Genomic DNA, 40,662 nt, shown 5'->3' with positions numbered 1-40,662 from the left:
ACGACTACGAGGCGCTACTGCCCTGGAACATCGCGCTGCCAACCTCGTAGCTCAACCCCTGCACTTGATCTGCGTCGATGAACAGGACGCGGTTTATTGACCGCATACGGACGAATTCACTAAACCCACGAAAGAACCTCATGAACGATTTGCTCCAACAACTGATGATCAAGGCGACTGAACTGACCCGAAATGGGCAACTCCAGGAGGCGACGCAAGCGATCCAGCGCGCCCTGCGGGGAGGCGCTTCCGAAGTGTTCGGCGTCAGCGACCCTGCGACACCTCCGCCCGCTGCGCGCGCCTCGATGCCGTCGGGCGAAGCCTTGGTACTCGACGGTCTGACTCGAGTGATCGACCCGCCTCCCGAGATCGTGGAGCAGACCCAGCCCGACAGCCAGTCCGGCGGCGTGGTGGAAGAAAAGGTCGACCCGCATTCGGTCGAAGTTGATAGCCCTCATGAAGAACGGTGGATCGACGGCAGCTTCACGCACCAAGGGCGCACGCTGGCGTACAAGCTCTATCTGCCGCCCGGCGCAACCGGCACAGTCGCGCCACGCCCCATGGTGCTGATGCTGCACGGCTGCACACAGGGCGCTGCCGACTTCGCGGCGGGCACACAGATGAATGCCCTAGCTCGCGACCTTGGGGTCGTCGTGCTCTATCCCGAGCAAACCCAGCATGCCAACGCACAGAAATGCTGGAACTGGTTCAAGCCACAACATCAGCAGCGCGGACGCGGCGAGCCCGCAGTGCTGGCGGCCCTGGCGCAATCGATCACGGCTGAGCATCACGTTGACGCGGCGCGCGTCTTCGTGGCGGGACTGTCTGCCGGAGGGGCCATGGCGGACATCGTCGGGCGGTGCTACCCGGACGTCTTCGCTGCAGTCGGCGTCCACTCGGGCTTGCCCAGCGGTTCAGCTACAGATGTCATGACCGCACTTTCCGCAATGCGCAGCGGCGGCGCCTCGACTCCCACCGGAGTGGCCAGCAGTGCAGTGCCCCCCACCATCGTTTTCCACGGCGATGCGGATGCCACGGTGCACGTCAGCAATGGCGCCGCGATCATCGAATCGGCCCGCCTGACGACCGGGCAGGCAACTGGAAGGATGCCGTCCGCGCGTACCGCGGAGGGGCATTCCGGCAAGGGGCAACGCTACACCCGCACGGTCTACGCCGACGAGGCCGGGCGAAGCACAGCCGAATATTGGCAGTTGCACAACGCGGGGCACGCCTGGTCGGGCGGTAGCTCGCGAGGAAGCTACACCAACCCCGCCGGTGCTGATGCGAGCGCCGAGATGCTGCGATTCTTTTTGGCGCATCCTCTGCGGGCCTGAATAAATCAGCCGACCACTGCAACCGCCGGGGTTCGGTCGGCGCGCAGTCCCACACCGGATGGGTTTGAGCGGAAGCATCTTCCCTTTGAGCGAGCGATCAACCGCATGGTGCCTGCGATCACCTTTGCAACCCGCCCGGATCCCGTCGACGAATACCACCATGCGCAGCGCGGCATTCGCCCGCTGACCAGGCATCTCGAAAGTTCTGAATGAAGCTATCCCAATGGGCCGGTATCTGCAAGAAGGCGGTGGTGGCGTGGTCCGACGACTTCGCACCGAGCATGGGCGCAGCCATCTCCTACTACACGATGTTCTCGCTCGCGCCATTGCTGGTACTTGTGATTGCGGTGGCTGGTCTGGCCTTCGGTGCCGAAGCCGTCCAGGGGCAGATCGCGAGCCAGCTGTCCGGCATGGTCGGCGAGGAATCCGCCAGGGCGGTGCAGGGGATGGTCAAGAGCGCCGCCATCAGTGGCGATGGAATTCTCGCCGCCGCGATAAGCATTGCGGTATTGGTGATCGGTGCGACGAGCGTATTCGGTGAACTTCAAAGTGCCCTGGACCGCATCTGGCATGTGCCTGAATCGCAGAAGCCCAGTGGCATCTGGGGCATCCTGAGGGCGCGCGTCTTCTCGTTCGGACTGATCCTCGGCCTCGCCTTCCTCCTGATGGTGTCGCTGTTGGTCAGCACCGGCCTCGCGGCGTTCGGCAACTTCATCGGAGGACTGGTGCCGGGGCAGGAGATCCACCTGCAGGCCCTGAACATGGTGGTGTCGATTGGTGTGACCACGGTCCTCTTTGCGATGATCTTCAAGTTCATGCCAACGACAAAAGTCGAATGGCGCGACGTCTGGATGGGCGCGATCGTCACCGCTGTGCTGTTCGAAATCGGCAAGGCTCTGATCGGCCTGTACTTGGGCAAGAGCGGCATGGCGAACTCATTTGCGGGCGCCGGGTCGTTGGTGTTGCTGCTCGCCTGGGTCTACTATGCAGCGCAGATATTTCTCCTGGGCGCAGAGTTCACCAAGGTCTATGCGATGGAGCATGGATCGGCAGCCCCCGGAACGACTGCACCGGAGTCACGGGTTGAAGCAGAAGCGAAGCGACTTCCATCGGCACCGCTGCCCGATTACGCGGGCTTGGCACGTTCCGCCGAGATGCAGCAAGAAGTTGACCTCCGCGTGTCGAGAGCCTTCTCCGCTCTTCTCCCCAAGCTCGCCGCATTGGGTGTCATGACCGCCCTCGGTGTCTTCGCGGACAAGCGCATGAAGGCCATGCAAAAACAACGTCGGGCGACCGCCAGCGGGTTGAAGTCCTGAGCTCGCGCCGGGCCGATCGACCTCGCGCGGGTCGCGCGTGCATCGGGCCCGATAGGAGTGCGGTATGGTGCTAACGCGAGAAATGCATCGAACACCTACATGCGCTGCATGAGTCATATGAGTAGTGCGGGCACTCGTCCACGAACAAGGTTCTTGGCGCGGTCGAGCGGCCCTCTCTCCGGAACGGCGTCGATTCGTCTGCATGAAGCACTCGACGGCGCTGGTCTCCCTCGATGCGCATGGACCGAACGGCATTGAGGGACAGCAATCAGTCTGTTTGTGGCCTACGAACCCGTCGACTTTCCCATGGGGCGCCTCGGCCTACGAATGCCGACGGCCCACGCAGCTACCCACGAATCCAAACCTTGGACTCGGCTGCGTGGACGACGGGGGATCGAGGCGCGCTCAGAAGCTGGCGGCACCGCGTATCAAGTAACCGCTCCCGAGCCATCTCCCACCATCCAAACGCGAACAGCTGACTCAGCCGCTCCAGATCGACCGCGACTCGGCGCGCAAGGCGGCGATCAGGCAGGCCGCAACGGGGTGAACGCCAGGGCCGCGCAGCGGCTCGACCGACGCATGCACGATGCCGAAGCAACTTGTGATGCTCAGTGTCAGACGGTGTCGCGGCACCGGACCCGGGTGGTAGACATTGATTTGCGCCTTATCAAGGCCAGGGCCGGCCAGCGCGGCGGCCGCGGCCACGTTGACGCTGTCGGGGAAGCGCTTGGCAGCCTCGCGCACGCTACCCGAGAACACCAGTGCACGTGGACCCGGCCCCGGCAGCAGGTCGATGTCGAGCCGAAGCTCGGCCGCCGGGTCCACCGAGGCCATGGCGACGCCGTCGAGGCCCGCGATGGCGCCCGGCATCACCCGCAGGCGATGGCCGGTCCGGGCCCCGGCAACGTGCAACGCATCGAACAGCGTGACATCGGCGAGCGCCGCGGCACTGACGGTCCATACATCGGCCAACCGCAGCGCCCGTTCGCCGTGAGCAGCCAGCGCAGACGGGCCGGCCGCTTCGATGATCAGGTCGAAGGGCTTGCTGAAGAAAGCATCCGCGTCGTCAGTGCTCCATACGGAGCCGCGCTGCCGCGATCGGCGCGCGAGCACACCGGCGACAGTCCAGCCCGGCAGGCCGCCGTCGTTCCAACAGTCGATGACGGGCGATGCTATGCGGCCGAACCCGATCAGACCGAGACGCCGTTCGGGGTGCGGTTTGTATTCAGGCATCGATGACCACGTCACTGAGGGGGGTGGCGACGCAGCTCAGGCAGGTGCCCTCCTCCGCGAGCTCGACGTCGACGGGATGCTGAATGAGTCCAGAGACCACGCGCAGCATGCAGCTCTCGCATTGGCCGACACGGCAGCCACTGGGCAACGACAGGCCGTGCCGCGCTGCCAGGTCGAGCAGACTGCCGTCGACCGCCGTCCACTGCACGGTCAGACCGGTGCGCATGAAGGAAACGTCGAAGGGTCCGGCCAGCGCATCGAGCAGGATGGACGGCTGAAAGCTTTCTTGGAAGATCGCGAAGCGCTGCACACCGCGAGCCAGCAGGTCGGCTTTCATGCTGCGCATCATCGCTTCGGGACCGCACATGTAGAAGCGGGCTTGCTGCTCGATCAATGACGGCGGCACCAGGTACGCGCCAATGCGGCCCACTTGTTCGAAATCGCGCCCTGCCAGATCCACCTCGCGCGGCCGGCTGTAGACATTGACGATGCGCAGGTTCGGCAGTAGTTCTGCCAACGCGGCCAAGCGGGACGCAAAGGCGTGGTTTGCGCCGTCGCGGCTGCCGTAGAGGAGCACGATCGGTGACTGCGGCGGCACCCCGCTTGCAGCCAGCGTCTCCAGCATCGAAAGAAACGGCGTGATGCCAATGCCTGCCGCCACCAGCACCACCGGCACCGAATGCGCCAGAGGGAGCAGGAAGCGCCCGCGCGGTGTCTGGAGCGCCACGGTCACCGACGCGGCGGCACCGTCGGCGAACGCGTCGTGCAGGCGCACCGACAACCCGTCATCCAGCGAATTGCGTTTGACCCCGATGCGATAGCTGCGCACCCCGTCCACGTTTGCTGCACCGATGAGGGAATAGCTGCGCTCGAGCCGCAGAGGGCCGGCCTCGAAGACCAATGGCACATGCTGCCCTGGGAGGTACCCAGGCAACGGGCTGTCGTCCCGCGGTGTGAGCTCGAGCTCAAGCACATCGCCCCCCGTGCGCCCGATCGCCCGCGCTTCGAAGACCTTCCAGCCCGTCCAGGCGCGGCCCCGAACGGAGCGGTCCGCCTCGATTTGACACGGGAATGCGCGCAGCGCAATGGAGCCCGATAGCGCATCCATGTGCTCCGTGCTGACGAGCGCGTTGAAATGGCTGTGACCATGAGCCAGCGGATCGCCGCCTGCAAGGCCCAGGTCGTCGCAGGCCTGCCACCAGCCGAAGCTGGCCATGACCACGCGGGGCTCCAGCGCTTCATCGAATCGGACGCGAAAGCGCGCCTGGCCGTTGCGCGTGCGCACCAAGAACCAGTCGCCCTCGGCCAAGCCGCGTACAGCCGCCAGCGCCGGATGCAGGCGCGCATGTGGCTCGGGCTCTCGCCGGCGAAGCGACGCAAGGCCGCGATGCTGGCTCTGGCAGTAGTAGCCGCTCTTGGCACAACTCAGCGTGAGCGGAAAGTCCTGCAACTCTCGGGCGTCAAGCGCCACGGTACGAAGCGGCTCCCGCACGTGCGGCACCGCGGGGTACCCATTGGCCCGCAGTTGCGGCGAATAGAACTCGATGCGACGACTCGGCGTCGCGAAGCCGCGCACCGACCCGTCGGCCAGCGCCTCGGCGTATTTGCGCGGCGGCTGCGCCACCGGCACCCGGATGCCTGCGGGCCGGCTCCGCAGCTGCGCGGTCGTGAGGCCGATCGGCGAGAGCATGTGGTCCCAGGCGCGCTCGATGTCGCCGTCGAAGAACTGCGCACCGAGACCCAGGCGCGTGGCCAGGGCGAACACGATCTCGAGGTCCGAGCGCGCCTCGTTGCCGCTGTCCTGCGCAACGATCGGCTGGCGCAACTGGATCAACTCCTCGGCCGCACCATCGATCTCGAACCCGACGCGCATCCCTTCGCGTTCCCACGGCGTGTTGACCGGCAGCAGGTAGTCCGCATGGCGACCGGTCGGCGTCTCGAACATGTCGCAATGGACCTGGAACTCCAGCGCCTGCAAGGCGGCGCGGGAACGAGGCGTATCGGCTTGCGACATCAGCAGGTTGGCGCCGAAGCCGACCAGCGCCCGCACCCGGTACGGCTGACCGGTCAGCACGGCATCGTGGAAGTCGCGTCCCAATGTCCAGCCGTAGGCCGGCGGCCCGAGCGGACGCTCAGCGAGTCCCAGCGCAAGGCGCGCCTGTGCGTCCGGCAGCAACGAGCGGTCGTTGGCACGGTTGACGGGCTGTCGCTCCAGCAGCAGGTTGCCACCCGGCGCATCGATGCTGCCGGTGAGTGCGTACAGCAGCGCGATGGCGCGGTCCGTCTGCGTGGCGTTGATGTGCTGGCTGATGCCGGTCCAGCAGAAATAACTGATCCGACGCGCCTTGCCGATGGCCGCGATGGCTGCATCGACCTGCGTGGCAGGAATGCCGGTCACCTGCTCGACGTGCTCGGGCGTGTAGCCGCTGCAGGCGGCCGCATAGTGCTCGAAGGCGGGGCTGCAGCCGAGCGGACCGATGGGCGACGGCACCTCGAAGCGGCCGCGCAAGGCAAGCTGCTGCGCCAGATCGGCCGGCAGTGCTGCAGCGGTGTCGATCGGGACCGTGCATCGGTTGGCGAAGCTCCATCCGAGCGGCAGGTCGGTCGGCGCCGAGGGGTCAAGGTCGCGCTCGGTCAGGATGGCGCCGTTGTCCTCGCGCACGAGAAGTGGCGCATTGCTCCACTTCCGCACGAAATCATCGTCGTAAAGGCCGCCTTCGATCAGGCCGCGCGCAAGCCCGAGCGCCAGCGCGGCGTCGGTGCCCGGCTGCAGGCGCAGCCAGAGGTCGGCGTCGCGCGCGTGACGCGTGCGCGCCGGGTCGATCACCAGCAGTTGTGCGCCGCGCGCGCGCGCCGCAGCAACCGCATTCGCCTGCGCCAGCCAGACGTTGCCCGGGTTGAAGCCCCAGAGCAGGATCAGGTCCGAGCGCGCGTAATCGGGCATGCCGATGCCGGCGCCGAAGGTGAAGGCGTGCGTGTAGTCGCGGTGCCAGTTGCAGATCTCAACGCCTGTGAGGAAATTCGGACTACCGAAGGCGAAGATCAGGCGCTCGATCCAGTCGAGGCTGTCGGACAGCGCAGTGGCACCGGGCGATGCGCTCGAGAAGGCAACAGCGTGGGCGCCGCTCTCGCGCTTGATGGCGTCGAGCCGCGCGGCGATGTCGGCCAGCGCATCGTCCCATGAGACCTCGACCCAGCCCGGCTCGTCATCGCCTCGTGGCCGCGTGCGCTTGAGGGGCTTGCGCAGGCGCTGCGGGTGGTACACCAACTCCGGAGCCGCGCGACCCTTGGCGCACAGCGCGCCGCCGGTTGGATGCTCTGCCCACGGCTCCACGCCCACCAGCTGTCCATCCTGCACCAGGTACTGCGCGCCGCAACGCGACCGACACAGCGCACAGAAGCCGACCTTGCGTTGGAGCGTGGCCTCAGTCACACGAAGCCCAAGGTGTCAGGCATTCGTTTCGCCCAGCGGCACCACGCTGAAATCGCCGTGGTGCAGCGAGCGCTTTCCGAGTCGCGTGATCTTGAAGCGGGCACCGCAGGCCGGGTCCGTGCTGGCGATCAGACAGTCGGAGGTCATCCAGTCGTTGGGGTGCGTGGGTCGCTGCTTGGCGGGTATGAAGGGCAACACCGCCAGCAGACCGTAGAGCGAGAAGCTCGGGTTGTCCGGCGGCAGCACCACGCGCCCGCCGATGACATCGAAATAGTCGCCCTTCTTCACATGCATGATGAAAGGCTTGTCCGATTCCACCACCTCCACACGCAGATCGAAGAGTTCGAATTCATCCTGCTGCGTCGGGTCATGCTTCAGTGAGCTCATGGCGATTCCTTCGGGTTGCGGATCAAGAACGCGCGCCGATGGCGGCGATCGGAGGCGACATGTCGATGTGGGCGGGCGCACCGTGCGTGTTCTGGTTCATCTGCATGATCTTGGCGTGGGTGCCGTCCTTGTCGCGCTCGATGTCGTAGCAGTCGCCGGCGGGTCCGGGTGCAGCGTCCGAGAGCGCGTTCAGGCTTGCCAGGTCTTCGGCATCGAAGCGAAGGCTGAAGATCGCCAGCGTGTCGTCGAGATGGCGCGAGTCCTTCGCGCCCACCAGCGCCGCCGCCACCTGCGGCCTGTCCAACACGTAGCGCGCCGCCACCGCGGCGATGTTGCTGCCGTGCTTCTTCGCGATCGTGTCGAGCGTGCGCAGCAAGGCCTGGTAGGCCTCCCAGCCGCCGAACTCCTCGATGATGAGCCGGTACTTGATGAGCGAACGGTTCGCGAACGGCGGTGGCGGGCTCGGCTGGCCGAGCCACTTGTCGGAAAGGAAGCCCCCGGCCACCGTGCCATAGCACAGCAGCTGGATGCCGTGCTCGCGGCATAGCTCGACCATCCCGTTCTCAGGCCGGCGGTCGAGCAGCGAATACTGCAGCTGGTTGGTGAGCAGCGTGACGCCGCCGTCGACGATCTCGCGCAGCCGCGCGACGTTGAAGTTGGTCGTGCCCAGATGCGCGATCTTGCCGGCCTTCTGGAACTCCTGCAGCCACTGCATCGCTTGCAGGCACCCCGGCACCTCGTAGTCCCACCAGTGGAACTGCACCAGATCGAGCTGCTCGACGCCCAGGCGCTGCAGCGAGGTGTCGACCGCCGTCTCGACGTCCTTGCGCGTGAGATGCGGGATCAGCTCGATGTCGGGGGTGTACTTGGTCGACACGCGCAACGCCTTTCCGAGTTCCTGATAGCGCCGACGAAACAGGCCGATGGTGTCCTCGACGCCGACGTAGTGGTCGGCACAGTCGAACGCATTGATGCCCGCTTCCACATAGCGGCGCATGTCCTCGACGGCGTCGTCCTGCGCGTAGGGTGCGCCGTGCTTGGCGGCAAGTTGCCAATTGCCTTTGGCGACGCGCGAGATCGTGTAGCCCGGGGCCAGGGTGATGGTTTCGATGGTCATGGAAGGCCTTTGCTGTGCCGGGCTCAGAGCCCGACCTTTTGTTCGAGCGCGTTCATCTCTTCGAGCGTGAGGGTCTTCTCGGTCACGATCTCGCCGTTGCTGATCTTCCAGATCAGCATCGGGCCGGTCACGTCGCCGTTCTTGTCGAAGCGGAAGCCCCCGGTCGCGCCGACGTAGCGGATCTTCTTGCCGGCCTTGAGCGCATCCAGACCCTTCTTCAGGCCTTCGACGCCAGGGCCGACCTCGAGGCCCGCCGGGTCCTGCACGGCCCGCAGGGCGTCGCGAATCGAAGGGCCGTCGAGCTTCGGCGCGGCCTGCATCGCCAGCAGGGTCACTGCCACCGCGTCGTACATGGTGTGCAGGCCGGGGCCGACCGCGGGGCGGTTGTAGGCGGCCGTGAAATCCTTGTTGAAGGCATCGGCCGTCGGGCCCGAGGCCTGACCGTTGTCCACACCCACGGCCTTGGTCAGAAAGCGTTCGCCGATCCCCTTGACGACGTCCATCGATCGCAGCGTGTTGTGCAGGATCACGTTGGGCGTGCCACCCAGCGAGAACCATTCGCGCAGGATGATGGTGCCGTCCTGCGACAGGCCGACCAGCACCAGCGAATCGGGCTCCAGCGCCAGCGCCTTGTTCACTTCGGAGCGGTAGGACGGCTGGTTCTCGTTGTAAGCCACCATGCCGACCACGTTGCCGCCGAGCTTCTCGATGGCCTTCTTGGCGTCCGGCGCCACGCCGGTGCCGAAGTCGTTGTTGATGTACATGATGACCGTCTTCTTGTAGCCCTTGTCCATCACCGCTTGCGCATGCGCCAGCGCCATGGTGCGCGCGGTCGGGATGGTGCGGAAGAAGTAGCCGTCGGTTTTGCCTTCCTGCGCCATCTTGGTGAGCGACGGCGTGACGGCGCAGCAGGCGACGGTCGGCACTTTGTTGGGCACCGACACCGAGTTGACGACCGCCAGCGCCGTGCCGCTGCCGACCAGGCCGACGACGGCCGAGACCTTCTGCACGTCGACCAGGTAACGCGCCGCATCGACGCCGACCGAGGGCTGGCTCGTGTCGTCACGCAAGGCAAAGTCGACTTGGCAGCCCTTGACGCCGCCGGCCTTGTTGACCTGGTCGACGGCCAGCTTCCCGGCGTCCGCGATCACCTTGCCGATCGCGCCTTGAGCGCCAGTGAGGGCCAGGACACCGCCCAGCTTGGGGCAGTCTTGCGCCGAGGCGTTTGCAGCGCCGAGCATCGCGCACAGGGCGACGCCGGTCGCGAACCATCGTTTGAGAGCGTTCATGTCGAACTCCTGGGTTGCTGTGAGAGAAAAAGAAACCTGCTTGCGCGCCGTCACGTGGCGTGCCTTGCACCGAGCAGGCCGCGTGGCCGCAGCAGCAGCGTCGCGACCAGGATCAACCCGATCAAGATTGCCTGCACCGCGCCGCCTTGTGCCTGCAGATTCGGCGGCAGCAAGGAGACGATGGCAATGCCCGAGAAGGTCCATAGACCCCAGATGACGAAAGTGCCCGCGATGGCCCCGCGGTTGTTGCCACTGCCGCCGACGATGAGCATGGCCCAGATCTGGAAGGTCATGATCGGCATGAATTCCGAGGGGCTGGTGGTACCGACGAATCCCGCGTACAACGCTCCCGACAGCCCCATCAGCATGGCGCCGAGCACGAAGGCCGTGAGGCGGAAGCGCACCACGTTCTTGCCCAGCGCGGCGCACACGGTCTCGTCCTCGCGCAGCGCGCGCTGCACCCGGCCCCAGGGCGAATTCAGGAGCGCCTGCAAGCCCGCGTACACCGCTGCAAGCAGCACCAGCACCATCGCCAGGTAGCCGAGCGCGAAGCCGCGAGGCCCGAGGCTCTCGAACGGACGCGGGATGCCGACCAGTCCCCGTGAGCCGCCGGTGAGCGGCTCGAGGTTGTTGGCCAGCAGCTGAATGGAAGTGGCGATGCCGAAGGTCGCGATGGCCAGATAGTCGCTGCGCAGGCGCAAGGTCGCCAACCCCACCAGGAGCGCCACCAGGGCGCACACCACCAGGCTCGCGGCCAGGCCGACGCCGAAGGGCAGGTGAAGACGGACCAGCAGTTGCTCGCTCACTGGCATGGTCAGGATGGCCATCCCGTAGCCCCCCACTGCGACGAATCCCACCACGCCCGCGTTGAACTGGCCGGAGACACCCCACTGGAGGTTGAGCCCCAGCGTGGCGATCGAGAGAATCGAGGCCACGGTGACGAAGAAGATCAGGTACGACAGCATGGCGGTACGCTACCTCTGCCCTTTGGGCGCAATGAGGCCCTGCGGCCGGAAGTAGAGCACCAGCAGCAGCAGCACGAAGGCGATCATCGGCTTGTAGGTGCTGGGTATCACGAGCGTGAACAGGTTTTCGCAGAGGCTGATGAGCAGCGCGCCCAGCACCGCTCCGGTGACGCTGCCAACGCCGCCGATGATGGCGGCGGTGAAGAGTGGCAGCAGCAGGTTGAGCCCCATCTCGGGGCGCACCTGCACCGTCACGCCATAGAAGATGCCGGCCAGCGCGGCCAGCGCGGCCGAGACGATCCACGTGAGCCGCACGGTGCTGGCAATGTCGATGCCGGCAATGCTCGACAGCGTCGGGTTCTCGGCCACCGAGCGCATGGCGATACCGTAGCGCGTGTGCTGCAGGAAGAGCCACAGCACCGCCAGCACGGCGAGCGTGACACCGAACACCAGCACCTGGTCGGGCATCACCAGCACGCGACCCGGCAGGCGCAGTGCCATCTGGATTTCGCTGCTGTAGTTGTGGGGGTCGGGTCCGAAGAGCAGCAGCAGGATGTTGCGCAGAACAAGCGCGAGGCCGAACGAGGCGAACACCAGCGTCAACGGATCGGCACTGCGTTTGCGCAGTCGCCGGTAGACCAGCCGGTCGAGCAGCAGCGAGATGGACACCGCCACGGCGATGCCGAACACGACCGCCAACGGCAAGCCCCATCCGAAGGAGAACGGACCGATGGGCGTGCTCAGGGCGCCGGTGGCGCCGGGCAACGTGCTGCCCGTGATCAGCAGCACGAACAGCGCTGCATACCCGCCCACCGAGAGCAGATCGCCATGCGAGAAGTTCGCGAAGCGCAGGATGGCGAGGCTGAAGGTGACACCGATGGCGCCCAGCGCCACCACCGCGCCGCTCAGGAAGCCGTCGACGATGGCCTGCGCGATCATGACGCCACTCCCGCCGCTGCATGAGCCGCCAGCGGCGCCGCATGCTTGCCGAGGTAGAGCTGGGCGATCAGCGGGTCGTTGCTCAACTGCGCCGCCGCCCCGGTATGGGCCGCTCGGCCGTTCACCAGGATCAGGCCGCGATCGGCGATGCGCAAGCCGGCCTTGACGTTCTGCTCCACCATCAGGACCGCGATCCCGCTGTCGGCGATCTTGCGCACCTGTGCGAACACCTCGCTGACCATCAGCGGCGACAGGCCGGCACTGGGCTCGTCGAGCAGCAGCAGCCGCGGTGCCGTCATGAGCGCGCGGGCGATCGCGAGCATCTGCCGCTGTCCGCCCGACAGGGCATGGCCCGCGTGCCGACGACGCTGGGCCAGGTCGGGAAAGCGCGCGTAGGCAGCGTCGAGTTGCTCGCGCAGACCGCTTTTGAGCAGGTAGCCGCCGATGCGCAGGTTCTCGTCGACAGTGAGCGAGGTGAAGACGTTGCCGGTCTGTGGCACGAAGCCGACGCCGCGCGCGGACAGGCGGTGCGCCGGCGTGCCGGTGATCTCTTCGCCTGCCAGGCGGACCTGGCCGCCGAACATCGGGACCACGCCCGCCAAGGATTTGACCAGCGTCGACTTGCCCGCGCCGTTGGGGCCGAGGATGACGAGGATCTCTCCCGTCGCCACGCCCAGGCTCACGCCGTGCACGATCGGCAGGTCGGGCACGTAGCCCGCCACGACCGATTCGGTTTCCAGAAGATGGGCACCGGCCACGCTCATGGCTGGTCTCCCAGGTAGGCGTCGATCACGCGCGGATCGGTGCGCACCGCCTCGGGCGTGCCCTCCATGACCACCCTGCCCTGCGCCATCACGATCACCGGATTGCACAGCTGCATCACCATGTCCATGTTGTGCTCGATCAGCAGAAAGGTGACGCCGCGCTGGTGCAATGCCTGGATGCGTTCGACCAGGCTTTCGAGCAGCACTGGATTGACCCCGGCGGCGGGTTCGTCGAGCAGGATGATCGAGGGGTCGACCATCAGGATGCGCGCCAGCTCGAGCAGCTTCTGCTGGCCGCCCGAAAGCACGCGCGCCGGTTCATTGGCCAGGTGCGACAGGCCGACGAAGTCGATCACCTCGCGCGCCTTCTCGAGGTTGGCGGCGTCTTGCACGCGGATGCAGCCGCGACGCAGCCAGGTGTTCCAGAACTTCTCTCCGCTCTGGTTGACCGGCACGAGCAGCATGTTCTCGAGCACTGTCAGCGTGCCGAGCGGCCGCGGAATCTGGAAGGTGCGGCCCAGGCCACGATGGAACACCTGGTCGGGTCGCAATCCGTCGATGCGCGCATCGTTCAAGCGGATCACGCCCGCATCAGGTCCGTGACTGCCCGCGATGGTATTGAACAGCGTGGTCTTGCCCGCACCGTTGGGGCCGATGAGCCCGGTGATGCTCGCCTTGCGGACGCGCAGGCTGACACCGTCGACGGCGCGCAGCGCACCGAAGGTTCGAACCACATTTTCAAGCTCCAGCACGGTATCGGACTCCTGTTCGGCCTCGAGGACCCAAAACCAAATATCCAAATTCCAACTGAATTCAGTATATTTTGATACCGATCAACTTGCAACATGCATGCCCGCCTTTTTTCAGGCGCCGTGCACCATCACGGGCTGCGACTGCGCTTCCTTGGCGGGCTGCTCGGCGTTGGGGGAGGTGCGGTGCCTTCGTCGGCCACCAGTCGCAACAGAGGCCGGCGCCGCAGCCGGCGGCCGGTGGCACGTTCCCAGGCCACCTCGAGCAAGCCGATGCGTTCGAGCGTCGCCTTGTCGATCAGGTCCGGCTCGCCGCTCTCGATGGCGGCCAGCGAATTGGCCAAGGTGCGGGTCGACAGCGTGATGTCGGGCAGCTCGCTCAGGGCCAGCATCCGCACCGGCTCCATGCGCCGCAGCAGGATCTCCATCATCTGCACGATCACGCTGTTCTGCGTGGCGCGCGCGACGGCGATGTTGAAGCGCGTGCTGGCGATGGTCATGAGTTCGACACCCTCCTGGCTGATGCGACGGCGCCGATAGGGGGCGCCGGTCTCCTCGCTCAGCGCCACGGCGTCGCGCATGGCCCGAAAGTCGGCCTCGGTGCCATAGGTCGCCGCCATGCGCGCGACATGCGGTTCGAACAGGCGGCGCGCCTCCAGCACGCCGGCGATGTCGCTCATCGGAAGTTCGGGCAGAGGCAGGCCGCACAGTTCCTGTGGCACCGCCTGGCTGATGACGAAGATACCGCCCGACGACCCAGGCCTGACATTCAGCACGCCGGCCTGAACCATCAGCTTGATGGCCTCGCGCAGCGTCGGCCGGCTGACGCCCAGTTGGTCCGACAGGTTCTGTTCGGAAGGCAGCCGCTCACCGACCTTGACATCGCCGGCGCGAATGGCCTCCGCGATCCGGAACGCCACGATCTCGCAGGGGCGCACCAGTTGAACCGGCTGGAAGACGAAGGTCGTTGATTTGATGCGCGCCAAGGTGATTCACTCCAGACCGCAATGGTACGGCCTGGCCTCGCCGTGCACGCGACGCAAGGCTCTAGCCTCCGGTACTGCCCGCGGGCCGCTCCCCGATCTTAGCCCGCGCAGATAGTGTCGAAACGGATGCCAGGAGCTGCTACGGCAGCGGCGAGACGTTGCGCCGAAGCTCCGCCAACACCGCCTTACCCATGGTGTCGAGATCGAATGGCTTCGCGAGCACCGAGTGCGGGCCAATGAGACGCTCGACGGCGTTCATGTCCGCATACCCCGTCGCCATCAGAATCGGGAGATCGCTGTACATCGCGCGTGCATGAGCGATCAGCTCCGCGCCATTCATGCGTGGCATCAGGTAGTCGACCAGCAGCAGATCCGGCTTCGCCTTCTTCAACTCACTCAAGCCCGCAGCGCCATCCGCTGCCTGGCGGACGTGGAATCCAAGCACCTGAAGGCACTCAACCATGCTACGGCGAACGGCTGGGTCGTCTTCCACAACAAGGATTTCCGCCTGCCAAGCTATCGCGGCGTTCTGCCCGCCCAGCGAGACCTCAGCAGCATCATTCGGCGCCGGCGACAGCGGAAAGCGCAGCTTGACCGTCGTTCCTGCGCCGACCTCACTCTGCACCTCCACACTGCCTCCCGACTGCCGCGTGAATCCGTAGACCTGGCTCAGACCGAGCCCGGTGCCGGCGTGCTGCTTGGTCGTGAAGAACGGATCAAAAACCTTGCCCAGCAGGTTGTCTGCGATCCCTTCACCGGTGTCGCGCACGGCGACACTGATCGAGCCCAGTGAATAGCCGGGGTCATCGGCACCGGCCTTGGCCTTGGCCTTGGCGTCGGCGTCGGCGTCGGCCGACACAATCTCGGTGTGGATCTCCAACATGCCGCCCTGCGGCATGGCGTCGCGCGAATTCACCGAGAGATTGAGGATGGCCATTTCCATCTGGGCTGCGTCGACGATGACGTAGGCAGGCTCGGTACACAACGCCAGCGAGAGCTTGACGTGAGCGCCCACCGAAATCGAAATCAACTCCGCCATGTTGCGGATGAGATCATTCACGTCGTGCAGCTTGGGTACCAAGCTTTGCGTGCGCGCAAAAGACAGCAACTGACCGGTCAGGCGCGAACCTCGGTCCACCGCTTCCTTGGCCCGGCGCGCGTAGTGGCGAATGCGGTCTTCGTTGACCGTGGACCGCTCGATCAACTGCAAGTTCAGGTTGACGGCATGCAGGAGGTTGTTGAAGTCGTGAGCGATCCCGCCGGTCAGACGCCCCAGCGCTTCCATTTTCTGGTTCTGAACGCGCGCACTCTCGACGCGTTCGCGCTCCAGGATCTCGCGCATCAACCGATCGTTGGCGCTGGCGAGGTCCGCGGTTCGCTCGGCGATCCGAGTCTCCAGCTTGTCGTTGAGCTGCTCGACGCTGAGCTTGGATGCTTCCAACTCGGCAAGATGCTTGCGCGTGAGGTATTGACGTTGCCGTGCGCGCAATGCGGACTCGGCCGCGCTCGCCAATGTGTCGGGATTGACCGGGCGCTCGAGCAGCACCAGATTATTGAGCTCCTGCAACGCTGACCGAGCGCGATCGGTACGGTGGACGGTCTGGCGCGCTGCCAGGACGACAAACGGGTAGTCGGACCACGGCGGCTGGGCTGCGAGCATCTCGCGCAGGGCGTCCACGATGCCATCGCCGAGCGCTTCTTCGGTGAGAATCGTCGCTGCGGAGTCCTTGTAGATTTCGCCGATCAGCGCATCGCCGTCTTCGCAAATGTGTGCAATGACCTGACGTGCGCCAAGAACTTCGCTGATGACTCGAGCGTCGCGACCGAATGGCGCCAGGACGAGTATTCGATTTTCCACGCCGTCACGCCTGTTCCGCGTCGCCGAGCAGCGATGTCCGGCCGCGATAGCGCGGCAGGCCTGCCATGACGCCCTCAAAATCGGTAAGCGCTTCACCGATCTCAAGGCCGCTCGGTCCAAGCCGGAACTGATGAATCGTGGAGGCGTGCGCGCTCGCGCGACTCTTGATCACCGTCATCGCCTTAAGGAGTCGTCCACGGGCCTCGAAGTACCGGAACTGAAGCATTGAATCGCTCAAGTAACTCAGGTCAACATCGTTTGGCACGTCGCCAGAAAGGCCATGTTGAGAGAGCACCAGGATGGTCGTCACGCCCTGGAGATTGAGGTACGTGAGCAACTCGTGCATCTGCAGCATCAGGAAGTTGCTGCCGGGCATGGCGACCAGGTAGGCGTTCAGCGTATCGATTACCACCGTGCTCACACCCTGGCGCTCAACTGCATCGCGCACGCGATGAGAAAACTGGCCCGCGGAAATCTCTGCCGGGTCGATGGTGTGCAGAATCAGCTGCCCGGCGGAGATGTCCTGTTCAACGTCGAGTCCCAGTGCCCGCGACCGCATCAACAGGGTCTTGATGCCTTCGTCAAAAAGAAAAAATGCCGCCTTGCCACCGCGCTGAATGTCGGCGCGCGCGCAGCACACGGCGGTCGTGGTCTTGCCAACGCCGGCGGGGCCGGCGAAGAGGAGGTTGCTGCCGGGCGTCAGGCCGCCGCCCAGAAGCCGGTCTAGTTCTGCGTTGCCGGAGCTCACGGTCGCGCTCGCATGTTCGCGACCGTGCTCGTTGGCCACCAACCGCGAAAAGACTTTGAGTCCGCCCCGGTCTAGATTGAAGTCGTGCTCGCCTTCTCGAAATTTCACGCCGCGCAACTTCACCACCCGTAGCCGACGCTTGTCGGGGCCATAGGTATGGGTGTTCTGCTCGAGGTGGATCACGCCGTGCGCAATGCTGTGCAGATGCATATCCCCCTCGCTCGCCGACTTGTCGTCTAGCATGAGCACAGTGCAGCGTTGTGTAAGGAAGAAGCGCTTGAGCGCCAAGATTTGCCGCCGATAGCGCAGAGGGTTCTGGGACAGCAAGCGCAGCTCTGAGAGGCTGTCGAAAACGACCCGCTCTGGCTGCACGCGTTCCACCAACGCCATGACGCTGCGGATCGTTTCGCCCAGTTCGAAGTCGGAGGGGTTAAGGATGCTCTGCTCAGCGTCTGCGCTCAGGCCCTCGTCGCTCACGAGATCAAAGATTTCTATGTCCTCCAGGTCCCAGCCGTGCGACAACGCCCCTTGCGCCAACTCATCGGAAGTTTCGGACAGCGTGACGTACAGGCCCTTCTGGCCGAGCGCCCTCCCCTGGAGAAGGAACTGCAGGCCCAGAGTCGTCTTGCCGGCGCCAGGGGTTCCTTCAACAAGATACAGGTGGCCGGCGGGCAATCCGCCTGCCAGCACCTCGTCGAGGCCTGGTACTCCCGTGCACTCCGGAATCGGCGGTTGCGGGGGGGTGCGTTGACTCATCATGGCGACGGCACTCTGGTTGCATCTCAGTATCGAATGGGTGAAGCTCGAATCTATGTCACTAGGCTTACCGCTTTGAGTATTGACGTGCGCGCCCGCATGTAGGCGTATTTCCTGCGCGGGTGTGAGTCCGCTTGGCTGAGGTGGGGGGACGCCCTATGGCAGAGTTCGCTGCGATGCAGGTCGGTCTCTCTGTCAAGTCCCTGCAGGCTCCCATCAGGCGCTGTGGTCGGCGCTTCGCAGCGCGCAGCCGATGCCACCGATCCGACCGACGGCATCTGGCGTACAGTCGGAATCCGATCGCGGATCGTCGCGGCCGCATAGCCGTACCACGGAGGGAAGATGGGTGATACCAAAGCAGCAACGATCGTTGAAGTTCTGGATAAGAACAAAGAGGCCGCCGAGGAGGTGAAGAAAGTAGCTGACGACCTCCTGGTGGTCCATACGGTCCTCAAGGAAGAGTCCCCCCTGGACTGTGCCGCGGAGCTGGTCGACCGGGCGGTTGAGCAGGCAGGCGAACTCGAGAAGCGGCTTACCAAGTCAGCAGCACTGCTGGATGAAGTGAATGAATCCCTGGAGCAGGCTGCGAAAGGCGACAAGGCGTCTGAAGAAGGACGGGATGGCAGGTCGGCGCCGCACCATACAGATATGAGTGGTTGACCTACAGGCGGGCCGCGGACCGGCTGCGCTAATCGCTGGCGTCCGCAGGTTTGGCGGGCGACTGCTTAAGACCGAGCGCCTCTGGCGTACCACGACGATGCCGCTCAAAACCATCCTCATCGAGGACAGCCAAACGATTCGCGAGAATCTGATCCCGACGTTGTCAGAATTGGCCAACGCGCGCGTGATCGCGATCGCGGAAGGGGCCGGGGAGGCCATTGAGGCACTCGTTGTGCACGAGCAAGAATGGGATCTGGCGATCGTCGATCTTTTCCTCAAGGAGGGCTCCGGGCTAAGCGTTCTTCGTGCCGCGAGGAACCGATCTCCGCATCAACACATACTCGTCCTGACCAACTATCCCACAGCCGAAATTCGCCGAAGGTGTCTAGCCCTCGGGGCGGATGGCGTTTTTGACAAGTCGACTGAACTGGAAGCCTTTTTCGACCTGTGCCGCTCGTATGGCGGATAGCATGGCGCGGGGCTTGAAAATGAATGGGCGGTTCCTACTTGGTTGATCGCAAGCGCTGGAGACGCCTCCGGCGCTGTGTTCAACCTGAATGGGGACCCGTCATGGATCGTCACTTTTCCCGCGTGACTTTTTCACCGAGATGGCATCGCCGCTGGCCAGTCGCATAAGAGTCAGAAGGTCGGAGCATCCGGCTCTGTGTCTTTCACGGACAGGGCCTTTTGCTCGGGAGCGAACACTTCACCGATGTACACGTCCAGGCGCTCGCCCGCTGTCCTGGCGTCTCTCGAATGAACGAATCCCGCGTCGACCTTTTGGCCGCCACTGGCGATTGCAGCCTGTAAACGCGCCGACGGCTGGTTGCTCTGTTGGCCGCACCCGGCGGCAATCGCACCGAGTGCCATGAGCACTGAAACATAGAAGATGCGGAGGTAGTTCATGTCTGCTCCTGGGTGACGACACGCGGCAATGCGCGTCTATGGCCGGTAAAAGCGACCTGAGGGCACGCACCGGCAATTGCAGAATCCTGCAGTAGTCGATCGCCCGAAGGCGCAATGCACGCCAGCGAGCAATCGTCCTGGTAAGGGTGAGTGCTTGGCAGCCGAAGCTGAGTGGGCCGCACGCGAAGACCCACTGTGTGCCGTGGTATCCAGCACTGAAATGCCAGCATCTCGGCTACTTTCGAGTTCTCAATGCGACCTAGCCCGGCTCTGCGGCTTCTCCGACAATGCTCTTGCCGAAAAGGAAGACCTGGATATCGGGCTTGCTCAGGTATCCGCGGTCAGCCGCGAATGCGGGGTTTGGTTGAAGCAGCGCGACGGCCATCGCCGTCAGTGACAGTGCGCTCGTCAACCAGAACAGGCAACGCGAAGAGAGTTTCATGGCAAGTGCTCCCCGAGGACTGGATCGCGCCGGGTGCGCAATTTCAGTAAGAATGAATTTAGGCGTCCCCCTCTGTTTGGTCGAGTACGTGACGCACAGGACGGTTGTGACCTTTGTCACTTTGCCTCCGCCGCATACAGCCCTTGCGGTGCGGTCTTCCTCGGAATGGCCATGCTGTCGTCGGTGATCAAACGCGACTTATCGGCGTGGGCGCGTGGCTCTTCGCGCGGATCCGCCAGATCTGCTGCGCGGGCCCGCCAAGTCGCTCCGTCATGCCCCTGGTGGTCAAGGAACTGCGCGAGTCGATTCCGTCGGTGTACGGCCACTTCACTTGGCCGGAAGAACGAGGGCGCGTGACCAACGCGTGGTCCGACCGCTTCCTGCCGCGCCGTGCAGCGTGGATCATCCTGCACTTCGAGCGCTATGCGATCGACGCCGGCATCAGCATTCCGCACCTGCTGCGGATTGCTTGCTGTCCATGCGTTTCATTAAAGGCCGTCGCGGGTCCAATGGCCCCGGCTCAGTGAGCAGCAACCGAAAACAACTTTCACGGGCAATAAGTGCCAGGTTCTCTTCGTCGGGCGCGTTGGCGCTGGTTTTCTTCTACGGTTAACGTGGGTAACACTAATGTCCAAAGAATGAACGAGGTTCAGCGCAGATATGTCTCCTTGGCGCAGACGCCACACTCCCCGGCGGCGAGCGTTCAATCGCGCGTTTCGGGTGGGTTTCAGGCCGCGTCGTGCTCCGTGCAGAAGCGTCGAACGTGAAGATTGAACGCCTCCGGCCGCTCCATATTGCTCACGTGGCCGGCGCTCGGAATGATCGCCAGCTCGGCGCCCGGTATGGCGGCGTGGAGTTGCTCTGCAACGTGGATGGGGCTGCGAGGATCTTCTTCGCCCCAGAGCAGTAACGTCGGCACTTCGATACGGGGTAATACGTCCCTCGTGTCCATTTCCGCAGACGACGAGGCCATCAGTCGGAAGCCAGCCGGATGGAACTCGGAAATGATGGACGAGAGCGCTGCCCGGAGGTCTTCTGGGGCGCGATCGGAGAACATGCTGGGCATGACTTTGGCCACTAGTGCGTCGGGCGGCCCGGCGGCGCCCGCGAGGCAGGCCGCCAGCCGTTCCTTCCACACCGGTTCGGGCAGCGACCCCTTCCAGCCGGCGTATGTATCGGCCAGAACGAGACAGCGCAGACGTTCGGGATACAGGCGATAGAACTCCTGCGCCAGTATTCCGCCCCACGACAAGCCCACCACATGCGCACGATCGATCCCGATTGTGTCAAGGAAGCCTGCGAGGCAACGGGCGTAGTCGGATGTCGTGAACGTGTCCGGCGGATCCGAAGACGCCCCCGCCCCCGGCGCGTCCCATGCCACGACGGTGAAAGAATCTGACATCCCCGAGAGTTGGGGCATCCAACAACGGGAATCACACAGGAATCCATGGAGTAACACCAACTCGGCACCCTGCCCGGTTTTCCTGTAGCTGACGGAAAGCCCATTGACCTCCGCGGACCTCAACGCAACGCTTGTCATCACAAATGACCCATCGAGATCGTTGAGAAAGCTCAGTGGTGGCTTCGCTACCAATCGCCGGCCCTGCTTCTCGCGAGTCGCATGGTGGGCGTGCCGGCCACTGGATTGCCTTGATTAACGCGGCTGGCCCGCCGCTGCCGCCTTGTCGCGCTCGACCCGTTCGGTCGCATCCCGTGCCACAGCGACCGATCCCAGTGCCGAACCGGCGGAGTCTGTGACCAGCGCGAAGCTCATCTCTACGTAGAGTTTCTGGCCGGTCTTGTGCAACCCGCGCGTCATCGTCGGACGCCCGCCCAGCCGGGTCGTGCCCTTCTCCATCGCGGCGTCGAAGCCTCGCCAATGCGCGTTGCGCAGATGCTCGGGAATCACCAGGTCCAGGTGCTGCCCCAGCGCCTCGGATGCGGTGTAGCCAAACATGGCAACTGCCGCGGCGTTCCACCGCTCGATCACGCCCGCCTTATTGGCATAGATGATGGCTTCCGCCGCCTGCTCGAGGATCAGGGCCTCTATTGAGTCGTGGGACATTTCTACCTTCCTACCTTCTGGTTTGCTATTGGTCCATGGTAGCCCCGGTGTGCCCAGCCTGACCAGCGTGGGGCAGTTGACTGGCCAGCGACTCAAAGAGGCCTCGACAACTCCAATGCGACCTTGACCAAGTTGGCGGGCAGTGCAGCGGGTTCAGTCTTACATCGTCAGACCTTCTGCGTCTACCTTGCCGATCATGAGTCGCCACATTGGTACCGCCCTGCTGCGCCAGCTTGAAGCCTACGGAGAGAAAGACGAAAAGCCACCGGCCAAGCGCTCGACGAGGCGGCCGAAGAAGATTGACCGATGAACGCGACCTTCCCGCCAGCAGCGACTGCGCCCGCCGGGACCGCCCGTGAGTCTCTGAGCACTTGCGCATCGGTCGAGGGCGAGGGAGGCGCAGCCGCCGTCGATGCACGACACCGATATCGGACTTCGCTTTAAAAGCCTTAGCGTGCTCGTCAAACACGCGGCTTGACGCGGCATGCGCCTACTTGAAGACGGGCGGACGCGCCGCTGGTCGCGCGGCTTGGACAAGAGCAACTTGGCCAGTATGAAAGCACTCATTCCCTTGCTCTTGGCCGGTGCCGCCCTCGCGGGCTGCGTAGCCGTTCCTTATGACGCCGGGCCGCCGCCGGGCGCGTACTACAGCCGCCCTGCTCCGCCACCGCCGCCGCGTGGCGAACGGCGTGACTACGACCGCGATGGTGTGCCGGACCGCTACGACCGCCGTCCGGATAACCCGTACCGCTACTGAGGCAATCAAGGGCTGCGTCACCGCCTGAGGTTGCCGACCGCGCCGTCCCCGGCCAGCGGACTGAACGGTTCTGCGCTTCGGCAAGGCTTCACGAGGCCGAAGCTTTTCACTGGCGGGACAGGACGTACTCACGGCCATCGCGGAAGTTGCCCTTCAGGATCTTTTCGTCGACCTTTTGAACCCGCAACGTGTAGTCAGCGCCGCAGCCGGCCATCGCCTTGGAGGGCGACATCGCAAGCGCGTAAGCTTCCTCCGACTTCGAAACGGTGAAGGGGATCGCCAAGCCAATGCATGGATCCTCGCGGTTTGTCCTGGCCGCAGCAAGCTTCCAGGTGCCCTCCTCGCCTTTGATGGCAACGCGGGCCTCTCGCTGTGTTCCATTGGTCGCAGCGAACTTGACCGTCCAGACGCCCTCCAATTCGGATTGAGCGAAGCACGGGCTCGCCAAAGCGAGCGCAAATACTGCTATTGAAAATCTGAGCATTTGGTACCTCCGTCGACTGCAAGTCAGCCATCGGAAGAATCGCACTGGGGCGTGGTGCCAGCATCATTAGGATGCGTCTTGCGCGGCGCGTGAGGAAGGAGTATGTCTACTGCCCGCGGAGGGCAGCGCGAAGGCATTGGTCGGTCGCGTTTCATTCCGTGGTCTCCAGTTCGGCACCGGGACGTCGAGGCGATTCGCCAACGGTTCCGATCAGACCGGAGGGTCGCAGGCGTGCTGCGGTGCTGTTCCCTGCGTACCTGCGGCCGGCCGATGGACCGCTTTCCGTGCTGCCGCGCAATCTGCTGCGGTATCTCTCCGAAGCGCGCGAGGCATCGCCGCTGACCATCGCGAACCTGCGCAGCCTCCACGCCTGCGCTGCGGGTGACCACAGGCGCCCGCGTACCTGGATCGACGCCCTGCGGCTGGACCGGAAAGCCCACGAGACAAGCCGAATGGGGGGGTGGCCTTAGAACCGCGTCGGCGACGGCCTGATGCTGTCAGTAGCTACTTGCTGACAGTGGAAACACTCGCACTCCAATTGGTCGTCGCGCCTACGATGGAAGGCGACCTATTGTTCGCTGGTTGCCGCCGTGGGCACGATGCGCAACGAAAGGCGCGATGTCGAGCGGAAAGGAGTTTCCATGCCCAGACCGAACCACGACTGGAAAGTCCTGCCGCACGGAACCTTGGGCGACATCGACAGCGGCATCCTCGCAGTCGAGGGCGAACTTCCGATGCCCTTGACGCGCACGTCAAGGACAAGGACGCGTTTGGAAACCAACCTCGGCATTGGTCAGAGAATCGGACCTCAAGCGCCACGTTTCGGCGAGAACATCGAGAACGACTCGCGCGAAGCGCACCGCAGTCTGGCGAAAGCGCCGTTATGAGTACCGAGCGCGCATCGGACAAACTCTGTGGCACTGAACGGGCAGCAGCTGTCTGCTCGAGAAGAGTGCCGGACATCATGATCCGCTCTACCCCAGCGCCTCGGTCTGCTCAAGGTCCCTGGCGGCTCGCATGGGTGTTGCTGATTCCGTTGGCCTTGTGGCTGGGACTCGCCAAGACCGCCCTTGTGATGAACGCGCTCTTCGCCGCTCCGGAAGACGCGTTCCGGTGGGTCGCATTGTTGCAATGGCTCTGGTGGTTCACTTCCTTGCACTTCCTCCTGGCGATGCTTGCGGGCCTTGCGATCCAAAGACTTGTTCTGCCACGACGCCGATGGACGTTTGTGCCGATCTCTGTCGCAGTGCTGATCTTGCTCGCGTTGATGTTTCCGATGACGGGCGACGATCACACCGTGGCTCGGACGCTGCAGGTCTGGACCATCACCGCTGCGGGCCAGGTGTCAGGGCTGGTCGCTTGCTTGTGGCGCGACATTGTCTCTATCGCCGTCGTCGTATTCGCGCTGGGGCTGGTCCTCAAGTTCACGCCCGCCCGGGCCAGGGCCGGCATGGTGCTCCTTTTGCAAATGGTGGTGATCGCGTTGTGCGCCCTCGTCGGCATCGATCTGGCCTATCAGCTCGCCACCGGCCAGCCCACGAGTTCAAGGGTGCTGTTGTTTGCGGCGCTGAACGTGAAGGAAGTGGCTCCCCTTATTGCGCCGGAGGCGACCTCCTTCCGCGCGTTGGCAATCGGGGGCGGCATCTTCGTCGCAGCAGGGTGGGCTTGGCACCATCGCAGGCTTGCTGCCCTGCCGATGCTCGCCGGTCGGCAGGGGTGGGGAGAGGGCGTGCTGGCGCTGGCGCTTGCGCTGGGGATTCTCCTGCCGGCACCGGCCCATGGCTTTCTGCCGCTGTTGCGGCACACCGAGGGGACGCTGATCACGCTGGCCAAGACCGCGGCCCCGACGCTTGCGCATGACATCCAGCTGAGTGTGGCCGCGGAGTTTGTGCGGACCGGCAGGCCACGTTGGCATAGCGCGCAAATGCTGGCCAGACAGACGGAGGCTACGGATCGCAAGAACGTAGTGATCGTGATGTTGGAGTCGATGCGCGCGGTGTCGACCACGATGTACACGCCGACGCTTCAGACGACCCCATTCATGGCATCCCTGGCCAGCGACAGCCTCGTGGTCGAGGACATGACAGCGGTCATTCCGCGCACCGCTGCCGCGTGGGTCGCTATTCTTGGAGGACAGTACCCACTGGCCAACGAGGGAACCCAAAACTGGGCGCGCGAGAATCGCAAAAAGCCTCGCATCCGTTCGCTGCCGTCGGTACTGCGCCAAGCGGGGTATGCAACCAGCTTCTTCACGCCCACGGATCTGCATTTCCAGAACGACCTCGACGTCGTCGACATCTTCAACTTCGAATTCATCCAGACCGAGAAGGAACTCGCACGCTTGGGGGCCGAACGAGTGACCTATTTCGGCATCGCGGACGAGTGGATGGTCCAGCCCATCCTCGACTGGACGGCGATCCAGGTCCGGGCCAAGCGTCCCTTCTTCACTGCGGTGATGACCAACGTTGGCCACCACAACTTCGAGACGCCCTCGACATGGCGAAAGGTCGTCTTCGAAGGTGTTTCCAATCCAAAGCTGGACGCCTATTACAACTGCCTGCGTTACATCGATGGCGTGCTCTCGACTCTGATGGAAGGTTATCGGCGGCTCGGGGTGTTGAAAGACACCATATTCGTGTTCGTGGGCGATCACGGACAGATGTTCGACGAACATGGGGCCAAGCAGATCCACAACGCGATCTATCAAGAGGGCCTGCATGTGCCGACACTGATCTACGCGCCTGGCATGGCGTTGGCGCCCGGCAGAGTGCGCGGCCCACGACAGCAGATCGACGTCTTTCCGACGATTGCCGAATTGCTTGGCCTGCAGATCCAAGGCGCGGAACTGCCTGGCCAATCGCTGCTTCACGCTGTCGATCCGGAGCGGGAGCTCTTCTACACGAGCAGCATCGACTGGTCGTTCTTGAGTGCTCGACACGGCCATCGAAAATACGTCTACAGTTTCGACCGTGAGCCGATGGAGGTTTTCGACCTCGACAAGGACCCCAAAGAGCTGGCATCGCTGCGCGATGTCGACGTTGAAGAACTCGCGAGAATGAAACAGCGCATGCTCGAGTGGCGCATCAACGCCGAAGCCTCGATGTTTGCATACCCCAGCGATGGTCTCGATCCCTCGGCTGCCTGGCTGCCCAGATGAGTCACGTTGCAGACACCGCGATGACCTCCGAATTCACTGCCCGCCGATTTCGGCCGTCGTCCACCGGAGAGACCAAACATTTCGATGCGTCGCATTGGCGGTTGGCGGCAAGCTCGCGTCTGGGCGGATCTCACTTCACCTGTTGTTGAAGCGCTCCAAGCCGATCTGGTTGGCGCTGCGAACTGAGAAACAGCCCAGGATGAGGCGCCTTCTTCTCGACCGCCCTTCGTGGAGATGCCATTGATTGGGAACAACTTTTTGCATGCGGCGGCGCTGGCGGCGCTCGGCCTGTGCATTGGCGGCTGCTCGGCGGTCGGCACGCTCAACGCCTTGTCTGCGGAAGGTTCCGCCATCGTTCAGGCGGATGTGGCCTACGGCGCCCTGCCCGCGCAGCGCCTGGACATCTATCGCCCCACGACGCCCGCACTGCACGCCGGATGGCCAGTCGTGGTCTTCTTCTACGGCGGCTCGTGGAATTCGGGGGCGCGCGCGGATTACCGCTTCGTTGGCAAGGCTCTGGCCGCGCGTGGCGTGCTGACCTTGATCGCCGAATATCGGCTGTACCCCGCGGTGCGCTACCCGGATTTCCTGCGCGACAGCGCAGAGGCGCTTGCCTACGGCCTGGAAAAGGCTGCCAGCCTGGGGGGCGACCCGAATCGCGTATTCGTCATGGGCCACAGCGCCGGCGGCTACAACGCTGCCATGCTGGCGCTGGATCCGCGGTGGCTGAGGGCGACCGGCCATTCGCCAGCCGAGCTCGCCGGCTGGATCGGGCTGGCGGGGCCGTACGACTTCTTTCCGACCGACAACCCCGAGGTACAGCCGGTCTTCTTTCATCCCAACTATCCGAGGCAGGCCCAGCCCATCGAGTTCGCGTCGTCCAATGCACCTCGAAGCTTCCTCGGGACCGCCACTGACGACCGTCTGGTCAGCCCGCGGCGCAGCACGCTTCAGCTGACCGGCAAGCTGGAGGCGGCGGGCGTGCCGACAACGCTGAAGCTGTACGAACTCGCGAGCCACACGAGTCTGATAGGCGCTTTTGCCTGGCCGCTGCATTGGGTGGCGCCCGTCGTCGACGACGTGGTGGACTTTATCGACGCTGGCCCTGCAGCTTCGCGATGATTGAAGTCACTTGACCACTCCCGAATTCAAGTCCTCATGAATGTTGATGCGCGTGCGGTCCTGTCCGCCGGGCTTGGCCTGTCGTCTGCGATCGGTTGCTGACGGGTGGATGAGATCAACGCCTTCGACAAGCAGGCCGTGGTGGAGATGGCGAAGTCACTTCGGGAAAAAAAAGCCCCGCGTCGAGCGCCGGGGCTTCATTTCAAGGTGCGTCGACCTATTGGAAAACGAAGTTGCGCACGTTCGTGCCGTTGAAGCGAACCTTCTTCACCTTCCATTCGCTCACCGTCAGGATGGTGCTGCCGCCCAGGACGACCAGTGCGCCACTGTGGGTCTTCCCGCAACTGGCTGGCATGTTGCCGGTCAAGCCACCCGAGGTCACGCACTGCGGGTCGGTGGTGTCGCGGTACAGCCCACCATCGGCCGAGATGCCGTCCACGATGCACGCGTTGGGGTAAGTCTGGAAGTCGAAGGTCTGCAGTGTCTCGCTTCCGTTGTAGCCCTGGGGCTGAAGGTTGGGCACGAACACGCCGCTGCCCAGCGACGTTCCGGCCGAAGCGCGCCACCCGCCAGTCCCGAAATCGAACTTGGCACTGAAGAAGTCGGTGGCCGAGATCGAGTTGTCCCGCTGGATGAACTTGTAGAACGGATCAAAGATCACGATCCGTCGCTGGGCGCGCACCTGATCGATCGTCGTGCCCGCTGCAAGAGGCTGTCCTGTGCATTGGAGATCGACCACGAAGTTCACGTAGGTGTAGAGGTTGGGAAGTCCCGAGCCGTTGTAGTAGTTGCTCTCGCCCTTCACGTCCAGGGTCATGTCCTTGAAGGTGCTCAGCTTCACTCCGTTCAGGCCTGGCAGTTGAAGGATGGCCTTGTTCCCTGTCCCCGGCCCGACGTAGGCCCCGACATTGGATGCGGCCCCTGAGCCGCCGAGCACCATCGACAGCTCGCCATTGCTTACTGCAAGGCTCGCGTTGTTCAGTTGCGGCATGGCCGCCTGGGTCAGCTCTGCCGCCTTGTAGACGTGGGTCAGTGGAATGGGCACGCTGCCATTGCCCGCGGTCGCGATTGACGTGAGCAGTGCGTCATAGCCGATGTTTTCATCTGCGAGCGAGCGCATCAGGGTGGAGATCAAGTCGTCATGCTCGTCGCCGGCGCTCGCCTGGAACGGGGCCGTGAGTGGATTGCCATTCGTCGGCCTGTAGCCCGATGCCGTCAAGATGGCGTTGACCTTGGCCAGACCTTGCGCGAGTGCCGTCGATACCGACGAGCTCAGACTGCTTGCGTTGATCGCTGACGGCGCGGCATCGAGTGCACTCGCCAGCACAAGGCCCGTCAGTGGGGTCACATTGAGGTGGGTGGCGTCCAGCGCCAGCGAGTAAAGCGCCTGTCCCGCGGGAACGCTGCCGCCGCTGACCGTGACCAGGCACGGGAACGTCTGGTCGGTGATGGTCGCCGACCACGCACCGCTCGCATCGCTCGTGGTGGTCACCGCGGCGCCCGTTGCGCAGCGCACCGATACGTCCCCATTGGCCACCGGCGCACCGGTGGCAGCCAGGCCGCTGAGCTTGCTGGAGGTCGGGAGCGTCGGGGTTTCAGATCCGGACGGTCCCGAGGGGGGAGAAGGGGCCTGGGCGTTGGCCGGTGCGGAGCCGGTAGGGAAGCCGGCGAATCCACCGCCTCCGCCACCTCCGCATGCTGAGAGGGCCAGAACGGCGGCAGTAGCAACGAGCGTTCTGATCAATTGTTGTTGCCTCATGAATACTTTGGTTGTCTGATGTTGGGAGCGGCGCGATTCTATTGACAACTTTTGGACTAGCAATGAGACGCGCGTGCGTATTTCACGACCCTTTTGACTTTCGCTATAAAAGTCTTCTTTCGCATGCCGATAGATGCGCGCGAGGCTTGGATTGCGGGATCCGGGCCCTTCGGTCCGAACACCTGCATGCAGGGCTTCGTCTGGCGGTAGGCCCTCCAAGGCGACGTGGTCTGCGTCATACCCGAGTCGAGTATCCAAGCTGCCGTCGACCCAGGCGACCCGGCGTCGGGCCGTCTCGTAGGCGCCTTGGGCGGGGCGGCCGGCAGGAGCCGGCCGGTACTATTACCATCTTCCGGAGCTTTTGTTGCTGGTGCGCTGTTGCTGCCCTACCATCCCGGCCCATGAAGCCCCGTCTCCGCACCTCGTCGTCCCTCGCACTGCCTCGCTGCAGGTGGGGCGTGCTCGGCGCAGGCTTGCTGGGCGCTGCCGTTGCTTTCGCCTCCTCCCTAGCGGACACCTCTGCTCCCGCCGAGCCGTACTCGCTGAAAGGGTTCACGCCCGGCCAGGCTATGGTCGGCTGCCCTGTTCAATGGCAGAAGTACCGCAACGATGCCGGCTTCTCATGCATACAGCATGGAGGCAAGCTGGCCTCTCGGCCGATTCAGGCGACCTTTCTTCGAATCGAGAACGGCAAGCTCGTGAGCGTCTGGATCGACATGAAGGACCCAGGCGATTGGGTGCATGTCCAGAGTGCCCTCACGCAGAAGTACGGGGCTCCAGCGTTCGAACGAGGGGCCAGCCGGGCATGGGTGTCTCCGGATGCGCAGCTGTCGGTTGGAAATTCCGGGGGTGTGCTGCTGCTCGGCGCCTGGAAGGCGCAGCAAGGGGCCACCGCTGCAGTGGATCTCTGACACTCCGCTTTCGCGGTTCACTGTAGGTTCTCACAAGCGTGTTGTCAGGCAGGAACCGCGAGGCGGGTGGAATCGTAGGCCACGCCGAATCCGCCAGGATCTTGCGCTACCGATACCCTGTGTGAGAGCCGGCTGTCCGACCCTCTTCATTGCGGTCAATGAATCTTTCTCCCTTGCGGCATCCCAAGGATGCAGCCATCTAGTCTGCGACAACCTCGCTCTGACCTGTCAACAGCAGATCGATCAACGTCAACAAGGCGCTGACCCAGCCCGGCTATTTCGACCCCTGGAGCCGGCGCAACATGCGATTGGCCGCGGCCGATGCGCCGGCGCCGCGCACGGCGGGCGACCTGCTCGCGATGCGGGCGGCCTACACCTCGGGGCATGTGTTCACCGGGCGTCTGGACGTACCGGCCATCGATCATCGCCAGTACATGGAACGCGAACTGGACATGCACAACAGCCACCAGTCCTTCGCCGTGCGCCAGCGCGTGCTGCAGAAGATGGGTCACAGCGACGACCTGGTCGTGTGGTTCACCGACACCACGCCCGGCACGCCCAAGGCAAGCCAGTCGATGCAGGCGCTCGACGTCATGGACCAGTGGCTCGCGAACATGCGCACGAATCCTGCGGGTGGCATCGTGGGCAACAAGCCGACCGATGCCGTGGACGCCTGTTTCAACCTGCAAGGCCAGCGCATGAGCGCGGGCAACGACGTGTGGGCCGGCATCTTGGACAGTCAGGCCGCGGGTGCATGTGCGCAAAGCTTCCCGCTTTACGGCACGTCGCGCACGGTAGCCGGTGCGCCGATCGAGGGCGGCATCTACCGCTGCGCGCTCACGCCGGTGGACCAGGCGCTGACCGATGGCCCCTATGGCAAGTCGGCGCGCCCAGTGCTCGACAAATCGAGCAGCTCGAGCGCATTTTCCCCGAGGGGGTGTGCGACTACACGCAACCGGACCTGGCACGGCCGGCTGCCGGGTGAGTGACGCGGAATCGCCGGGCGCAGGCTACGCGCCTGCAGCCATGGGTCTCAAGCGGAGCGCCGGCCCGCCTGATCAGGCCGCGGCGCCGCCGATGATGAACTGCACGAGCGGGCGGCGTGGCGTTGCCTGGACCGACGCGACCGGATAGCCGATTCGGCACATCATCTGAAGTGTCGGGTCCTCAGCGCCGCGCGGTGCCGCTACATCCAGCAGCGAGCGATGAGCCGCCGCGTAGGGCACCGCCATTTCCGGAAATTCCTGCAGCGCCTGGCTCATCGGATGCACGCCGAGCCCGAGCGCGGTGGCCTGCAGCTGCTGGCGCACATAGGCGCGCCCCGCCTGGACTTGGTCAGTGCGCCCGTTGCGCGCAGTCGCCAGCCAGACGAAGCCCATGGCCGTACTGCTGTAGTCGTCGAACATCTGCAACGCCTGCTTGAAGGCTGGGCTGTCAGCGGCTGGCGGCCGGCTGCGGTCGAACTGCCCCAATGCAGAGAAGACGCGCGCCGCGCGACTGTTGATTGAGATGCCGTCCCGGTCCTGCAGGATCTCGTCAGGCCCCACGCGCATGAGGCGAAGGCTTTCCATGACTGTCGCGGGCGTCAGCAGTTCGACGCGAGCCGCGTCCAGGCACAGCTCACGAAGGGGCTGCACGAGCGCCATGTCGACTGTTCCGCGGCTGGTCACGTCGACTGCGGCGCCTGCGGCGACCACCTGCTGAAGCGTCTGCTCCGTGACGGGACGCGTGATGTCAAAGCGCATCTTGGGTGTATGTCGCGACAGCACCTGCGCGAACAGCGGGTCCGGTTGCGCACCGGGCATGAGCCTGAGTCGCGCGATCGGCCGGCGCGACCATTGCGCGAGCGTGCGCGGCAGCTCGCCCTCGGGCCAGAGCGTGACCTCCGCCCGGACGTTCTGCTCGGCCAGCGCCATTACCATCAGCTCGAGAAAGGCGCCGTGACCGATCAGGATCTGGCGGCCGAAAGGATCGGTTTGCGGAAGCAGACGCTCGACGTCGCAGTAGAGCGTGATCGTGTCGGGCGTGCGGAGATCGACCATCCAGGGTTGGCGATTGTGCGGGTTGGGCGCAGTCGCCGCATACGCGATCGCGCGCCTTCGCACGTCGGGTTCGCTGCCGGGGCCGCGCCAGATCTCGACCGCCTCGGCGGGGAACTCCGGGGACAGCGACCACAGGGCCAGTGAGCCGGCACCGGCGGCGGTGACCATACCACTGCCGAGTAGACGAACGAACGTGCGGCGCTGGATCATGGAAGGCTCCTCGGGGCTAGAAGGTTGCGGGTGATGCCCATTGTCAGAAGCGCGGCCGCTCATCACAATTGCCTGAGTCCTCATAACAGCTATGCATTTTTGAATAGCACCGTTTCGTCAATGCACCCGGATTTCGACTGGCGCCTGGTGCGCTCGTTCCTCGCAGCGCTCGAATGCGGTAGCTTGCTCGGCGCGGCCCGTGCGCTTGGCTCGAGCCAGCCAACGGTAGGCCGCCATATCGCCGAACTCGAATCGCAGCTCGGCACGGTGCTCTTCGAACGCACCGGCCGCGGGCTATTGCCCATGCCGATGGCGCTGCAGTTGGCCGGCAACGCGCGTGCCATGGAAGCCGCGGCCAACGCGCTGACCCGCCAAGTCTCAGGCGCAGACGCGCTCGTCTCGGGCACCGTTCGAATCAGCGCGAGCGAGCCTGTTGCGGTGAACCTGATGCCGCCGCTGATCGCGCGAATGCGCCAGGCGCTGCCGACCGTGCAGATCGAGCTGGTGTCCAGCAACAGCGTGACGAACCTGCTGCGCCGCGAAGCCGACATCGCCGTGCGCATGGTGCAGCCGGATCAGGCTTCGCTGGTGATCAAGCGGGTGGGCAAGGTGAGCTTCAGCGCCTGCGCGCACCGCGACTATGTGCGGCGGCGCGGCATTCCGCGCCAGCCCGGCGACCTGGCGGGGCACGAGCTCGTGGGATTGGATCGTGACAAGAGCATCCTGCGCGGCTTCGAGGCGATGGGCCTTCACTTCGCGCGCGAGCAGTTCGCCTTTCGCAGCGACGATCTCAACGCCTACTGGCAGGCCGTGCGTGCCGGGCTCGGGATCGGCTTCGTCGCCAACTACATGCTGCGCACGGACCCGGAGGTCGAGCCGCTGCTGCCGATGCTCGACATCCCGGCGCTGCCGGTATGGCTGGTGGTGCATCGCGAGATCCGCAGCAACCGCCGCATTCGCGCGGTCTACGATTTTCTCGCGCGTGCCATCGCGGCGGCGCTCTGAGCGCGCTCGGCTCAGCACTGCGCCGTCGTCGGCACGCGTGCCGTGAGGTTGCTGCGCCGGCGGACGATGCTGTGGCTGGACCGCTCGTACGGGGCTGGCTGCAGGCGCTTGCCGGATCGCTGGCTTTCTACTGTCGGAGCGCGAACGGGGCGGAAAGCGTCTCGGCCGACAGACCCTGCGCGGTCTTGCGGCCACATTGGCGGTGTCTGATCGAACAAGGAAGAACCAATGAACAACAGAATCGCCGCCGCCAACCTCTGTCTGATCTCCATGCTCCTGGCCGGCCCGGCCTTGGCTCAGTCGGCGACATCCGGCGCCGACGCCCGCGCACAGCGCGAACGCGCAACGTGCGACGGCGTGCAGCAGGACAAGGCGGCATGCCTGCGCGAGGCCGGCGCCGCGCGTCAAGAGGCGGCCCGCGGCGGCCTCACCAGCGCGCCGGCAGCGGACTACGACGCCAACGCGATGGCACGCTGCAAGGAGCAACCTGCCGCGGACCAGGCTGATTGCGAAGCGCGCGTGCGGGGCGGTGCGGGCAGCACTACCGGCGGGAGCGTGATGGGCGGAGGGTTGATCCGCGAAAAGGTCACCCCCGTACCGGCCTCGGCCACGAAGTAGGTCCCGCGCCGATCGCCACCGCATCGCCATGGCCTCGCCAGCGATGGCGGTTGCCTCGGCCCATGTCGCCGCTGAGCGTCTGATCCCGTAAACAGCACTGCGCGCGGAACATCATGCAGACCCCGTTGCGCTTTTGGCTCGTTGCGGGCGTTTGGAAACGTCCAGCCCTTGCTCGGGGAACCCTGGGCATCTGTAGGCCCGACGCTTCACGCGAAGTCGGCTGTCGCTGGCACGGCAGCAAGGGTGGTTGCGGGCATCCTCGCGCGATTCAACCCTTTTTGCTGGAGACCCGTAGCCCATGAACCGAACCGTCGACTTCCTTGCCTCCACTCTTGCCGTTGCAGGCGTATTGATGCTCTCGGCTTGCGGCGGCGGAAGCGGCGGCGGCAACGCGTTGGCCACGGCCATTGCGGGCTCGGTCACGACGCCGCCTCGTGGCACCGCGCTCACGGCCGACCCGGAGCGCGTCGTCCGCTGGTCGGTGGATGAATTCAAGACCGTGCTCGACGTCGATTCGACCGGCAAGACCCTCCTGAACGCCGCGGGCGTGCCCAAGTGCGGCATCGACGTGCGCTACCTGCAGTACCAGACCGTCGGCGCGCAAGGCGAGTCGGTCCCTGCCAGCGCCGCGATCATGCTTCCCGCCGGCACCGACCCCGCATGCAACGGACCGCGCCCCATGGTGCTGTACGGTCACGGCACGGCCACCGAGCGCAACTACGACATCTCCAACCTGACCAACACCAACCAGCCGGCCGCTGCGGAAGGCGTGGTGGTGGCGGCCATGTTCGCGGCGCAGGGCTACATCGTGGTGGCACCCAACTACGCGGGCTACGACAAGTCGCCGCTGCCGTATCACCCCTTCCTGAATGCCGACCAGCAGGGCAAGGAGATGATCGACGCGTTGAGGGCTGCGCGCTCGACCTTGGCCGCGATCTCGGCAACGGATGGTGGCACGTTGCTGGTCACCGGATATTCGGAAGGCGGCTACGCGGCGCTGGCGGCGCATCGCGAGATGCAGGCGACAGGGATGCCGGTGACGGCCTCGGCCCCGCTGTCCGCGCCGTCGGCAATCAGCCTGCTGATCGACTACTCCGCGGCCGGCTTGCCGGAGCTCGGCAGCACCGTGTTCTTCCCGATGATCACGACCAGTTGGCAGAAGCAGTTCGGCAGCGTCTACGCGGCCCCGAGCGACATCTACGAAGACAAGTACGCCTCGGGCATCGACACGCTGCTGCCGAGCTACCTGTCGAGCGACGAGTTGATCTCCTCAGGCAAGCTGCCCAAGTACGCGTTCTTTCCGGCGAATGCCACACCCGGTCCCGTGAACGCGAGCGTGGCCATCAATTACGGCGCAGACCATCTGGTGCGCCAGAGCTACCTGACGACCTGGTCTGACGACGTCAAGGCTCGCCCCTGCCCTGGCAATGCGCTGCCCGCGACGGCGGCCTCGCTCAACACCCCTTCGCCGCTCGACTGCACACCTACCACCGGCCTGCGCAAGGCGGCCGTGGCCAACGACCTGCGCAACTGGCTGCCGACGCGGCCCGTGCTGATGTGCGGCGGTGCCAATGACCCGACGGTCAACTTCAACAGCAGCCTGGCGACGGCCGGCTACTTCCGCGCGCGCGGCATGGCCGCGTCGTCGCTCACCGTGGTGGACCTGGAATCGACGGGTGTCAACGATGCGTACGCCACAGCGCGCGCGGGTTTTGCGCAGGCCAAAGCGCAAGAGCGGGCAGCGTCGCCCGGAACCGACGCCGACAAGGACCAGTCCGTGGCCCTCGCGTACCACGGGCAACTCGTGCCGGCCTATTGCATGCAGTCGGCACGGGTGTTCTTCGAAGGCGTGCTCAACGCCGGTGGCTGAGCAGTCCACCGCGACCTTGATGCAACGGGGTCTCCTAATGTCAGCGTAGCCGTCATCGCAACTCGTTCCCACGACGGAGGGTCGCCTTCATCGGTCTGCCGATTTGAGGACCATGCAAGGATCCGGTGCAGGCACGCGTGTGCCGATCCCTATCAAGACACGCTGGGATGCCGAACCGAAAAGCGGCCGGGCTCCTGCTACCACTAACGTAGCACCAGAACAGGCGTGTGCGAATGGGTCAGGACGTGCAGGGTCTCACTGCCCATCAGCAGTCGCGTGAGTCCTCGGCGCCCGTGAGACGCCATGACGATCAGGTCACAGTCGTGAGTCTTCGCGAATTCGACGATCGATTCAGCCACGTGGTTCGACTTCGCGACAACGGCCTCCGCACGCCGAACGCCCTTTGCGAGCGCGATACCCTTGACTGCATCGACCAAAGCCTGCGCCGCCGCGACTGACCGCTGATGCGACTCCTCGACTTGCCGCTGGCTCAGCACGGACGAACCTTCGAAATAGCTGTGTGGTTCTAGATGTGCCACAGTGATCGCATGCAGTTCCGCATCGGTCAGCAAACTCAGGTCGATAGCCTTGGCAACGGCCTGTTCGGAAAGCGTGGAACCATCGGTAGCCACAAGAATGCGTTTGAACATGTCGAATCTCCTGGGGTTTGCGGAAACCATACTTTGACGATGTTCGGGGGCTCGCGAAAGCATGATCTTGGACCTCCTGATCCGGGCGAGTCCCGGACCGTGCTCATCGTTCGGTTCCTCCTGGCTTCGCTTAATTTCCCTCAGGGGCCCGCCCTTCCCTTGGCCTACGGAGCGGAGGACCCGGCAAGAGGATCGGATTCGACGCCCGCGAGCCGCCCACGTGGGCTGGATTCCGTAAACAACCTCTGACAAATGGCACCGCCCGCTCCCGAGACCTGCTGGGAGAGCGCCGAGGTATTTGAGGCCATCACGACAAGAGACCAAAATGCGCTTTGCCCTGTGCGCCAACCCGCCTGGTGCAGCAAGGGCTGGAGCTCAAGGGCAAGTTGTTTGAAACCTGGCCCAGGAAGTGTGGATGAGTGAGGCCCCATGTGGGGCGGCCTGCCCGTCTGGTACAGCGAGGGGTTTCGCTCCAACTGAGAGCGCTCGAAGTCCACCGCGGCCGATTGGGCGCGCTGGGATTCGACCGCTCAGACCTACTTTGCCTCGCTGGAGCACCGGTTCGACAACAACTGGAAACGAGCATGCTCGGCAACACCGCGAAGCGCAGACTTGCCAGGGAATCTCCGGAGTTCACATACTGGGCATTGCCGATCTTGGCGGCCGCACGCGGCCCGGATCCGGAATTGTCCACGGCAAGAGCAAACGCGGAGATGCCATGACCCCAACCCCCTTCCACCTGCACGTACCCGAACCCGCCATCGCCGATCTCCGCGAGCGGCTGGCGCGCACGCGTCTGCCCGACCAGGCGCCGGGCGAACCCTGGGCCTACGGGACAGACCTTGCGTGGATGCGCGGGCTCACCGCCTACTGGCTTCACGAATTCGACTGGCGTGCACAGGAGGCGCGGCTGAACGCCTGGCCACTGTTCAGCGTGCCGCTGGCGGGCATCGACCTGCGTTATCTGCATGTGCAAGGCGTCGGCCCGCGTCCGATGCCCCTGTTGCTGTCGCATGGATGGCCGGGCTCGGTGTTCGAGTTCATGGAAATGATCCCGCACCTGACGGACCCGGCGCGCTTCGGCGGCGACCCGGCCGATGCCTTCACGGTCGTGGCCCCCAGCCTGCCCGGCTACGGCCTGTCGTTCGCACCCGGACAGCCGCGCTTCTCGGTCGAGCAGATCGCCGACGTTTTCGCGACGCTGATGAGCGAGACCCTCGGCTATCGTCGCTTCGCCACGCAGGGCGGGGACTGGGGGGCATCGGTGTCGGCACGGTTGGGGCTGGTGCATCCGGAAAAAACGATCGGTGTGCACCTGAATCTGCTGCCGCTGCGGCGCGATCCCGCGGCGTTGACTGGCGACGACGCCGCCGAGCGTCAGTATCGGATCGATCTCAAGCGCTGGCTCAGCGAGGAGACCGGCTACAGCACCCAACAAGGCACCCGGCCCCAGACGCTGGCTTTCGCATTGACCGATTCACCCGTGGGGCTCGCCGCATGGATCGTCGAGAAGATGCGCGCCTGGTCTGACTGCAATGGCGACATCGAATCCGCATTCTCGAAGGACGAGATTCTTGCCAACGTCTCGCTGTACTGGTTCACGGGCGCTATCGGGTCATCGTTCTGGCCGTACTACGCGCGGCAGCACGGGCCCTGGCCGATTCCGGACGGCGAAACCGTCAACGTGCCGATGGGCTATTGCGAATTCCCCAAGGAGATCGTTCGGCCGCCGCGCTCGCTCGCCGCGCGCACCTTCACCGACATCCGCCGCTGGAGCGTAATGCCGGCCGGCGGCCATTTCGCGGCGATGGAAGAGCCGGACGCGCTGGCGGCGGAGATCCGCGCCTTCTACCGTCCGTTGCGCGCCGGCTGAGACATCGGCGGCGTGGGTCAGGCGCCAAGACCCAAGCCGCGCAGTTCGGTTTCGAACGACCATCTGGCGCATCTGGCGCATCTGGCGCTCGAAGCCGAAGCCGAAGCGCGCGGTCAGCGTGGCAATGCGGATCGCGCCCATGCCGTGCTCGCCCATGCGAAGGCCATGCCGAAGCCAGGCACGCCGACCTCGCGAACGTGTCGAACACCGGCGCGCAACCTTGCTCGCGCACTGCCGTGGTGGTCGCCTGCAGCAGTCCTCGTCGATCCGGTTTTCGCATAGGCCGCGGCATTGCGCGCAGAAGAAGGCGTTCGATCCGTGCGATCGCACGGAGCGTGGCCGCAACGCCCGTCCATATTCTCCATGCGGATCGGCAGTGTCCCGGCTGCCAACCAATCCGATACGCCGCGCCCGACATAGCGGCCGCTGCCGATCTTGCCGAGCCATCGCTCGTGCGCCCCCGACCAATGGGGCTACCTCCCAACCACCGGAGGTGCAAGCCCGAGGGATCGCAACTGGGCCTGCAGATCAGCGGCAGAACTCCACGCCAAGATCGGCGAGTTCTGCCGCTCGTCAGGGGGATTGTCGGGAAGGCCCTCGGACCAACCCCCACAGCCCACCAGAGGTAGCAACGGGCGCTTGTGCAACCAGGCCAGGCAGACCTCCGAGATGGTCCCGGCGCGGCCACCGATCACGATGCAGGCGTCTCCGGCCAGCGCCATCAGGAGATTGCGCGCATCTCCCACGCCGGAGGGAATGACGACCGTTGCCGGCCAGTCCGGATCGGGCATCTCCCCGCTAGGAATGATGCTGATGACCAAACCACCGGCAGCCAAGGCTCGCTCGGCCGCCACCCTTGTGGCCGGACTGCCGCATCCGCTGATCAATGAAATGCCCAATCGGGCAAGAAGTTCACCGGCCTCACCGGCCAATTCGTAGGCGCGCGAGCCTGGCTCGGCACTGCCCAACACACAAACCTGTGCTCGACGATTCGATCGGGTCATCAACTCCCCCAGGTGGCGTTGGATTCGTCCTATGTCTGCCTTGTGGTGCAATCCTCGCCTATGGCTGGAAGCCCGTTCCGTGGCCGACTGCCTAAGCTCGGTATTCTGCAGGGAACGCCTGCTTCCGCTGCGACTATGGCGTTCGTCGTTGCCTCGTTCAGTGACGCCACTGTGCTCACAAGGCACCCCGTCTCCTTGCCATCCATGTTGATCCCGGGCCGGTCTTCAAGCAGAAGGTAGCCTCTTCACAGGCTGTGCTCGCTACAGTGGTGAGACAGGCGAGGTCGAGAAGGAACTCGAGTTCTCGGTACCCACGCTCATCAAGGTCGGATTGTTCGACCTGTTCCCCGGCGGCCGAATGCCGCCGGTACGCGACAGAATTCCATGTACGGACGTGTGGGGCCGACTACCGCAGGTATTGACCGACCTTCTGCCGCAGCAACTCGACGAGTTCAGGCTGCATGAACTGGTACCGGTCAGGGACATCAAGGCACACGACTCTCTTGCCCTGCAAGGACGACGCGAATATGTGCTTGAGCTTGACCCGATGTTGCTTCTCCATCGCGAATATCAGGTCCGCCCACTCGAGCTGCTCGGCGCTCAGTACGCATTCCGCGTCGGGCGCGAGCCCAGCGGAATCCGTCTCAATACCAGGGCCAGCGAACAAGTTCTCCGCGGTCGGGCTGCGGAGCCTGTTTCTACTGCAGATGAAGAGCACGCGTCGCATGGGTGGCGGTCTGAAACCAGGCGAAATTGAGGCCGGAATTCTGGCAGGGCTTCGAACGTCTGCTGATGCCCGCCTGCGGGTCTACGGCGCCGCCAACGCTATCAACCTCGGTTTGCGCACTGCTCGCGCTTGCATCCTGCGGTCGTCTCCGGACTATCCGCGCCGAACCCAAGTCACCTTGCCAGCGGCAATCCCCAACGTCCGCCGCGTCGGTTCGAAGTCCATGGTGCCGGGAAATTGCTGGCCGTCCCGTTCTCCGATGCGCCAAGGGCAACCCTTGAGCAGGGCCAGAGCGTCGGCTTCCGTCTTCCCGACAAGGGCTGCGTCCGGCACTCGGTCAGCTTGGCAGCCTTTGCTTGTGTCGGGCGAGTCATGAACGAGGCCGGGCGGGCTCGCTGGCGCGGGGGCCGGTGCAGGTCACGTCCCAGCGCATGGTGTAAGTCTTCAGCCCGGACAGGGCTGAGATGCACGGTGCTCAGCGTGCCACTGCGGACAGCCGAGTGGGTGCAGTATCGCTGAGGGTCTG

Annotated in this window: 37 protein-coding genes and 1 pseudogene; 15 read left to right on the top strand and 23 right to left on the bottom strand. The window is 64.6% G+C overall.

Going from position 1 to position 40,662, the window contains the following annotated elements; translation table 11 throughout:
* The first annotated feature begins 140 nt into the window (after nt 1-140).
* Both QTI24_RS30580 and QTI24_RS30575 read left to right on the top strand, forming a co-directional pair.
* Nucleotides 141-1,334 (top strand): extracellular catalytic domain type 1 short-chain-length polyhydroxyalkanoate depolymerase, encoded by a 1,194-nt coding sequence (locus tag QTI24_RS30580; RefSeq protein WP_286605627.1) that lies wholly within the window; start codon nt 141-143, stop codon nt 1,332-1,334.
* A gap of 209 nt (nt 1,335-1,543) precedes the next feature.
* Nucleotides 1,544-2,650, top strand: a complete 1,107-nt coding sequence (locus tag QTI24_RS30575) for a YihY/virulence factor BrkB family protein (RefSeq protein WP_286605620.1) — start codon at nt 1,544-1,546, stop codon at nt 2,648-2,650.
* A 480-nt stretch (nt 2,651-3,130) separates the two neighbouring features.
* On the opposite strand, the gene QTI24_RS30570 is transcribed toward QTI24_RS30575, so the two are convergent.
* The 12 genes from QTI24_RS30570 to QTI24_RS30515 form a co-directional block, all read right to left on the bottom strand.
* On the bottom strand, nt 3,131-3,883 hold the full coding sequence (locus QTI24_RS30570; protein ID WP_286605619.1) for an aspartate dehydrogenase domain-containing protein: 753 nt from the start codon (nt 3,881-3,883) through the stop codon (nt 3,131-3,133).
* Nucleotides 3,876-7,316, bottom strand: a complete 3,441-nt coding sequence (locus QTI24_RS30565) for a molybdopterin-dependent oxidoreductase (protein ID WP_286605618.1) — start codon at nt 7,314-7,316, stop codon at nt 3,876-3,878. The genes QTI24_RS30570 and QTI24_RS30565 overlap by 8 nt, the downstream gene beginning before the upstream one ends.
* Before the next feature lie 15 nt (nt 7,317-7,331).
* Entirely contained in the window at nt 7,332-7,703 is a 372-nt protein-coding gene (locus QTI24_RS30560; protein ID WP_286605617.1) for a TIGR04076 family protein, read from the bottom strand.
* A 22-nt stretch (nt 7,704-7,725) separates the two neighbouring features.
* A complete protein-coding gene (locus QTI24_RS30555) occupies nt 7,726-8,820 on the bottom strand; it encodes an aldo/keto reductase (RefSeq protein ID WP_286605616.1) in 1,095 nt (364 codons plus the stop codon).
* A gap of 23 nt (nt 8,821-8,843) precedes the next feature.
* A complete protein-coding gene (locus tag QTI24_RS30550; protein WP_286605614.1) occupies nt 8,844-10,109 on the bottom strand; it encodes an ABC transporter substrate-binding protein in 1,266 nt (421 codons plus the stop codon).
* A gap of 50 nt (nt 10,110-10,159) precedes the next feature.
* A complete protein-coding gene (locus QTI24_RS30545) occupies nt 10,160-11,074 on the bottom strand; it encodes a branched-chain amino acid ABC transporter permease (RefSeq protein ID WP_286605612.1) in 915 nt (304 codons plus the stop codon).
* Between the two features lie 9 nt (nt 11,075-11,083).
* On the bottom strand, nt 11,084-12,013 hold the full coding sequence (locus tag QTI24_RS30540) for a branched-chain amino acid ABC transporter permease (protein ID WP_286605610.1): 930 nt from the start codon (nt 12,011-12,013) through the stop codon (nt 11,084-11,086).
* Nucleotides 12,010-12,777 (bottom strand): ABC transporter ATP-binding protein, encoded by a 768-nt coding sequence (locus tag QTI24_RS30535; RefSeq protein ID WP_286605609.1) that lies wholly within the window; start codon nt 12,775-12,777, stop codon nt 12,010-12,012. The genes QTI24_RS30540 and QTI24_RS30535 overlap by 4 nt, the downstream gene beginning before the upstream one ends.
* Nucleotides 12,774-13,529: an ABC transporter ATP-binding protein gene (locus QTI24_RS30530; protein ID WP_286605608.1), complete on the bottom strand. Its 756-nt coding sequence runs from the start codon at nt 13,527-13,529 to the stop codon at nt 12,774-12,776. Before QTI24_RS30530 ends, QTI24_RS30535 begins: the two co-directional genes overlap by 4 nt.
* Nucleotides 13,530-13,657: 128 nt before the next feature.
* Nucleotides 13,658-14,512 (bottom strand): FadR/GntR family transcriptional regulator, encoded by an 855-nt coding sequence (locus tag QTI24_RS30525; protein ID WP_286605607.1) that lies wholly within the window; start codon nt 14,510-14,512, stop codon nt 13,658-13,660.
* A 139-nt stretch (nt 14,513-14,651) separates the two neighbouring features.
* Nucleotides 14,652-16,466 carry a response regulator gene (locus QTI24_RS30520; RefSeq protein WP_286605605.1) on the bottom strand — a complete coding sequence of 605 codons (1,815 nt, stop codon included), beginning with the start codon at nt 16,464-16,466 and terminating at the stop codon, nt 14,652-14,654.
* Complete coding sequence (locus QTI24_RS30515) at nt 16,375-17,874, bottom strand: ATPase domain-containing protein (RefSeq protein WP_503011335.1); 1,500 nt, start codon at nt 17,872-17,874, stop codon at nt 16,375-16,377. Before QTI24_RS30515 ends, QTI24_RS30520 begins: the two co-directional genes overlap by 92 nt.
* Before the next feature lie 342 nt (nt 17,875-18,216).
* On the opposite strand from QTI24_RS30515, the gene QTI24_RS30510 reads away from it, so the two are divergent.
* Both QTI24_RS30510 and QTI24_RS30505 read left to right on the top strand, forming a co-directional pair.
* Nucleotides 18,217-18,534, top strand: coding sequence for a hypothetical protein (locus QTI24_RS30510; RefSeq protein WP_286605601.1), 318 nt, complete (start codon nt 18,217-18,219; stop codon nt 18,532-18,534).
* A 97-nt stretch (nt 18,535-18,631) separates the two neighbouring features.
* The gene (locus QTI24_RS30505) at nt 18,632-19,003 is read left to right on the top strand and encodes a response regulator (protein ID WP_286605599.1); all 372 of its coding nucleotides are present in this window, start codon (nt 18,632-18,634) and stop codon (nt 19,001-19,003) included.
* Between the two features lie 170 nt (nt 19,004-19,173).
* Here QTI24_RS30505 and QTI24_RS30500 read toward each other — a convergent pair whose 3' ends face one another.
* A complete protein-coding gene (locus tag QTI24_RS30500) occupies nt 19,174-19,440 on the bottom strand; it encodes a hypothetical protein (RefSeq protein ID WP_286605597.1) in 267 nt (88 codons plus the stop codon).
* Between the two features lie 259 nt (nt 19,441-19,699).
* Entirely contained in the window at nt 19,700-19,882 is a 183-nt protein-coding gene (locus QTI24_RS30495) for a hypothetical protein (protein WP_286605595.1), read from the bottom strand.
* Between the two features lie 272 nt (nt 19,883-20,154).
* Between QTI24_RS30495 and QTI24_RS30490 the strand changes: the two genes are divergently transcribed.
* Entirely contained in the window at nt 20,155-20,409 is a 255-nt protein-coding gene (locus QTI24_RS30490) for a hypothetical protein (protein ID WP_286605593.1), read from the top strand.
* A gap of 200 nt (nt 20,410-20,609) precedes the next feature.
* Here the strand turns inward: QTI24_RS30490 and QTI24_RS30485 are convergent, their stop codons facing one another.
* Together QTI24_RS30485 and QTI24_RS30480 are read right to left on the bottom strand one after the other, a co-directional pair.
* A complete protein-coding gene (locus QTI24_RS30485; RefSeq protein WP_286605625.1) occupies nt 20,610-21,422 on the bottom strand; it encodes an alpha/beta fold hydrolase in 813 nt (270 codons plus the stop codon).
* Nucleotides 21,423-21,536: 114 nt separating this feature from the next.
* A complete protein-coding gene (locus QTI24_RS30480) occupies nt 21,537-21,947 on the bottom strand; it encodes a PAS domain-containing protein (protein WP_286605592.1) in 411 nt (136 codons plus the stop codon).
* A 553-nt stretch (nt 21,948-22,500) separates the two neighbouring features.
* Between QTI24_RS30480 and QTI24_RS30475 the strand changes: the two genes are divergently transcribed.
* Nucleotides 22,501-22,704 (top strand): hypothetical protein, encoded by a 204-nt coding sequence (locus QTI24_RS30475; protein ID WP_286605591.1) that lies wholly within the window; start codon nt 22,501-22,503, stop codon nt 22,702-22,704.
* A gap of 106 nt (nt 22,705-22,810) precedes the next feature.
* On the opposite strand, the gene QTI24_RS30470 is transcribed toward QTI24_RS30475, so the two are convergent.
* A complete protein-coding gene (locus QTI24_RS30470; protein WP_286605589.1) occupies nt 22,811-23,188 on the bottom strand; it encodes a hypothetical protein in 378 nt (125 codons plus the stop codon).
* A gap of 590 nt (nt 23,189-23,778) precedes the next feature.
* On the opposite strand from QTI24_RS30470, the gene QTI24_RS30465 reads away from it, so the two are divergent.
* From QTI24_RS30465 to QTI24_RS30455, 3 genes are all read left to right on the top strand, one after another.
* Nucleotides 23,779-24,075, top strand: coding sequence for a hypothetical protein (locus tag QTI24_RS30465; protein WP_286605587.1), 297 nt, complete (start codon nt 23,779-23,781; stop codon nt 24,073-24,075).
* Nucleotides 24,076-24,263: 188 nt separating this feature from the next.
* Nucleotides 24,264-26,345, top strand: a complete 2,082-nt coding sequence (locus QTI24_RS30460; protein WP_286605586.1) for a sulfatase family protein — start codon at nt 24,264-24,266, stop codon at nt 26,343-26,345.
* A gap of 234 nt (nt 26,346-26,579) precedes the next feature.
* Nucleotides 26,580-27,467, top strand: coding sequence for an alpha/beta hydrolase (locus tag QTI24_RS30455; RefSeq protein WP_503011334.1), 888 nt, complete (start codon nt 26,580-26,582; stop codon nt 27,465-27,467).
* Between the two features lie 217 nt (nt 27,468-27,684).
* On the opposite strand, the gene QTI24_RS30450 is transcribed toward QTI24_RS30455, so the two are convergent.
* Complete coding sequence (locus tag QTI24_RS30450; RefSeq protein ID WP_286605585.1) at nt 27,685-28,959, bottom strand: hypothetical protein; 1,275 nt, start codon at nt 28,957-28,959, stop codon at nt 27,685-27,687.
* A gap of 668 nt (nt 28,960-29,627) precedes the next feature.
* On the opposite strand from QTI24_RS30450, the gene QTI24_RS30445 reads away from it, so the two are divergent.
* Both QTI24_RS30445 and QTI24_RS30440 read left to right on the top strand, forming a co-directional pair.
* A complete protein-coding gene (locus tag QTI24_RS30445) occupies nt 29,628-30,137 on the top strand; it encodes a hypothetical protein (RefSeq protein ID WP_286605584.1) in 510 nt (169 codons plus the stop codon).
* A 302-nt stretch (nt 30,138-30,439) separates the two neighbouring features.
* Nucleotides 30,440-31,126 (top strand): DUF6351 family protein, encoded by a 687-nt coding sequence (locus QTI24_RS30440; RefSeq protein WP_286605583.1) that lies wholly within the window; start codon nt 30,440-30,442, stop codon nt 31,124-31,126.
* Between the two features lie 69 nt (nt 31,127-31,195).
* Here QTI24_RS30440 and QTI24_RS30435 read toward each other — a convergent pair whose 3' ends face one another.
* Nucleotides 31,196-32,389, bottom strand: coding sequence for an Acg family FMN-binding oxidoreductase (locus tag QTI24_RS30435; RefSeq protein ID WP_286605581.1), 1,194 nt, complete (start codon nt 32,387-32,389; stop codon nt 31,196-31,198).
* Nucleotides 32,390-32,509: 120 nt separating this feature from the next.
* Here QTI24_RS30435 and QTI24_RS30430 point away from each other — a divergent pair, with 120 nt between their 5' ends.
* From QTI24_RS30430 to QTI24_RS30420, 3 genes are all read left to right on the top strand, one after another.
* A complete protein-coding gene (locus QTI24_RS30430; RefSeq protein WP_286605578.1) occupies nt 32,510-33,394 on the top strand; it encodes a LysR family transcriptional regulator in 885 nt (294 codons plus the stop codon).
* A 228-nt stretch (nt 33,395-33,622) separates the two neighbouring features.
* On the top strand, nt 33,623-34,012 hold the full coding sequence (locus QTI24_RS30425; protein WP_503011333.1) for a hypothetical protein: 390 nt from the start codon (nt 33,623-33,625) through the stop codon (nt 34,010-34,012).
* A gap of 298 nt (nt 34,013-34,310) precedes the next feature.
* The gene (locus QTI24_RS30420) at nt 34,311-35,882 is read left to right on the top strand and encodes an alpha/beta hydrolase family protein (RefSeq protein ID WP_286605576.1); all 1,572 of its coding nucleotides are present in this window, start codon (nt 34,311-34,313) and stop codon (nt 35,880-35,882) included.
* Nucleotides 35,883-36,085: 203 nt separating this feature from the next.
* On the opposite strand, the gene QTI24_RS30415 is transcribed toward QTI24_RS30420, so the two are convergent.
* Nucleotides 36,086-36,532 (bottom strand): universal stress protein, encoded by a 447-nt coding sequence (locus QTI24_RS30415; protein ID WP_286605574.1) that lies wholly within the window; start codon nt 36,530-36,532, stop codon nt 36,086-36,088.
* 718 nt (nt 36,533-37,250) lie between these two features.
* On the opposite strand from QTI24_RS30415, the gene QTI24_RS30410 reads away from it, so the two are divergent.
* Entirely contained in the window at nt 37,251-38,405 is a 1,155-nt protein-coding gene (locus QTI24_RS30410) for an epoxide hydrolase family protein (RefSeq protein WP_286605573.1), read from the top strand.
* 473 nt (nt 38,406-38,878) lie between these two features.
* On the opposite strand, the gene QTI24_RS30405 is transcribed toward QTI24_RS30410, so the two are convergent.
* The 3 genes and pseudogenes from QTI24_RS30405 to QTI24_RS30395 all read right to left on the bottom strand — a co-directional run.
* The gene (locus QTI24_RS30405) at nt 38,879-39,409 is read right to left on the bottom strand and encodes an SLOG cluster 4 domain-containing protein (RefSeq protein ID WP_286605572.1); all 531 of its coding nucleotides are present in this window, start codon (nt 39,407-39,409) and stop codon (nt 38,879-38,881) included.
* A gap of 406 nt (nt 39,410-39,815) precedes the next feature.
* Complete coding sequence (locus QTI24_RS30400; RefSeq protein ID WP_286605570.1) at nt 39,816-40,136, bottom strand: low molecular weight protein tyrosine phosphatase family protein; 321 nt, start codon at nt 40,134-40,136, stop codon at nt 39,816-39,818.
* Nucleotides 40,137-40,289: 153 nt separating this feature from the next.
* A pseudogene (locus QTI24_RS30395) lies at nt 40,290-40,547 on the bottom strand (hypothetical protein); the annotation flags it as partial.
* Nucleotides 40,548-40,662 lie beyond the last annotated feature (115 nt).

This window comes from Variovorax sp. J22P240 (assembly GCF_030316855.1).
Lineage (GTDB): Bacteria > Pseudomonadota > Gammaproteobacteria > Burkholderiales > Burkholderiaceae_C > Variovorax.
This window is presented reverse-complemented; position numbering and strand designations above follow the sequence as displayed.

Bases quoted from the DNA above. Each gene is read 5' to 3' on its own strand.
- QTI24_RS30415 (WP_286605574.1), bottom strand. From the start codon at position 36,532: ATGTTCAAACGCATTCTTGTGGCTACCGATGGTTCCACGCTTTCCGAA.
- QTI24_RS30570 (WP_286605619.1), bottom strand. From the start codon at position 3,883: ATGCCTGAATACAAACCGCACCCCGAACGGCGTCTCGGTCTGATCGGG.
- QTI24_RS30435 (WP_286605581.1), bottom strand. From the start codon at position 32,389: ATGATCCAGCGCCGCACGTTCGTTCGTCTACTCGGCAGTGGTATGGTC.
- QTI24_RS30510 (WP_286605601.1), top strand. From the start codon at position 18,217: ATGGGTGATACCAAAGCAGCAACGATCGTTGAAGTTCTGGATAAGAAC.
- QTI24_RS30500 (WP_286605597.1), bottom strand. From the start codon at position 19,440: ATGAACTACCTCCGCATCTTCTATGTTTCAGTGCTCATGGCACTCGGT.
- QTI24_RS30555 (WP_286605616.1), bottom strand. From the start codon at position 8,820: ATGACCATCGAAACCATCACCCTGGCCCCGGGCTACACGATCTCGCGC.
- QTI24_RS30550 (WP_286605614.1), bottom strand. From the start codon at position 10,109: ATGAACGCTCTCAAACGATGGTTCGCGACCGGCGTCGCCCTGTGCGCG.
- QTI24_RS30460 (WP_286605586.1), top strand. From the start codon at position 24,264: ATGAACGCGCTCTTCGCCGCTCCGGAAGACGCGTTCCGGTGGGTCGCA.
- QTI24_RS30425 (WP_503011333.1), top strand. From the start codon at position 33,623: ATGAACAACAGAATCGCCGCCGCCAACCTCTGTCTGATCTCCATGCTC.
- QTI24_RS30575 (WP_286605620.1), top strand. From the start codon at position 1,544: ATGAAGCTATCCCAATGGGCCGGTATCTGCAAGAAGGCGGTGGTGGCG.
- QTI24_RS30485 (WP_286605625.1), bottom strand. From the start codon at position 21,422: ATGACAAGCGTTGCGTTGAGGTCCGCGGAGGTCAATGGGCTTTCCGTC.
- QTI24_RS30505 (WP_286605599.1), top strand. From the start codon at position 18,632: ATGCCGCTCAAAACCATCCTCATCGAGGACAGCCAAACGATTCGCGAG.
- QTI24_RS30580 (WP_286605627.1), top strand. From the start codon at position 141: ATGAACGATTTGCTCCAACAACTGATGATCAAGGCGACTGAACTGACC.
- QTI24_RS30470 (WP_286605589.1), bottom strand. From the start codon at position 23,188: ATGCTCAGATTTTCAATAGCAGTATTTGCGCTCGCTTTGGCGAGCCCG.
- QTI24_RS30400 (WP_286605570.1), bottom strand. From the start codon at position 40,136: ATGCGACGCGTGCTCTTCATCTGCAGTAGAAACAGGCTCCGCAGCCCG.
- QTI24_RS30490 (WP_286605593.1), top strand. From the start codon at position 20,155: ATGCCCCTGGTGGTCAAGGAACTGCGCGAGTCGATTCCGTCGGTGTAC.
- QTI24_RS30445 (WP_286605584.1), top strand. From the start codon at position 29,628: ATGAAGCCCCGTCTCCGCACCTCGTCGTCCCTCGCACTGCCTCGCTGC.
- QTI24_RS30545 (WP_286605612.1), bottom strand. From the start codon at position 11,074: ATGCTGTCGTACCTGATCTTCTTCGTCACCGTGGCCTCGATTCTCTCG.
- QTI24_RS30475 (WP_286605591.1), top strand. From the start codon at position 22,501: ATGAAAGCACTCATTCCCTTGCTCTTGGCCGGTGCCGCCCTCGCGGGC.
- QTI24_RS30480 (WP_286605592.1), bottom strand. From the start codon at position 21,947: ATGTCCCACGACTCAATAGAGGCCCTGATCCTCGAGCAGGCGGCGGAA.
- QTI24_RS30440 (WP_286605583.1), top strand. From the start codon at position 30,440: ATGCGATTGGCCGCGGCCGATGCGCCGGCGCCGCGCACGGCGGGCGAC.
- QTI24_RS30420 (WP_286605576.1), top strand. From the start codon at position 34,311: ATGAACCGAACCGTCGACTTCCTTGCCTCCACTCTTGCCGTTGCAGGC.
- QTI24_RS30410 (WP_286605573.1), top strand. From the start codon at position 37,251: ATGACCCCAACCCCCTTCCACCTGCACGTACCCGAACCCGCCATCGCC.
- QTI24_RS30455 (WP_503011334.1), top strand. From the start codon at position 26,580: ATGCCATTGATTGGGAACAACTTTTTGCATGCGGCGGCGCTGGCGGCG.
- QTI24_RS30430 (WP_286605578.1), top strand. From the start codon at position 32,510: ATGCACCCGGATTTCGACTGGCGCCTGGTGCGCTCGTTCCTCGCAGCG.
- QTI24_RS30540 (WP_286605610.1), bottom strand. From the start codon at position 12,013: ATGATCGCGCAGGCCATCGTCGACGGCTTCCTGAGCGGCGCGGTGGTG.
- QTI24_RS30495 (WP_286605595.1), bottom strand. From the start codon at position 19,882: ATGAAACTCTCTTCGCGTTGCCTGTTCTGGTTGACGAGCGCACTGTCA.
- QTI24_RS30515 (WP_503011335.1), bottom strand. From the start codon at position 17,874: ATGAGTCAACGCACCCCCCCGCAACCGCCGATTCCGGAGTGCACGGGA.
- QTI24_RS30560 (WP_286605617.1), bottom strand. From the start codon at position 7,703: ATGAGCTCACTGAAGCATGACCCGACGCAGCAGGATGAATTCGAACTC.
- QTI24_RS30535 (WP_286605609.1), bottom strand. From the start codon at position 12,777: ATGAGCGTGGCCGGTGCCCATCTTCTGGAAACCGAATCGGTCGTGGCG.
- QTI24_RS30405 (WP_286605572.1), bottom strand. From the start codon at position 39,409: ATGACCCGATCGAATCGTCGAGCACAGGTTTGTGTGTTGGGCAGTGCC.